The 57,671-nt window shown below is 39.1% G+C and carries 56 protein-coding genes, 6 pseudogenes and 1 riboswitch; of the genes and pseudogenes, 14 read left to right on the top strand and 48 right to left on the bottom strand.

The window, feature by feature from the left end; all coding sequences use genetic code 11:
• Positions 1 to 148: 148 nt before the first annotated feature.
• The 21 genes and pseudogenes from COE25_RS16005 to COE25_RS15910 form a co-directional block, all read right to left on the bottom strand.
• A complete protein-coding gene (locus COE25_RS16005; protein ID WP_098933310.1) occupies positions 149 to 343 on the bottom strand; it encodes a hypothetical protein in 195 nt (64 codons plus the stop codon).
• On the bottom strand, positions 340 to 1,071 hold the full coding sequence (locus tag COE25_RS16000) for a GerAB/ArcD/ProY family transporter (protein WP_098933309.1): 732 nt from the start codon (positions 1,069 to 1,071) through the stop codon (positions 340 to 342). Before COE25_RS16000 ends, COE25_RS16005 begins: the two co-directional genes overlap by 4 nt.
• A gap of 73 nt (positions 1,072 to 1,144) precedes the next feature.
• Positions 1,145 to 2,347 carry a Ger(x)C family spore germination protein gene (locus COE25_RS15995; RefSeq protein WP_098933308.1) on the bottom strand — a complete coding sequence of 401 codons (1,203 nt, stop codon included), beginning with the start codon at positions 2,345 to 2,347 and terminating at the stop codon, positions 1,145 to 1,147.
• A 94-nt stretch (positions 2,348 to 2,441) separates the two neighbouring features.
• On the bottom strand, positions 2,442 to 2,675 hold the full coding sequence (locus COE25_RS15990; protein WP_098933307.1) for a hypothetical protein: 234 nt from the start codon (positions 2,673 to 2,675) through the stop codon (positions 2,442 to 2,444).
• Positions 2,676 to 2,738: 63 nt separating this feature from the next.
• Positions 2,739 to 3,233: pseudogene (locus tag COE25_RS15985) on the bottom strand (spore germination protein); the annotation flags it as partial.
• 290 nt (positions 3,234 to 3,523) lie between these two features.
• A pseudogene (locus COE25_RS15980) lies at positions 3,524 to 3,724 on the bottom strand (tagatose-bisphosphate aldolase); the annotation flags it as partial.
• Between the two features lie 336 nt (positions 3,725 to 4,060).
• Positions 4,061 to 4,819 carry a carbohydrate ABC transporter permease gene (locus COE25_RS15975; RefSeq protein ID WP_256358189.1) on the bottom strand — a complete coding sequence of 253 codons (759 nt, stop codon included), beginning with the start codon at positions 4,817 to 4,819 and terminating at the stop codon, positions 4,061 to 4,063.
• An 89-nt stretch (positions 4,820 to 4,908) separates the two neighbouring features.
• Positions 4,909 to 5,829 (bottom strand): carbohydrate ABC transporter permease, encoded by a 921-nt coding sequence (locus tag COE25_RS15970; RefSeq protein WP_373605359.1) that lies wholly within the window; start codon positions 5,827 to 5,829, stop codon positions 4,909 to 4,911.
• Positions 5,830 to 5,917: 88 nt separating this feature from the next.
• Complete coding sequence (locus COE25_RS15965; RefSeq protein WP_098933403.1) at positions 5,918 to 7,171, bottom strand: ABC transporter substrate-binding protein; 1,254 nt, start codon at positions 7,169 to 7,171, stop codon at positions 5,918 to 5,920.
• Positions 7,172 to 7,407: 236 nt separating this feature from the next.
• The gene (locus tag COE25_RS15960) at positions 7,408 to 8,682 is read right to left on the bottom strand and encodes a Gfo/Idh/MocA family protein (protein ID WP_098933304.1); all 1,275 of its coding nucleotides are present in this window, start codon (positions 8,680 to 8,682) and stop codon (positions 7,408 to 7,410) included.
• 95 nt (positions 8,683 to 8,777) lie between these two features.
• A complete protein-coding gene (locus COE25_RS15955; RefSeq protein ID WP_098933303.1) occupies positions 8,778 to 9,827 on the bottom strand; it encodes a LacI family DNA-binding transcriptional regulator in 1,050 nt (349 codons plus the stop codon).
• Between the two features lie 375 nt (positions 9,828 to 10,202).
• Positions 10,203 to 10,934, bottom strand: coding sequence for a GntR family transcriptional regulator (locus COE25_RS32120; RefSeq protein WP_098933302.1), 732 nt, complete (start codon positions 10,932 to 10,934; stop codon positions 10,203 to 10,205).
• 570 nt (positions 10,935 to 11,504) lie between these two features.
• Entirely contained in the window at positions 11,505 to 11,927 is a 423-nt protein-coding gene (locus tag COE25_RS15945; RefSeq protein WP_098933301.1) for a hypothetical protein, read from the bottom strand.
• A gap of 491 nt (positions 11,928 to 12,418) precedes the next feature.
• Positions 12,419 to 13,408 carry a tagatose-bisphosphate aldolase gene (gene lacD / locus COE25_RS15940; protein WP_098933300.1) on the bottom strand — a complete coding sequence of 330 codons (990 nt, stop codon included), beginning with the start codon at positions 13,406 to 13,408 and terminating at the stop codon, positions 12,419 to 12,421.
• A gap of 66 nt (positions 13,409 to 13,474) precedes the next feature.
• On the bottom strand, positions 13,475 to 14,410 hold the full coding sequence (gene lacC, locus COE25_RS15935; protein WP_098933299.1) for a tagatose-6-phosphate kinase: 936 nt from the start codon (positions 14,408 to 14,410) through the stop codon (positions 13,475 to 13,477).
• On the bottom strand, positions 14,407 to 15,585 hold the full coding sequence (gene nagA, locus COE25_RS15930) for an N-acetylglucosamine-6-phosphate deacetylase (RefSeq protein ID WP_098933298.1): 1,179 nt from the start codon (positions 15,583 to 15,585) through the stop codon (positions 14,407 to 14,409). The genes lacC and nagA overlap by 4 nt, the downstream gene beginning before the upstream one ends.
• A gap of 259 nt (positions 15,586 to 15,844) precedes the next feature.
• Complete coding sequence (locus COE25_RS31625) at positions 15,845 to 16,165, bottom strand: amidohydrolase family protein (RefSeq protein ID WP_257208852.1); 321 nt, start codon at positions 16,163 to 16,165, stop codon at positions 15,845 to 15,847.
• Positions 16,155 to 16,394: a hypothetical protein gene (locus COE25_RS31620; protein WP_257208851.1), complete on the bottom strand. Its 240-nt coding sequence runs from the start codon at positions 16,392 to 16,394 to the stop codon at positions 16,155 to 16,157. The genes COE25_RS31625 and COE25_RS31620 overlap by 11 nt, the downstream gene beginning before the upstream one ends.
• On the bottom strand, positions 16,381 to 17,547 hold the full coding sequence (locus tag COE25_RS15920) for an SIS domain-containing protein (protein ID WP_098933297.1): 1,167 nt from the start codon (positions 17,545 to 17,547) through the stop codon (positions 16,381 to 16,383). The genes COE25_RS31620 and COE25_RS15920 overlap by 14 nt, the downstream gene beginning before the upstream one ends.
• A gap of 16 nt (positions 17,548 to 17,563) precedes the next feature.
• On the bottom strand, positions 17,564 to 18,433 hold the full coding sequence (locus COE25_RS15915) for an ROK family protein (protein WP_098933296.1): 870 nt from the start codon (positions 18,431 to 18,433) through the stop codon (positions 17,564 to 17,566).
• 250 nt (positions 18,434 to 18,683) lie between these two features.
• A pseudogene (locus COE25_RS15910) lies at positions 18,684 to 19,235 on the bottom strand (carbohydrate ABC transporter permease); the annotation flags it as partial.
• Between the two features lie 63 nt (positions 19,236 to 19,298).
• On the opposite strand from COE25_RS15910, the pseudogene COE25_RS31615 reads away from it, so the two are divergent.
• Positions 19,299 to 19,546, top strand: a pseudogene (locus tag COE25_RS31615) (transposase); the annotation flags it as partial.
• A 275-nt stretch (positions 19,547 to 19,821) separates the two neighbouring features.
• Here COE25_RS31615 and COE25_RS30800 read toward each other — a convergent pair.
• From COE25_RS30800 to COE25_RS30235, 8 genes and pseudogenes are all read right to left on the bottom strand, one after another.
• Positions 19,822 to 20,109, bottom strand: a complete 288-nt coding sequence (locus tag COE25_RS30800; protein ID WP_180247514.1) for a hypothetical protein — start codon at positions 20,107 to 20,109, stop codon at positions 19,822 to 19,824.
• 3 nt (positions 20,110 to 20,112) lie between these two features.
• A complete protein-coding gene (locus COE25_RS30795) occupies positions 20,113 to 20,406 on the bottom strand; it encodes a hypothetical protein (RefSeq protein WP_180247513.1) in 294 nt (97 codons plus the stop codon).
• Positions 20,407 to 20,443: 37 nt separating this feature from the next.
• Entirely contained in the window at positions 20,444 to 25,279 is a 4,836-nt protein-coding gene (locus COE25_RS15895; RefSeq protein ID WP_098933293.1) for a discoidin domain-containing protein, read from the bottom strand.
• A gap of 1,203 nt (positions 25,280 to 26,482) precedes the next feature.
• A complete protein-coding gene (locus COE25_RS30250; protein WP_142354480.1) occupies positions 26,483 to 26,665 on the bottom strand; it encodes an aspartyl-phosphate phosphatase Spo0E family protein in 183 nt (60 codons plus the stop codon).
• 40 nt (positions 26,666 to 26,705) lie between these two features.
• A pseudogene (locus COE25_RS32280) lies at positions 26,706 to 26,891 on the bottom strand (immune inhibitor A domain-containing protein); the annotation flags it as partial.
• A 321-nt stretch (positions 26,892 to 27,212) separates the two neighbouring features.
• Positions 27,213 to 27,742, bottom strand: a pseudogene (locus COE25_RS30790) (IS6 family transposase); the annotation flags it as partial.
• Positions 27,743 to 27,948: 206 nt separating this feature from the next.
• Positions 27,949 to 28,839, bottom strand: a complete 891-nt coding sequence (locus tag COE25_RS15880; RefSeq protein WP_098933291.1) for a LysR family transcriptional regulator — start codon at positions 28,837 to 28,839, stop codon at positions 27,949 to 27,951.
• 72 nt (positions 28,840 to 28,911) lie between these two features.
• Positions 28,912 to 29,055, bottom strand: coding sequence for a hypothetical protein (locus COE25_RS30235; protein ID WP_218964325.1), 144 nt, complete (start codon positions 29,053 to 29,055; stop codon positions 28,912 to 28,914).
• A 453-nt stretch (positions 29,056 to 29,508) separates the two neighbouring features.
• Here COE25_RS30235 and COE25_RS15870 point away from each other — a divergent pair, with 453 nt between their 5' ends.
• Entirely contained in the window at positions 29,509 to 30,801 is a 1,293-nt protein-coding gene (locus COE25_RS15870) for a helix-turn-helix domain-containing protein (RefSeq protein WP_098933289.1), read from the top strand.
• 348 nt (positions 30,802 to 31,149) lie between these two features.
• On the opposite strand, the gene COE25_RS15865 is transcribed toward COE25_RS15870, so the two are convergent.
• The 3 genes from COE25_RS15865 to COE25_RS31605 all read right to left on the bottom strand — a co-directional run bounded on the left by COE25_RS15865 (position 31,150) and on the right by COE25_RS31605 (position 32,568).
• Positions 31,150 to 31,758 (bottom strand): GntR family transcriptional regulator, encoded by a 609-nt coding sequence (locus COE25_RS15865; protein ID WP_306572581.1) that lies wholly within the window; start codon positions 31,756 to 31,758, stop codon positions 31,150 to 31,152.
• Between the two features lie 352 nt (positions 31,759 to 32,110).
• Positions 32,111 to 32,248 (bottom strand): hypothetical protein, encoded by a 138-nt coding sequence (locus COE25_RS30785; protein WP_180247512.1) that lies wholly within the window; start codon positions 32,246 to 32,248, stop codon positions 32,111 to 32,113.
• Positions 32,245 to 32,568: a peptidylprolyl isomerase gene (locus COE25_RS31605; RefSeq protein ID WP_257208850.1), complete on the bottom strand. Its 324-nt coding sequence runs from the start codon at positions 32,566 to 32,568 to the stop codon at positions 32,245 to 32,247. The genes COE25_RS30785 and COE25_RS31605 overlap by 4 nt, the downstream gene beginning before the upstream one ends.
• Positions 32,569 to 32,736: 168 nt before the next feature.
• Between COE25_RS31605 and COE25_RS15855 the strand changes: the two genes are divergently transcribed.
• Complete coding sequence (locus tag COE25_RS15855; protein WP_098933288.1) at positions 32,737 to 33,609, top strand: AraC family transcriptional regulator; 873 nt, start codon at positions 32,737 to 32,739, stop codon at positions 33,607 to 33,609.
• Between the two features lie 149 nt (positions 33,610 to 33,758).
• Here the strand turns inward: COE25_RS15855 and COE25_RS15850 are convergent, their stop codons facing one another.
• The 6 genes from COE25_RS15850 to COE25_RS15825 all read right to left on the bottom strand — a co-directional run bounded on the left by COE25_RS15850 (position 33,759) and on the right by COE25_RS15825 (position 39,171).
• Positions 33,759 to 34,946 (bottom strand): MDR family MFS transporter, encoded by a 1,188-nt coding sequence (locus tag COE25_RS15850; RefSeq protein WP_098933287.1) that lies wholly within the window; start codon positions 34,944 to 34,946, stop codon positions 33,759 to 33,761.
• Positions 34,947 to 35,486: 540 nt separating this feature from the next.
• Positions 35,487 to 36,938: an ammonia-forming cytochrome c nitrite reductase subunit c552 gene (locus tag COE25_RS15845; RefSeq protein ID WP_098933286.1), complete on the bottom strand. Its 1,452-nt coding sequence runs from the start codon at positions 36,936 to 36,938 to the stop codon at positions 35,487 to 35,489.
• Positions 36,939 to 36,940: 2 nt separating this feature from the next.
• Positions 36,941 to 37,453: a NapC/NirT family cytochrome c gene (locus tag COE25_RS15840; protein ID WP_088089316.1), complete on the bottom strand. Its 513-nt coding sequence runs from the start codon at positions 37,451 to 37,453 to the stop codon at positions 36,941 to 36,943.
• Positions 37,454 to 37,556: 103 nt separating this feature from the next.
• The gene (locus tag COE25_RS15835) at positions 37,557 to 38,357 is read right to left on the bottom strand and encodes a hypothetical protein (RefSeq protein WP_098933285.1); all 801 of its coding nucleotides are present in this window, start codon (positions 38,355 to 38,357) and stop codon (positions 37,557 to 37,559) included.
• Between the two features lie 368 nt (positions 38,358 to 38,725).
• Positions 38,726 to 38,905, bottom strand: coding sequence for a glycogen biosynthesis protein GlgD (locus tag COE25_RS15830; protein WP_088089318.1), 180 nt, complete (start codon positions 38,903 to 38,905; stop codon positions 38,726 to 38,728).
• The gene (locus COE25_RS15825; protein WP_088089319.1) at positions 38,902 to 39,171 is read right to left on the bottom strand and encodes a YtzC family protein; all 270 of its coding nucleotides are present in this window, start codon (positions 39,169 to 39,171) and stop codon (positions 38,902 to 38,904) included. Before COE25_RS15825 ends, COE25_RS15830 begins: the two co-directional genes overlap by 4 nt.
• Before the next feature lie 319 nt (positions 39,172 to 39,490).
• Between COE25_RS15825 and mnmL the strand changes: the two genes are divergently transcribed.
• Entirely contained in the window at positions 39,491 to 40,447 is a 957-nt protein-coding gene (gene mnmL / locus COE25_RS15820) for a tRNA modification radical SAM protein MnmL/YtqA (protein WP_098933284.1), read from the top strand.
• 5 nt (positions 40,448 to 40,452) lie between these two features.
• Entirely contained in the window at positions 40,453 to 41,025 is a 573-nt protein-coding gene (mnmM, locus tag COE25_RS15815; protein ID WP_098933283.1) for a tRNA 5-(aminomethyl)-2-thiouridylate-methyltransferase MnmM, read from the top strand.
• 21 nt (positions 41,026 to 41,046) lie between these two features.
• On the opposite strand, the gene COE25_RS15810 is transcribed toward mnmM, so the two are convergent.
• Both COE25_RS15810 and COE25_RS15805 read right to left on the bottom strand, forming a co-directional pair.
• Positions 41,047 to 42,141 (bottom strand): tetraprenyl-beta-curcumene synthase family protein, encoded by a 1,095-nt coding sequence (locus tag COE25_RS15810; protein ID WP_088089322.1) that lies wholly within the window; start codon positions 42,139 to 42,141, stop codon positions 41,047 to 41,049.
• A 5-nt stretch (positions 42,142 to 42,146) separates the two neighbouring features.
• Positions 42,147 to 42,950, bottom strand: coding sequence for an alpha/beta hydrolase (locus COE25_RS15805; protein ID WP_088089323.1), 804 nt, complete (start codon positions 42,948 to 42,950; stop codon positions 42,147 to 42,149).
• Between the two features lie 147 nt (positions 42,951 to 43,097).
• Here COE25_RS15805 and COE25_RS15800 point away from each other — a divergent pair, with 147 nt between their 5' ends.
• Positions 43,098 to 43,610 carry a gamma carbonic anhydrase gene (locus COE25_RS15800; protein ID WP_098933282.1) on the top strand — a complete coding sequence of 171 codons (513 nt, stop codon included), beginning with the start codon at positions 43,098 to 43,100 and terminating at the stop codon, positions 43,608 to 43,610.
• A 40-nt stretch (positions 43,611 to 43,650) separates the two neighbouring features.
• On the opposite strand, the gene asnB is transcribed toward COE25_RS15800, so the two are convergent.
• Both asnB and metK read right to left on the bottom strand, forming a co-directional pair.
• Positions 43,651 to 45,555, bottom strand: a complete 1,905-nt coding sequence (gene asnB, locus COE25_RS15795; RefSeq protein ID WP_098933281.1) for an asparagine synthase (glutamine-hydrolyzing) — start codon at positions 45,553 to 45,555, stop codon at positions 43,651 to 43,653.
• Between the two features lie 280 nt (positions 45,556 to 45,835).
• Positions 45,836 to 47,035 (bottom strand): methionine adenosyltransferase, encoded by a 1,200-nt coding sequence (gene metK / locus COE25_RS15790; protein ID WP_098933280.1) that lies wholly within the window; start codon positions 47,033 to 47,035, stop codon positions 45,836 to 45,838.
• 200 nt (positions 47,036 to 47,235) lie between these two features.
• A riboswitch (SAM riboswitch) is annotated at positions 47,236 to 47,375 on the bottom strand.
• 251 nt (positions 47,376 to 47,626) lie between these two features.
• Between metK and pckA the strand changes: the two genes are divergently transcribed.
• Positions 47,627 to 49,213 (top strand): phosphoenolpyruvate carboxykinase (ATP), encoded by a 1,587-nt coding sequence (gene pckA / locus COE25_RS15785; protein ID WP_098933279.1) that lies wholly within the window; start codon positions 47,627 to 47,629, stop codon positions 49,211 to 49,213.
• Between the two features lie 37 nt (positions 49,214 to 49,250).
• On the opposite strand, the gene COE25_RS15780 is transcribed toward pckA, so the two are convergent.
• A complete protein-coding gene (locus COE25_RS15780; RefSeq protein ID WP_088089328.1) occupies positions 49,251 to 49,493 on the bottom strand; it encodes a DUF2584 domain-containing protein in 243 nt (80 codons plus the stop codon).
• 37 nt (positions 49,494 to 49,530) lie between these two features.
• On the bottom strand, positions 49,531 to 50,325 hold the full coding sequence (locus COE25_RS15775; RefSeq protein ID WP_098933401.1) for an alpha/beta hydrolase family protein: 795 nt from the start codon (positions 50,323 to 50,325) through the stop codon (positions 49,531 to 49,533).
• Between the two features lie 124 nt (positions 50,326 to 50,449).
• Between COE25_RS15775 and COE25_RS15770 the strand changes: the two genes are divergently transcribed.
• The 3 genes from COE25_RS15770 to COE25_RS15760 are packed head-to-tail and all read left to right on the top strand — an operon-like array spanning position 50,450 to position 53,050.
• The gene (locus COE25_RS15770; RefSeq protein ID WP_088089329.1) at positions 50,450 to 51,466 is read left to right on the top strand and encodes an ABC transporter substrate-binding protein; all 1,017 of its coding nucleotides are present in this window, start codon (positions 50,450 to 50,452) and stop codon (positions 51,464 to 51,466) included.
• Positions 51,467 to 51,486: 20 nt separating this feature from the next.
• Positions 51,487 to 52,263, top strand: coding sequence for an ABC transporter ATP-binding protein (locus COE25_RS15765; RefSeq protein ID WP_098933278.1), 777 nt, complete (start codon positions 51,487 to 51,489; stop codon positions 52,261 to 52,263).
• A complete protein-coding gene (locus COE25_RS15760; protein WP_098933277.1) occupies positions 52,244 to 53,050 on the top strand; it encodes an ABC transporter permease in 807 nt (268 codons plus the stop codon). The genes COE25_RS15765 and COE25_RS15760 overlap by 20 nt, the downstream gene beginning before the upstream one ends.
• A 207-nt stretch (positions 53,051 to 53,257) precedes the next feature.
• Here COE25_RS15760 and ytkD read toward each other — a convergent pair whose 3' ends face one another.
• Entirely contained in the window at positions 53,258 to 53,740 is a 483-nt protein-coding gene (gene ytkD / locus COE25_RS15755; protein WP_098933276.1) for an RNA deprotection pyrophosphohydrolase, read from the bottom strand.
• Between the two features lie 88 nt (positions 53,741 to 53,828).
• The gene (locus tag COE25_RS15750) at positions 53,829 to 54,146 is read right to left on the bottom strand and encodes a hydrolase (RefSeq protein WP_098933275.1); all 318 of its coding nucleotides are present in this window, start codon (positions 54,144 to 54,146) and stop codon (positions 53,829 to 53,831) included.
• Positions 54,147 to 54,347: 201 nt separating this feature from the next.
• Between COE25_RS15750 and COE25_RS15745 the strand changes: the two genes are divergently transcribed.
• Both COE25_RS15745 and ytzI read left to right on the top strand, forming a co-directional pair.
• The gene (locus COE25_RS15745; protein ID WP_066258317.1) at positions 54,348 to 54,605 is read left to right on the top strand and encodes a DUF6154 family protein; all 258 of its coding nucleotides are present in this window, start codon (positions 54,348 to 54,350) and stop codon (positions 54,603 to 54,605) included.
• A 111-nt stretch (positions 54,606 to 54,716) separates the two neighbouring features.
• Positions 54,717 to 54,890, top strand: a complete 174-nt coding sequence (ytzI, locus tag COE25_RS15740) for a YtzI protein (RefSeq protein WP_088089334.1) — start codon at positions 54,717 to 54,719, stop codon at positions 54,888 to 54,890.
• Positions 54,891 to 54,951: 61 nt separating this feature from the next.
• Here the strand turns inward: ytzI and COE25_RS15735 are convergent, their stop codons facing one another.
• Positions 54,952 to 55,425: an S-ribosylhomocysteine lyase gene (locus COE25_RS15735; RefSeq protein ID WP_098933274.1), complete on the bottom strand. Its 474-nt coding sequence runs from the start codon at positions 55,423 to 55,425 to the stop codon at positions 54,952 to 54,954.
• Positions 55,426 to 55,566: 141 nt separating this feature from the next.
• On the opposite strand from COE25_RS15735, the gene yidD reads away from it, so the two are divergent.
• Positions 55,567 to 55,794 carry a membrane protein insertion efficiency factor YidD gene (gene yidD / locus COE25_RS15730; RefSeq protein ID WP_098933273.1) on the top strand — a complete coding sequence of 76 codons (228 nt, stop codon included), beginning with the start codon at positions 55,567 to 55,569 and terminating at the stop codon, positions 55,792 to 55,794.
• Here yidD and COE25_RS15725 read toward each other — a convergent pair.
• Positions 55,791 to 56,363: a beta-class carbonic anhydrase gene (locus COE25_RS15725; RefSeq protein ID WP_088089337.1), complete on the bottom strand. Its 573-nt coding sequence runs from the start codon at positions 56,361 to 56,363 to the stop codon at positions 55,791 to 55,793. The two genes, yidD and COE25_RS15725, sit on opposite strands and share 4 nt — an antisense overlap.
• A 214-nt stretch (positions 56,364 to 56,577) precedes the next feature.
• Here COE25_RS15725 and COE25_RS15720 point away from each other — a divergent pair, with 214 nt between their 5' ends.
• The gene (locus COE25_RS15720) at positions 56,578 to 57,513 is read left to right on the top strand and encodes a metal ABC transporter solute-binding protein, Zn/Mn family (protein WP_098933272.1); all 936 of its coding nucleotides are present in this window, start codon (positions 56,578 to 56,580) and stop codon (positions 57,511 to 57,513) included.
• Positions 57,514 to 57,671 lie beyond the last annotated feature (158 nt).

The raw sequence follows: 57,671 nt of genomic DNA, 5'->3' as shown, positions 1-57,671 counted from the left end.
TTCAAGAAATCCGTCCAAAACTGCCCTTGCTCCCGTTGAGCAAAGGCTATTTTTTTCTGAGTTTCTTCTATAATCACGTCTATTACTAGTGTTTTTGCAAGAACAAAATCGCTAACGCGACTAAAATGACGCCGCAAGTGTAGATTATTCACTTGGGACTTTTTTTCGTTCTAAGCATTGTGCCACCACAGAAAGGACACTCATCTTCTACTTCTTCTCCTTTTTTCTTGTATTGTTGGAATTCGTGCACGACAAAATCAGGAACATCGTCTTCTTCCCGACAATCCTTAGATTTAAATAAAATCGTTATTATTTCTTCGTTTAATCCAAAAAGTACTTTCATTCCTTTTCCTCTATAGTTTCTTTTTGAAATACACTGACTACCAACATGATTAGAGGTAAAAAAAGCCCAATTATTAAGGAATGGGGTATAGTCACTTTAACGTCAAAATCTTGTTGTTTTACGACGTTTTCATACATTGTGTTAGAAAGGACAGCTAAGACCATCCCTAAAGGTAATATTAAGGGTCGGTAATGTTTCAAATTGAAAATTTGTGCTATACCTAAAACAGAAGCGTAAAAATAAAGTGTCATCTTGAAATAAATGGAAATAAACCACATGATCGCTATTGTTCCCTCAATCCTTTGTACAAAATTACCTACGTTTATTTCTCTTGCTAGTATAAAGCTTGGATATGTCTGTCTTGCTGTATTGTCAGCGCCCAAAACCAGAATACACAAAACGGTGATGATAATGATGACAAGTCCACCAATGATATTTCCGATATAAAAAGATTTTTTAGCTTCTTTTGGTTGATTAACTAAGGCAGGAAAAATCATTAATAATATCACAGAATTAACAGAAGACGTAACGATCAAGTATAAAGATGCTCGCAGTATCGTTTTTATATCTACCTCAAATACAGGCTGAATGTTTTCAAACTTGATTTGTGGTGTAATAAAAACGACTAAAATGATAAAAAGGACAAAGAAAAAAACAATGAAAATTTCTGCGGAACGACCGATTGTTTCGAGTCCAAGACGTACTCCCATTACCTTTTCATTATTCATAATAGTAACCTACCTCGCATTTTCTCTAATTAATCCAAAATGAACGCAACACCCATTCCTTTTACTAAGTCCTTTACTTTATTTTATCGATGAATGAATTACCAACCGTACCTACACGTCGGATTTGCACGTCAACCTTTACATTCACTGGCAAGTCCAGAAATTCTTTACTCCAATCTTTTTTAAGTTTTATCCAAGCTTTTGGATCTGATCGATAAATGGCCTCACCAAAACCAAAAATATCTACTTTACTTTCTTCTTGTACTTTTTTTATAGAATGTTCGACCATTGTTGTAAATCTTTGTACCTCTATCTTTTCCAATTTTGAAATAGTTTCAGGTTTAGTAAGATCAATATGGCATTCTACTTCCCCGACATTATATTCTCTACGAAATTCGATAGTTACTTCAGGTTTTCCTTTCTTCACTTTGCCTTTGACTTTCGCTTTTGAACGCAAGTGCTGCAAAGCGGCTTTCCCCCCTTTAAGACATGATATATTTATAACCGTACTTTTCACTTTATTTGTAACGGCGTTATAAGTTCTGCTTTGCTTATCATCTAACCAGCCCACTAATTTATCTTTATTAAATACCGCTAAATCGTTAAAGTATATTCGGGCAGGGGAATCAATCATTTCTACATTCTTCTTGCTTAAAGATGTTTCTTCATCCCCTTTTATTTCTGTGTAGATTCCTGTTAACACCGGTTGCTTTCCGTCACTGACCATATCCGCGATTAATTCATCTAACCTAACGTGACTTGTTGATGACAATGCTTTTGATGAGACTTCAAGGGTATCATACAAATTATTGGCAGGTATTTTTTCTAAACCTGTGGGCACCTTCAGGATTTCTTCTGCTTTCATCCCCCTAGTTACGGCGATATAAAAATCTGATCGCAGCTCCCAATCTCTTGAGAGAAGATCTAACGGTTTTCCAACTCCTTCCCTTGCTAATGACTCTCCAATCACAAGTATTCGTAGATGTGAAGGATAAATTTTTCTCGGGGATTCTTTTGTCATTTTTCGGAAAGCCTCAATTACGGTTTGCCCTGTCGCCTGATAGATAATTACCGGTGAACCGCCGCTTCCTTTATCAGCTGATACTTCCCCTGGATTTACCACTTGGGCGGTTACTAGATATTTACCATCCTTTGTACGATCTAACCCTATGGCCAGCGTAATGGCAAGGTCATTTAATTCACGCCGATTCCAGCAGCCTGTAGTGAATAATAGAAATACAATCAGCATGATAAGCATTGAAATCTTGAGTTTCATCGACAAAAATCCTTTCGATCTATTTATTTATACACACGATACCTATGGGTAACCGCCGGGATCTATTTAAATTGATTCATGCCCCATTTCATTTTCACTTTAATAATTTCTCAATGATGTCGGAAAGCGGTTTATAAATGGCTGTAATCCAATCTACTGGATTGGGAATCTTGATATTCATGGCTTGGGCAATACTTAACGAAGTTCCAAATAGTAGAAGAATGGAAAATATCCATAGTTCCTTTTTTAATTTTTTTCTCAACAGAGGAGGAACATCTATCGCGATGATTACAGTGACGATGACAAGGATTCCTGCAGCAGCCACCACTTTCGTCTACTCCTTTCTTCATTTGCTTTTTGGGTTGCCATTTTGATTACTTCGTTTTCACTATTAAATTTTGTTCCGGGGCGGTTTCGGGGCCAAATTTTGTTCGCGTCTGTTGTTTTTTTGGCTGATTAGACGCGGGCGGGAAAACATCCCCCACCAGGGTACCCGAACAAATGTATCCTTTATGTCCTCACGGATATAAGGACCAAAAGGACTCATATAAGGAACCCCAAAAGAACGTAAGCTGCACATATGAAGAATAAGTGCAATAAACCCGACGAGTATCCCGAACAAGCCAAAAGAAGCGGCAAGCGCCATCATAGGAAAACGGAGCATTCTAATAGACATGGACATGGTAAAGGAAGGAAGAATAAAGCTTGAAATGGCTGTTATCGCAACAACGATTACCATGGCAGCCGACACGATTCCAGTATCTACTGCTGCTGAACCAATTACTAGTGTCCCTACAATAGATATAGCTTGTCCAATAGCCTTTGGCATTCGTAAACCGGCTTCCCGTAAGATTTCAAATGCCGCTTCCATCATAAGAGCTTCAATCGCCCATCTTATCAAAAGCTCGACTTCTCTTTAGCCACCAAGAGTGGGTTCCTTTGACGAGACGGGATTCACTTTATGTTACAACCTGTTAGTTTTCTCGCACTCTGCTAGAGAGTTACTTTGTCATAGGGCTTCAACCTTAGAATTTCTTCACCAGTTCCCTGTCAGCTACTGAGTGCCTTGGTACTTACTCAAATTGGACTTTCACCAATTAGCAATTAACGGCTTGCTGGGCACGCAGAAAATAAGGAAGCGCGAGAACTTTTCTCGCGCTTCCTTTCCTTGCTTCCTTACCCTACGATTTTTTCAAACCACGGGCTTGCTGTCTCTTTCAAGGCAATATTTAGTTCTTGGATATTTTTTTTGCCGGTATCTTGTAACCATGCACGTGCGGATTGTTCCCCATTTTCGGCAAAGGGAGCTACGCCATTTTTCCATGTTGCCCGGCCGCAGAGGACACCGTTGAAAGTTGAGCCGGATTCTTTGGCAAACATAGCAGATCACGTAAAATCTGTATGTAATGGAATTTTCGGTTGAGAAATGAACGTTGATGAATGATGAGTGGTTGTGTTGTCATTACCAGTTTAGTACTTCTTTGCCCTTTTTATTGCCCTTGCTACCTACTGGGATGCTTTTTCTGATTTTATTTCTAATATAAGATCTTTCTCCTCCTCCCTTTCAGTCTTAATTTAGGTAATTTTCTTACAGTTTTACTATATAACAAATCAGGGTCAACCCAATTACATAAACATCCTACGAAAGTAATACTTTCTCCCAGCTAGAGAAAAAACATTACATTCGGCCGTACCCGACCGCATGTAATGTTTTTATTTACCGCCTGTGACGGCAATTCCTTCAATAAATTGCTTCTGCAGGAAGATAAATAGGATCAGCATTGGCAAGATCGCTAAAAAGGAACCGGCCATAAGAATCGGGTAGTTGGTCAGATATTGGCCTTGAAGTGATGACAATCCTACTGATAGGGTCATCGATTCCGGAGAACTATTGACAATCATTGGCCACATCAATTCATTCCAGCTCCAAAGGGTGGTAAAAATCCCCAACGCAATCAGACCAGGCTTTGCTAACGGAAGCATAATTCTCCAGTAAATTTGGAAATGGTTACAGCCGTCAAGCCGGGCAGCCTCTTCTAATTCCTTTGGAAGCCCCATAAAGAATTGCCGTAAGAGGAACGTACCGAATGCACTAAACAAACCTGGGACAATCACAGCTTGCAATGAATTCAACCAGCCTAATTTCACCATAATCATATATTGCGGCAGTAAAAACACTTGCCCCGGCACCATTAACACTGTTAACGCTAATAAAAACAGGAAGTTCCTGCCGGGAAATTCAATCCGGGCAAAAGCATAGGCAGCTAACGAACATAGAAACAACTGGCCGACGGTCCGCAGCACTGTAATAATGATTGTATTATACATAAATTTGAAAAATGGTAAGAGTCCAAAGACTTCTTTGTAGTTCCCCCATTGGAAATCCTTTGGAATAAAAACGGGCGGAACATGAATGGACTCAGCATAGGTTTTTAACGAGGTGAGGATCATCCATAAAAAAGGCAATACCATTGCCACCGATCCCACAATCAGGATGAAATGGATAAGGAATGTTTTACTTGTTACAAGCTGTCTCGTTCTTTCCAATGGTAACACTTCCTTTAATCATAATGAACCCACTTTTTCTGTAAGACCATTTGAATCGCAGTAATAATCAGGATAACAATTAACAAGAGAATACCGATGGCTGCTGCATATCCCTTATCATTTAATACAAAGGCATGCTGATAGAATAAATAAACAATCGACTGTGTACTTTCTAATGCCGTACTGCTTTTTCCAATCATCATGAAAATCAAGTCAAACACTTGGAACGCCCCGATTAGAGACATGATTGACACAAAGAAAATAACAGGAGATAGTAGTGGCAACGTAATTTTAAAGAACACCCTGATGGGACCTGCGCCATCAATTTCTGCTGCTTCGTAATACATTTTTGGAATCCCTTGCAGCCCAGAGAGGAAAATGACCATGTTATAGCCAATTCCACTCCAAATTGCGACAACAATAATTGAATATAAGGCAATTTTCGGATCACTTACCCACTGCGGCCCCTTGATTCCGATTAAGGATAAAAGATAGTTTAGTAGTCCGTAATCAGAATTATAAAGCCATTTCCACACCATCGCGATAGCAGCCGGCATGGTAATCACGGGTAAAAAATACAATGTTCGATAAACAGATTTCCCTTTGATTTTTTGATTCAAAAGAACCGCTACAATAATCGACAGGAAAATTCCGATTGGCACAGTAAAAAAAATATAAATACCGGTGTTTTTAAATGATTGTAAAAGGGTTGCATCCTCCAGCATCCGCTTATAGTTCGTTAACCCTGTCCACTCATACTGTCCAAATGTGCCCCATTCGGTAAAACTAAAGTAAAAGGTCTGGATGATGGGCCACAAGTAAAAAATGAACAAACCTAACATAGTAGGTGCAATCATCACATATGCCCAAAAGTAATCGGAACGTTTCCTTGTTTTTGTTAAACTGGAAACCGTTAATTTTTTCCTTGCTTTCACTTCTGCCTGTAGAGGAATTTGTTTCACAGCATTCCCTCCCTTTAGGAAATTGAAGAGAAGAACTACATTCCTCTCTTCATTTTTTCTACTACTTCTTAGATAGCGCATCATTTGCTTTTTTCGTTAACTCTTTTACTGCATCCTCAACACTTACTTCTTCGCTCCAAGCCTTTTTCAGGATATCTGTTTCGTATTGCCAAATTTCCCCTGTATTTTTCACACTTGGAAGTGGAACAGAATATTCTGCGCCATCAATGAATGCTTGAAGATTTAAATTTGGAACTGCGTCTTTCCAAGCATCTTGTGTACCATTATACGCAGGAATAACCGTTCCTGTTTTCGCGTATACGTCTGCTGCTTCTTTAGATCCAAGGAACTGAACAAACTTCCATGCCGCATCTTTATGTTTCGTATTCGCAGCAATCACATTCGATAAACCGTGAATCGCTACTGCTCGTTTTTTCCCTTTAGGAACAACAGCAACATTTAAAACAGGATTTTTCTTATATTCTGGAACCATCCAAGGACCATCGAACATCATCGCTATTTTTCCTGAAGAGAATAATTCAGAAGCAGCAGTTTCTGTCATTTGTGACTGTGTTGGTGACAAGCCTTCTTTAATGAAGCTAATATTGTATTTCAGTGCCTCGATTGCTTCAGGTTGATCGAATCCAACCGACTTGCCATCCTTAGAAATGATATGGCCGCCATTTTGCCAAATGAAATCATAATATCCGCCTTGATTGCCCATTACAGAAGCATAACCCCAAATACCTTTATCTTTGTTTGTCAGCTGTTTCGCAACTTCTTTTAACTTATTCCAATCCCACGTGTCATCCGGATATGGCACACCTGCATCATCAAAGATTTTTTTGTTGTACCATAAGCCGGTTGTATCGTAATCTTTTGGAATCCCATACACTTTGCCATCAACAGTATAAAGTTCAATTAATGATTTAGGATAATTGTCTAAGCTATAATTATCCTTTTTAGCCATGTCGCTTAATGGAAGGATGACCTTACCTTCTGCATATTGAACAACGTGAGCACCATTCATCCAAAGAATATCAGGCAAAGCGCCGCCCGTTGCAGCCGTTTCAAGCTTTTGAAAGTACTGTCCATAAGGAGTAATCTCTGTTTTAACTTTGATGTTCGGATATTTTTCGTTAAATAATTTGATAATCTCTTCAATAGCAGGGACTTGTTTCTTATCCCAAAAGCCATAGGTAATTTCAACCTTTCCATCTTTTGCATCACTTGATGCTTTATCATTATCACTGCAGCCAGCCAGTCCTAGTAATCCTAGAACTACGGTTAAAAGCATTATTAGCCATTTTTTCATCATATTGCCCTTCCTTCGAATAGAGTTTAGTAGATTTCTAACCAAATCACTTCTTAAAACTTAAGGGTTTTTCTCTCGATAAAAAAATTATTCGCATACCATTGAAATGTGTCGGATAACGTTCACCACCTCCAATAACAACGTTTTCCCATTACGTTTTATTCCCCATAATCTTTGTTCTTTACGTCTACTTTTTATTGCAACACTACGAAAACCGCAGTGTAAACAATCGTTTCTTAAGCTTTGATGTTTTCTAGCAAACTCTGATAATACTCATCGATATTAATAGATTGACCTTCGTTTAACCTCGAATCTTCAGCTGCAAATGCCATGAGGTGGCTTCTTACAGAAGCAGATGAGGAAGAAACACTATCTCCGCTGTTTCCATATTGGATTTCGCGGAGGAATGTTCTCATGATTCCGTTATCGCCGCCGCCGTGTCCACCAACAGGGTTATCAAATTTTATGACTGTTTCATGCTTGGTAAGGAAATCAAAGATGGAAATACTATTTTCCTCCATGTTTCCGCGGATTTCTCCTTTTGTTCCCATGATTTGCACGATTCGCGTTTGCTCCCTTGTGAAACCGCACATGCTAAATGTTGCAGTTGCTCCGCCCTCGAATTCCATGTTGACTACCTGATGGTCGACGACATTATTATCTGAGCGGTATACGCATTTTCCATATGGCGTTTCCTGTAATGCTTTGACAATGCCTTCATTCGTATATTCTTCGGTGAATTTCTTGGCCCAGCCTTTTCCTTCGCCAAGATAATACCTGCCCGCATGGTATGGACACTCAAGTTCCGCAGGACAGCCATCTAAACAGCGCTGCGGCGCACCAACCGGGGCATTTTCATCTTTAAAATGCATTAGCGAACCATAGGAACTAATGCGCTTACATTTTTTGCCCATCACAAAAGAAATGATATCCATATCATGACAGGATTTCTGCAGGATCATCGGACTCGATTTTTCTTTATTATTCCAATTACCACGAACAAAGCTGTGGGACATGTGCATTACTTCTACATTTTCATTTAATTGCAGCGATACGACCTCGCCAACTTCTCCTTTGGCAATCACCTTTTTAATCGTTGACCAAAATTCGGTATACCTCAGTACATGGCCGATGGTCAGCTGTCGGTTATACTTTTTCGCAGCCTTTTCCATTGCGATACATTCCAGCGGATCCGGCGACATTGGTTTTTCCAACAGAACATGATAACCGAGCTCCAACGCTCTCATCGTTGGTTTAAAATGATCCCGGTCAAGCGTACAGATAATCGCAATGTCGGCAATTTTTTGGTCGGAATCCAACACCTCTTCCCACGAATCATAACAATGTTCATCCGGAATATCGTGCGCTTGTTGTAGCTCCGTTCTTCTTTCGATGCCTGGTTCTGCCACGCCGACAATCTTCAATTCATTCGGATAGGTCAAGGCATATGGCGCATAAGCTCGTGCCCCTCTGTCACCTGCTCCTATAATAATCGCTGTCATGGTTTTCATTTAAGTCTCTCCTCTCATTCATTCACTGCATTTTTGCATATCGTTTTCCCTGATTAATCCAAACGTTTTCCAAGTGATGTTTAAAAAAGAACCATTTAGGTTCGCTTTATATTAGATGATTCACGAAGGACTAATTCAAATGGCAAAATGATCTTGATTGGAAGTCTAATTTTCTCTTCTACCATTTCCATAATCGTTTTTGCTGCCATTCTTCCCATTTCGTATTTAGGAATTTCTACCGTGGAAAGCGGAGGTGATGAATATTTACCCATTTCAATATTATCCACTCCAAAGATAGCGATGTCCTCTGGGATTCTAAGGTTATTTTCAATTACTGCTCTCATAGCAGCAATGGCCATCATATCACTAGCACAAACCATGGCTGTTGGCAAATGAGTCGAATCCCTTTTAATGAGTTGATTCATTTCCTCATAGCTATTCTCCATTTTCCACTTCGTATTGATAACCCAATCAGGACGGACAGAAAATCCCGCTTCTTCCATAGCAGATTGATACCCTTTGAATCGATATTCAGCTTGCAAATTTTCATACGTTTCATTAATCCCGCCGCCAATAAACCCAATCTCCCGATGTCCTTGGTCGACTAAATGCTGAACCACCGTTTTAATAGCTGCTTCACGGTTGTAATCGACTACAGCCATATTCTTATCTGTATAGAAAAAGTCCAATCCAACCAATGGAATCGTTTGCTGTATGTAGTCAATCAGGCTGTCTTCAATCCTGTCGATCAGCAGGAGTCCCTCAATCCCCAAGTCATGAATCGTCTTAAGAAGCAGGGCCTCATTTTCAAGCTCATCCTTGGTAATACTAATTAGGGTATAATCATTAGCTGTTAATGTATCATGAATACCAGTATAAATTTTGGCAAAGTATGGGTTAATTTCCGCTTGTGTTGGATTAGCTACCCAACCAATTTTCATCGTTCTTACGCTACTCTTCTCTTGCTTGTTGGTAACTAAATTTCGAGCATGCTGATTTGGTATATAGCCTAACTCCTTAACAGCCTCCCAAATTTTCGCTTTTGTTTCCTGGTTAACATTTCGAGTCTGATCATTTTGAATGACTCTCGAAACAGTAGAGATGGAAACGCCTACATATTCCGCAATATCCTTTAATCTTGCCACTAATAAAACACCTCTAAGTCATGATCTTTAATACTTTCATATATAGGATAACAAATTTATACCCCGTTTCAAAAATATCTTTTGAATTTTTAATATTTTCTAAGAGAGGCTTTATTTTCTTAAAAGAATATCTCCGTTACATAGTGAAGTTAATGGGGTGTTGGTTTTGGGCTATTTAAAATATTCTTTCAGTTTTTCCAAACTGAAAATTTTAACTAATTCGAATATACTCCTACACCTATTAACCTGTCAACCCATTAACTTAAATTAATATTTTTTAAAAAGAGTCTATTATACCCGTCCGTATTAACGGGTTGTTGGTATAGGTTAGTTTTAAATAAAACTCATAGACATTTGCTATGAGTGATTGAATCTTTACGTTAGTTCTGTGTAAAAGCGGCAGCGATCGCCTCGTACAATGGATATACAAAATTCAACAGGCACACCATTGGTGTCATAGGCTGTTCGTTCAAGCAACAGTGCCGGACGGCCTTCTTTTGTTTGCAGGTACTCACTTTCTTCAGGAAGAATGAGAACAGGCTCAAACGCCTCTTTTGCTCTCGTTACTACGATATTAAATTCTTGTTGAAATAAATCATATAAGGATATTTCGCCAACTTTTTTTAGCTGTTCTATATTTGAAATCAAGTTTTTCGGAATAAAAGACGATTCCAAAATATAAGGTTCATTGTTGGCACAACGAAGGCGTTTCATTTCAATGACCTTCTCGTCTTCCCCCAGCTGCAACGCTTCCCGGATTTTTGTAGTTGGTTTAGCTTCCTCTATTTTTAGAATGATATCTTTGGGGTTCATTCCCTTTTCTTTTAATACTTTGCTAAAACTGTAAAATCCCATCAATGACTGCTGCAATTTTGGTTTTGCGACGAATGTTCCTTTTCCTTGGATTCGGTAAAGAATTCCTTCCTGAACAAGCTCCTCAATTGCTTTTTTAGCGGTATTCCGGCTCACACCGAATTGATCCATCAATTGATTTTCCGACGGGATCTTATCTCCAGGTGTCCAAAGTCCCTTTTCAATAGAATCCTTAAGCCTCTCCATTAATTGGTGATAAAGTGGGATTACACTTTCATGCTGCAGTGGTTTCATATAATAAGCCTACCTTTCAAACATACTTACATTCTTTTAACAAATTATATCACCGCCGATTGTAGTGTCAACCCAACAAGCATATAGAGCTTTGAAATTATTTTTACCTACTTAATTTTCAATGGTCAAAAACTCTTTACTCTTTCCGTACAGCTGAAGAAGTTATATCTGCCGTAAAACAATATAGAAAATTCTATAATCACAAACGGTTCCAGAAAAAAATAAAACAACCTGAGTCCTATTGAATTTAGAAGACTCAGGCTGCTTAATTCGCTTTTTTTACTGTCTACTTGACAGTGGCCACTTCATTAAATTATTCTCTTTCTTTTATTAGCAAGATATAGCTGTTTCTTTTAAAATAGTTTTTGCTTTTTTAATTAACGCTTCTAACTCCGTGGCATCAACCTTATCGCCTGATTGTACTTTTTTCTGTAAACCATTAATGGCCTCCTGCAATTCTGTCAGTGTCTTGTCTACCTTAGTTTGTGTAGCATTTGTATTGGCAGCAACTGCTTTTGCAGCAGCAAGCTTTATTGCCTCAGCTTTTGCAATTACAGCTTCTAAGGTTTTTTATTGACACCTTGTTTTTAACCTAGATAAAATATCCACAAAGTTTTGAGTGAAATCAGAAACAGCTTCATCTATTTCAAGTTGTGATGAATTGGGATTTTTAAACACATTTACTATTTTTTCTTTTAAAGCATTAAACCCTGAGCTTTCCAAACTTTTCTTTGAATAGAGCTTATCATCAAAAAGACTAATTTCTTCGTAAGCAACCGTTAATTTGGAAAAATCAGAAACTCCTTCCATTTTCTTATCTTTAACGGCCTTCACATCGTGCAGATTTCCATCGTTGATCGCTATTGTTCCCTCAATCCGTTGTACAAAATTACCTACGTTTATTTCTCTTGCTAGTATAAAGTTTGGATATGAATCTCCTAGTCTGAGATTCAGTGGGACTTTAACCCACCTGATGAACGTGCTGCCACGCAAGCACTATGCCCCCCCTCCGACTCCCTCTCATCCATCCACCATTTCGTGTACACTTATAGGTTTCTGCTTTACTTTCGTAAGAAAGTGACGAGGAGGGTATCCCCAGTTCCGTTATTTACTTTCCTAACATGTCGTTCCCTTTACCCCGAGAGATTCTTCGGTGCTGCTGTTCCAAGCTCTTCACACCTTCCATGGTCTTCGCCCATCTTATCAAGGCTCGACTTCTCTTTAGCCACTAAGAGTGGGTTCCTTTGACGAGACGGCAGGATTCACTTTATGTTACAACCTGTTAGTTTGCTCGCACTCTGCTAGAGTGTTACTTTGTCATAGGGCTTCAACCTTAGAATTTCTTCACCAGTTCCCTGTCAGCTACTGAGCGCCTTGGTACATACTCAGATTGGACTTTCACCAATTAGCAATTAACGGCTTGCTGGGCACGCAGAAAATAAGGAAGCGCGAGAACTTTTCTCGCGCTTCCTTTCCTTGCTTCATTACCCTACGATTTTTTCAAACCACGGGCTTGCTGTCTCTTTCAAGACAATATTTAGTTCTTGGATATTTTTTTTGCCGGTATCTTGTAACCATGCACGTGCGGATTGTTCTCCATTTTCGGCAAAGGGAGCTACGCCATTTTTCCATGTTGCCCGGCCGCAGAGGACACCATTGAAGGTGGAGCCGGATTCTTTGGCAAACTTCAATGTTTCCTGGAATAACTCTGCACTTACGCCGGCACTTAAGAAGATAAACGGCAGATCTGTTGCTTCACTTTGCTCTTTGAAATACGCCAATGCTTCTTCCTTGCTATAAGCTGTTTCGCCTTCCGAATATCCCTCCACAAACTTCATATCCACAGGAACTTCTACCTTCAAAACGTCCACCTTGTACTGTGGCTTGGAGAATTCTCTCATTGCCTCAATGACTTTATGCGGCTTCACTTTGGCAAACTCTAAACTTTTCACATCATCATTTTTGGCATCATATGTCACAATCTCGAGGAAAAACGGAATGTCTTCTGCTGCACACTCAGACCCGACTCGTTCCATATAAACATGCTTATAGTCATTAATTTTTTCATCTTCATCCACATCATAGTACAGTAAAAATTTAACCGCATCTGCTCCAGCTTCCTTCAATCCTCTAACAGACCATTCCGGCAATAAATCAGGCAAACGGCCCACGGCTGTTGAATCATAGCCTGTTTTTTCATATGCCACCAATAATCCAGCTTCAGGATGGCGGACCTTCGCAGCCGGCAAACCATATTCCGGATCCAATAGGATTGATGTCGCATAAGGTGTCAACTCTTCAGAAACCAATTCTTTAAAGCGGACGATTCCCTCATCTCCGACAAAACTTGAATTTCCTGCCGAAATCATTTTCTTTAATGAACCGCGTTGATCAATCGCCAAAGCTCCGATAATCCCATTCTCATCCGATAAACGCTTAAGAGCCGCTACTTTATTTTTCGTTAATTCTAACATGGACAATCACCCCTATATAATCTATTCGTAAAATGACCTAGTCAAAAAAATTGGCTTTTATCTCAATTAATCTATTTTCGTAACCTCTACCAACTCAAAAAATTGGCCGAAATTAGCTCGATCAATATAACCTGTTCTTGCTTGCATCGTATTGAGAAGGCCTGTCGTCATGGCTGTTTTCAGAACATCTGGAACTGACTGCTTCCGATTTAAAGCAACCGCTAATCCGGCAACGGTGGCATCACCGGAGCCGACAGGGTTCACCACGTCAATCAAAGGAACGGTAACCCGGTAATAATCCTTACCATGCTTAACAAAGGCACCATCCCCTCCCATCGAAATGACAACCCATTCAACCCCATGAAACCATTCATTGGTTAATACTTTTTTCAAACTGCTTATGCTTTGTTCCACCTCTATACCCAGCAGCAGAGATAGCTCCGCTATATTCGGTTTAATCACAAATGGTTTTACCTTATGTCGCAAAACCTGTCTCAACGACTCCCCTGATGTATCAACAATCACGGGAATTCCCTTCTCCCGGCCAATTTCGACCATCTGACGGTAAAATCCAGACTCAAGCCCTTTTGGCAAACTACCCGAAATAGTAACAAGAGAAACTTCAGACAGCAGTTCCCGATATTTTTCTAAAAAGGCTGCTCCTTCTTCCGCGGATAAGATTGGCCCGGATTCGAGGATTTCTGTCTGCTTGCCATCATGGAGGATCGCGATACAGTTTCTTGATTCTTGATTGATTTTATAAAAATGATTCCTGATATCACTTTTCGTCAATTCTTGAATAATGTAATCGCCAATAGTCCCTCCAATTACACCTGTGGCCAAAACGGCTTCGCCCATCTGCTTGACAACCCGGGCGACATTTAAGCCTTTTCCGCCGGCGGTTTTACGAACATTTTCCACACGATTTACAGCATCTAGCTTAAAATCTTGAATTGGATAGGAAATATCAACGGATGGATTCATGGTGACAGCTAAAATCATCGCACTCCCTCTTTCCCTATCAAGTTTTCAGCTTGAAACCGGCAAACCCCATCAAGATACGTGGCAGTTAATTCGAGCTCCGGTGTTAAGACGATAAAATCGGCATCATAACCGGTCGCAATCATACCGCATTCCCCATCGATGCCAATACTTTTCGCGGGTGCTGTACTTGCCATATAGAAGGCTTCCTCAGGGGTCGCAATTCCCCAATCAACGGCATTTTTGACAGCCTCTTTTAATTGCAAAATACTACCCGCTAAACTTCCGCTTTCCAAACGAGCCGCCCCGTTCTTCACTTCGACAGGGAATTCTCCGAGCTGATAGTTTCCTTCCGGCATACCGCCAGCCATCATGCAATCGGTCACCATAACCGTTTTCCTCCTGCCGCGGGCATTCATTAAAATGTTAGCGGCAGCAGGATGAACATGGTGTCCGTCACAAATAATTTCGGCAAACACTTCCGGCAGATTCATCGCGGCGCCAACCATTCCAGGCTCACGATGATGCAGCCCGCTCATACCATTGAACGTATGGACAAAAATCGAAGCACCCTTCTCAACCGCATATTTCGCCTCAGTATACGTCGCATCACTATGGGCCAATGCCACCGTCACCTGATCGTTAACGGCATGCTCAATAAATTCCATTGCCCCTTTCCTTTCCGGAGCAAGCGCAATTTTTTTAATAAAATGATTGGAATGCTTTTGCCACGTTTCCAGCATTTCGACTGAAGGATCACAAAAATACTTCGTGTTTTGGGCACCTTTGTGTTTTTCTGTAAAAAATGGACCTTCTAAAAAGATTCCTTTTATTTTGGCACCCTTCACCTTCGTATAATTTTCTCCAATCATCGTCACTACTTCGTTCAACATCTCGGGCGAAGAAGTGAGCGTGGTTGGCAAAAACGACGTTACGCCACACGAAAGTAACCCCTCAGAAATTGCCTTCAATCCCTCAAGGGCGTTGTCCATGATATCGTGATTTTTAAAGCCATGAATATGTGTGTCGACTAAACCCGGAGCAATCCATTTTCCCTCATAATTGATGACATAAGCTGATTCAGTTGGCAAAGTCACAAAAAAGGAACCAAATTTCCCCTCTTTGATTTCCAAATAACCAGGCCCTGCCACCCCATCCTCAAGAAAAAACATGTCTGCAAACACAAATTGTTCCATACCTGCACCTCTATTTATTCTAGTGTACTTGCTCATCCGTTTTAAAAAATTGATGTAATCAGGAAAACGAGTTTTTCTTCCAAAAAACCAATTGTAACATCGGGTTGTTGGTATAAGTTAAAACAAAAGAAAAACTCATAGAAACTTGATTATGAGAATAATAGTTAGATTGTTTTAAGTAATTCTATTATATTCCTTATCGGGGCGAGGGAGTCACAATTATTAGACTTATAGATTGTTCTATCCTTTATCGCTTTCATTATATTCCAGACTCTTTGAATCTTGGACGTTCCGACTTTTGAAAACCTTTAATCGCTTCTTTACCAGTATTGATCGCTAAATCTCTTAATCCATCGATTTGAAGTCCGTCCTTTAGTAGAGCAGTTTCGATGACCATAGCCAGATTTGTTCCGCCAAGCACACCTGTCGCCAGGACTTCTTCTTCCATTTGGGTAATCACTCGGGCCACATAATTCAACGCTTCTATTGAAGAGGTTAAGGTTGTCGGCAAAAACGAGGTACCTCCGCAGGAAAGAAGTCCTTCAGATATCTCATTCAATCCTTGAAAATCATTGTCCATAATGTCGAAATCCATGAATATGTGTATCTACTAAACCAGGAGCAATCCAATACTCCGCGTAATCAATGATTTCTGCCGCTTCATCAGGCCGGTTTTCGGATAAAATACCTAATTTTCCATCATTTATTTCCAAAAACCCAGACCCTACGACCTTCCCCTCAAGACAAAACTGATCGGCAAAGATAAACATCGACTTGCTGCTCTCCCTACCCGAATTACAGGTATTCATAGATGGTTACGCCTTTAACGACACGGTTCACTGTTCCTGTCGGCGACGGGTTATCCGGTGTATTGCCAACCTTTATTGAAGCCAGCAATGAAACCGTCTGGCCAACCATGACAAAAGGTAATGCCAGATAAGCATCTGGTATAGATTGGGCCTCCCTGACGAAACTAAATATGTTCCCATCATAATTGGTTTCTCCATCAACCTCGATGGCACATATATAGCTGGCAATGTTGTCCTGCTGCATTTCTTTTAACATATCTAAATCGTATTGACGTGTATAAGGCTGGTTGGAAACAAACACAAAAACCACGGACTTTTCATTCACAAATGATTTAGGACCATGCCGGAAGCCTAACGGTGAATCAAAGGCAGTGACTATTTTTCCAGCTGTCAGTTCTAATATTTTTAATTGTGCTTCTCTTGCTAAACCTTCTAAACTGCCAGAGCCTAAGTAAATGATGCGGTCAAAATCACGATCGATGATCGCTTGAATGACGGCTTCTCGTTGAATGACACTTTCACCCATTTGCCGAATCGTTTTTACAATGGCCGTTTTTTCTTCCAGGGGCTTAGGATCAAAAACAAGCAAAGTCGATAGTGCCATGCACGTATAACTTCCCGTCATCGCAAATCCTTGATCATTCGATTTTTCAGGCATCAAAAGCAATAAATTATTTTCATCCCCTGCTGCCCGCTTGGCCAATTGACCATCCTTATCACAAGTAATTGTTAGATGATACAAATCGGTCACAATTTGCTCCGTTAATTGGACGGCAGCAACACTTTCCGGGCTGTTGCCGCTTCTTGCAAACGAAACGAGTAAGGTTGGAAAATCCGCTTTTAGGAATTGATAAGGATTGGATACCAAGGTGGTTGTCGGAATACTCAGCAATTCCCACTGTTTTTCATCCACTTTTTCTTTTAGGTATGGGGTGACGGTATCACCGACATAGGCAGATGTTCCGGCACCGGTAAAAATAACCCGAACCCGGCCGTGTTTCATTGATATTCTTAGTAAAAACTCTTCAATCTCGCTTCTTCTATCCGTATACAATGCAAAGGCTTCAGCCCATAGATCAGGCTGCTGTTTTATTTCTGCGGTTGTGATTTGTGCACCTAATGGTACTAATTTTTCTTGACTGAATGTAAACATATCCGACCACTCCTCTTTAAATTCTTTCGAATACTCGCAATCCTGCACCAACAACACCATTATTCTGCGCCAGTGTACTGATGCTCATCTGATCTAATAGATGCTGCTGGTCAGGAAGTTGATAGACTTTTAGTTTCTCTTTGATTAACTCAAGCAGAAAAGGGTTATTTACAATGACACTGCCACCGAAGACCATTTTGTGCGGGTCTATTAAACTAGATATGGAATAGAGCCCTTGGGCTAAATGGCTGGTCACCTCGTCGATGATAGACTGATATTCCTGTGACCCGTTTAAATATCCAGTAAAGACACCCTTGGTTGGAATCCCCGCTATTTTCTGGATTCCTGGACCGGCAGCGATTTTTTCCAACCTATCGTTGCCTTCCTTCGATAAAACTGGAATCAGTCCCAGCTCCCCTGCGAATCCAGCACCTCTGAAAAAGGAACCATTATGAATGATGGAACAGGCGATTCCTGTACTGATCGTCACGTAAACAAAGGTTTCATTGGTTTTTCCCTGTGCTGCTTTCCACTCAGCAAATGCCGCCATATAAACATCGTTATCAATCGTGATTGGCTTGGCACCAAATTGCTCCTGTAATCGGGCGCCAAGGGGAAACTGCTGCCACTGCAAATTGTTTTGAAAAACGGCAATGCCTTTCTCTCGATCGACTTTCCCAGGTACCCCGACGCCGATTCCTTCAATCTCAGAAACTGATGTCCCCTCAAGAACTTGTTTCACCGCTGTTACTACTTGTTTAAACATGTTTTCACGGTCGGAAGGATCACTTTTCACTTCCGACCGTTGAAGCAGCTCTCCCGTTTCCGAAATGACTCCCGCTGCAATCTTTGTCCCGCCTATATCAATACCAATTGCCCTTTTCATGTTCTTGCACCTCTACTGTCAATTTTGATTTATTCAAGTGTAACTGCTTATCTGTTGAAAAAATTGATGTAATTGGGAAGACGAGTTTTCTTCAAAAAATCCATTTCACGCCCTTTATATCAATGGGTTGATGGCACAAGTTAAACGGAAGAAAAACTCATAGAAATTAGACTATGAGAATAATAAACTGATTATTGTAAGTAATTATATTATAACACATCAGGATGTAGGGTCAACCCAACAGGTAAATTTATTTTCCACTTCCAGCGGTCATTCCTTCGATAATTTTATCTGACAACCATAAATAGAAAATAAGGATTGGAAATATGATAATAACGACTCCTGCGAACAAACTTACCCAATCAGAATTATATTGCATCGCTTGATAAAATTGGTATAAACCGACGGACAATGTGTATTTTTCATTTACATTCATATATGCTTTTGCAAGTAAAAACTCATTCCATAATCCAACGGAATTTAAAATCATTACGGTAACTAATCCAGGACTAGCCATCGGAAGCATACCCCTCCAGAAAATAGCGTTTTCACTTGCCCCATCTATGATTGCTGCTTCCTCTACATCTGAAGGGAAACTTTGAAAAAAGCCAGTCAGAATGAAAATTGTAAACGGTAGGGACAACGCAATATAAACAATGATCAGGCCAATAAATGAATTAATTAATCCAATTTTTATTAACAGTAAATAAATCGGAATCAATACAGCTTGATAGGGAATACCGATTCCAATAACAAAGACATTTGTTAGAAACTCCCTGCCAATAAAGTTATACCTTGATAAAACATAAGCGGCTGGTGTTTAACTTATCTTTTATATTCAGTATATTTCTGAAAATGAAAGGATGTGTCCTTTACGGGTCATCAAAATGCAAGCAAAAAATTCAGTGAAGACTTCAAAAAATGGTGGTTGATCTTTACCGTTCTGGTAGCTTAGTAAAAGATTTAACCAGCGAATATGGCGTTTCTGAAGTGACGATTTATAAATGGATCAAAAAGTTTTCCCCCATCGATTTAGAAGACGGTTCTTTTGTTACTCCAAATGAAATCATCAATCTACAAAAACAAATGCGTCGTCTTCAAGAGGAATTGGAATCGGATATATCCATAACTCTTGTGATTGCATCCTTTCCAATTTCCACTTTGTTCTTTGCTATGTTTACAAAGCTTGACCCAGCAGCTGAAACTTTATTGAACTTGAATTACTGCCCTTTCGGGAGTGTAACGCTCACCGCAATGGCAGTAAATAAGAACATCGACAGCATCTTTTTCATAAATATTAATTTCCCCTCCAATCATAATAAAGATTGTGATGTTAGGGTTAACGGGTTAACCCTAACATCACTAAAGTAACTAAGAGACTTTTATTTTTATTTAGCTACATAAGCAGGATTCTTTGCATAAAATTCAACCTCTGCAACAGACAGCATAAGTGGTCCACTATGCGATTCCTCAAAGTTAATCGATAACTTTGTAAATTTAGTTCCAGTAGGTATCGCAGCTTCAGCAAGGTCGAAAATGACCGATTTATCGTCAAATTGAACAGTTTTTGCGCCTAAATCATATTCCTTTCCTGCTTCAGTATAGGCTTTGGCACTTAGTGTTTTAATTTTGCCGGTCGTATAGTGCGGGCGATTATAAACGATAAATTTAGTCAATTCTCATGGTTTAGTAAAGTTAAAATCAACGGGTAACAGTAATGAAATTCCATCTTCTTCAGTGAGATTCCATTTCAATTCCGCCAAAGAACTTTCACTTATCTCACCGTCAATCAGCTTGGCAAAAGCTGCTGCACCGCCTTGCATCTTTTCTCCTTCACCAGTAACCGCTATATCTTTATTCGATAATTGTAGTTCCTTTGGCTCTTGTGGTTGTTCAACCTCTCCCGGTTCCTTGCCTGGATTTAAAACCTCTCCTATTTTATCAATAGTTCCAAAGGCTGTATTAAATGGCATCTGAGTTTATTCTCTTGATGTCAAGCTTTGAATTGCATTACTTTTGTGTCAATACATATTGAGCGTCTCGTAGCAAATAGTTTGCCGCTTCGCTTGAAATGTGCTTCCCTCTTTGCGCCTTTACTTCATTCACAAAGCTGATCAAATCGTTGTTTGCCAATTTTGCCAGCAGACTATTGGTAATTCCGGCATTATCGATCCCATTGTTATCAGCATAGCGTGTCACCATTGCCTTTAACGAATCGATGCTGGCCACCGTTGTAAACTGAACGGTCTTGCTTACCTGGTTGCCGGCCAAGTCAGTGGAGGATACAACAAGTGTATGCTGCCCAAGGGGCAACGTATAGAGCGGGATCTTCGTTCCGATTTCATAAGAATGCGAATCAAGCGTCACCGTCGTTTTGCTGTTGTCGACACCCGATAAGTTATCGGTCAGTTTTATCTGAGGCGTCAAATCCCCGGAATCCTCATAAATGCTGTTGTCTCTCGGTACGGTCACCGCGATCACCGGTGCTGCCTTGTCAATGCTAACGGTAACTGTATGCGCTTGTTCTACGTTTCCTGCTTTGTCTACGCTCCAATAGACAAGCTTATGAACTCCTTCTTCTGACAATACGACAGATGTTCCCGTTTGCTTCGCGCCATCATTTACCGTGTAGTAGGTATTGGCTACACCTGATCCGCTGTCGCTAGCGCTTAAGGTTACCGTGGCATCTTGTTTGACCCAGCCGCTCGGCGCATTGTCCGTTGTCGTTGGTGGTTGTTTATCCCCTACAAAGACATTAATCTCCGCAGCCGTTGCCCACCCGTTAACGCCCGCCGTTGCTTCGAGCTTGACGTACGATGCATCTGTCGGATTAAAAGTTGCTGCTTTCTCCGTATTGTCATTTGCCCAAGTTCCGCTTGCAACCTTAGTAAAGGTCACCCCATCCATACTTACATATAGGTTATAGCCTGTAATATTTCCGTTACTGCCTGATGGCCTTGGTAAATACGATATTTTATCAATATTGTAGGTTCCCCCAAGTTTTAAGGTTATCGATTGGGGAAGGATATCGGATTTATCCCACTTTGTATGCCATATAGTCTGCGGGTTTCCGTCAATCGCCATGGATGCTGCATTATTTTCGTTACTCGTTTCCTGGCTTGTCGCCGTTGCCGTCATTTGCGACTGAGGGATCTTATTTACTGTTATGTTAATTCTTGTTTTCAATGGCACGTTGTTCGGGTTATCTATTCCCTTAGGCAGGGTTACTGTTCCTGGTACCGTGAAGGTTTGCACGGTATTGGCATTCTGATCGTAGTTAGCGGAACTCAAATCCCATGTCACATTCGCATCAAAATTCCCCGCATCGGTTACCAGCGTTACGCTGTCGGGCAAGCCAAGAGCAGTCGCAGTTTTTGCGGTTTTGAGGGCAAGCCCGGTAATCGGTGCAGGTGCTGTGATGCTTGAAACAGTTGCATGATCGTTTTGGTCTTGGCCGTATAGTACCAGTTCGGCCATGCCTACTCGATAACCTCCGCCCGCAACTATTTGATTGATTGTTACACGAACATACTTAATATTCTCATACGACTTAGCAAAAGTTTCCGGTGTGAACTGCTGTCCACCTACGTAACGGCCATCTAGAGCTTTTTGCCATACTTTGCAGTCACTTGATACTTCCAAATCATAATTGTACCAATTGCTGTCTTTTTCCCAATATATACGACTTCCTGTTAAGGTTTGAGGTTTATTGAACGTAACAGTTACCGATTGCGGTAATGCCGTCGATTTGGCCAGCCATCCGGTACCTATAGTTGTATCTCCATCTCTTAACTTATCGGTGCCTCGACCAGGTTCAGTATCCGATGATGCCTCGATCGTTTGAATAGCTTCATCGGGAATAATAACACCCGGTAACTGTTCATCAGCCTGGAAAACCTTAAATTCATATAAAGACGCCCAGTCATTATTCGTTATGCTACCTACAATATTTATCCTTACATATCTGCCCCTACAGTCAGTCTCTTCTTCTCCGTTAGGAGCTGTATTTGTTGATCGGTCTTCAACCTTATTCCATAGTAAACCGTCTTTTGAAACTTCAATGTTATATTTATATACATCATTTCGCTTCTCCCAAAGCATCTTGAAACCTTTAATTGAATAGATTTTCCCTAAATCTACCTTCAACCATTGAGGCAAAGATGACCCACTTGCAGTCCATTTTGTAGATTCATCATTATCTACTGCATTTACAGCATAGTTTCCTGTTTGCTCCGAAGAGCTTGTAATTGGCTTTCCAATTGCGATGTTTTTATATGAGTCTTCCTTAGCCTCTAATTTTTCAACCCCGCCAACCCAAGGAGTATGTTGTCCGTCTTGCACAAACTGTCCTTGGTAAGGCAATGTGCTTACCGTTTGAGTCGCAGAAACCAAACCATCGGATTCAGCAGTAATTTGTATATTTCCGCTTGTGCCGGAAGTTCTTACAAATGCGAAACCAATTCCTCCTTCTACATTTTGCTCTTCAACCCCGATTCTTGGAATATCTTTGCCTACAAGTTGACCTTCTCCAGCTACAGAGATTTTAATTTTTCCTGTATAATTCGGAACAATTGTTCCGTCTGCATCGACAACTTTGAAATACACAGGAATTAAGTCGGAACCATCCGCTATCGGTTTGATACCTCTTTCCCGGACTTCGATTTGGAGGTGATTGGCCTGACCAGGTGTCCGAACGGTATGAGTTTTAACTACAGCTCCATTTAATATAGCTTCTGCTCTTAATTCTCCTGCAACAAACCGATCCAAATTGAATGTAAATATCGGACTTCCACCTTTTCTTACTATATTAGGATTTGATTTGGAAGCCTCTGCTCTTGTAATTTCTTTCACCAATACGTTATTTTGATATAACTTTACAGAATCACAGTTGCTGAAAACATTGACAGAAAGACTTGATGTGGGAGAATACTCGCTTGCAATAAACACCATTGGACCATACAACGGGTCCCTAGCGGATTGCATCGACTGCAGCCAGTAGTAGCCATACTTTTCATATCTATCAATATCTACAGTCCCGCTGCCTAATGTCTTCGTAGTTGAACCACGAATATAATCGTTCCAGCTCCACAGGAAATAACCGCCGATTCGGTTATTGGCATCAAGACCGCCCCAATCCGAATATCCATTGCCATTTAAATATTTCTGACGCGTCATCACTTGGGTGTTCATGACAGCTTCACCCTCTTTTCTGAGCGCCTTACTGGATTCTTCAAAATCTCCCCATTCACGAGTAAAAAATGGTTTGTTCGGACTAAAATCCGTCCATCCAGCTGGGTCTGTACTCCAGTTCGTATCGACCACTTTGTAATTAACGTCATAATATGAACCCTTAAGACCATAGTCTGCCGCTGTATAAAATTGGTTTCCAGGATACTCAGCATGCGCAGCTTGAGTTACTTCTTGCGCCCAGGACGAAGGGTATGCGGTTTCATTCAAGGAAGTTTCCCACAAGATAACCGAAGGTCTGTTTCGATCGCGTCGTATCATTTCACGGGCATCCCGTAAAGTTAAATCATAAAATTTAGTGCTTGGTGTGAAGTTTTGCCATCCCGGCTGACACTCTATGACCAATAATCCAATTTCATCGGCTGCATCCAAGAAGGCAGGATCATTTGGATAATGAGTAGCGCGTACCGCATTAAATCCGTTTTCCTTGATTTGTAGCGCATCGCGATACTGCATGGAGTTCGAAGCAGCATCCCCTACATTTTGAAACGATTGATGTCGATTGGCCCCTCGTAAGTAGATCCTTTTACCATTGAGATAAAAGCCATCCGACTTATACTCGATAGTTCGAATGCCTAATTTAGTCGTAATCGAATCAACCAAGCTTGATGCGTTGTAAACCTCGCTAACCAGTGAATACAAGTACGGTGAATCAATGCCCCACAAGTTAGGATTTACTACGGTTAAATTTTGATTAAATTGATTATCCCCGCCTGCAGCTATACTTGTTATGTCTGTTTCACCTTGTGCGACAACATTTCCATTCTTGTCTACAAGCTTGCTGATGACTTTGGTTTGTGCAGAAGCATCACTTTCATTAACTACATGAGTTTTTACATTAACCGTTGCGTTGGAGCTTGACACCTCAGGGTAAGTGACAAAAACACCGCCGCTGGCTGTTTTGTTGGCTTGTAAAGCATCGGAAATATGCAGCTTGTTCGTAATTCTCATAATTACGTCTCGATAAATTCCACCATAGTAATGAAAATCAAGATTCGCAAGCGGTTTGCCTGGCGGTGTATCAGGATTGTCAAAGCTGGACACCCTTACCGCCAACACATTGGTTTGTCCATATTTCACCTTGCTTGTAATGTCCACGGAATAACCTATATACCCGCCATTGTGGGTGTAAATTTTTTCTCCGTTCAAATAAACATCACTATCGATCATTACACCCTCAAAATCAATATTGATTGTTTTGCCCCTATAACTTTCATCGATTGTGAAATAATGTCTGTACCAGCCAATTCCCTGGTAAACAGCGCTCGCGCCATTGGCATGCTTTTTTTCAAGTCTCATCGTATGTGGAATTGTCACTGCAGCAAAAGCGCCATCGTCGAAGCCAACACTCTCAGCGCCTGCCAGATCCCCTCGATAAAATCCCCAATTATTGTTAAAATTTAATATCGTTCTTTCATTACCGAGTTCTGAACCTCCAACTCCCTTTGCTTCGTTTCCTCCCGACGAAGTTGCGGCCCGCGGATTCACCGATTCTGCTTCTGCACGTAATGGCGGAGTGAAACTCGTCAAAAACATAGGCAAAAATAATAAAATGGCAATCAGGGCATTGGTAACCCTTTTGTAATACTTACTGGGCAAATCCTCTCCTCCTTTAAATATAATATTTTGATAGAAGGCGATACCTGTATGCTGTTAAAAAATATAGCGAAAATAACCGCAAATACCACCATCTACTGTAATCTAGCTTACTTTTATTAAAGAATAATGGTGGTTGATCTTTACCGTTCTGGTAGCTTAGTAAAAGATTTAACCAGCGAATATGGCGTTTTGAAGTGTCGATTTATAAATGAATCAAAAAGTTTTCCCCATCGATTTGGAAGACGGTTCTTTTGTTACTCCAAATTAATTCATCAAGCTACAAAAACAAATGCGTCGTCTTCAAGAGGAATTGGAATCGGATATATCCATAACTCTTGTGAATTGTAGTGGTTTTCCGGAAATGAATTTCCGATTGTCTTTAACTCTTCGTATGGTTTATTGGCTTATACAATTCCTAGCGGATCCACATGGAAGAACAGAAAGACAGCCCCCTTAAAAACTCAAAAACTTGCAAATTTTCCTATTGATGGATAACTTTTTTTATCTCCACCACCCTTTCTATATTTATATATATATTTATATATCTAAATATATAAGCGTAATTAAGTATGACCTTCATAGAGCCTTAATTTGTGGTTTTCGTATAATGAGAAATGAAATTTGATTTAATAAAAGATTACGTAAAATCTATATTGATAGGGAATTTGAGATTGAGAAATGATCGTCGATGATGTTAAAGGGATGTGTTGTCATTATCAATTTAGCCTTTCGTTGCCTTTTTTATTTGTAATGCCCTTGCTGCCTACTGGGATGCATTTTCTGTTTTATTTCTAATATAAGCATCCCCACCTCTCTTTCAGTCTTAATTAAGGAAATTTTCTGTCATTTATAATATATAATAAGTCAGGTTGATGGGTCAACCCTTTAATATAAATATCCTGATAGGGGTACCGTCAGGATTATGCGTTTTTACAACGTTAAGGCAGAAAAACTTGTATTAATAGGGTTTAATCTATTGAGATGTAATCAGTTTTGAGACAAATAAGGGGGAGCCAGTGTCTCATATGATTTGTCTCAAAAGTCTCATCGTTGTTAAATCATTATTTTTAACCCTATAAATAGCTTAGCTTTGTAAATCTGCATTTCCCAGACTACATCCCTCTTAAATGAAGATAGTTTTTTTTTATATTTGCAAAAATAGATATAACTAATGATAAGTCGACAATAATGGACATATATCAACTAACAAACAACTGCATGCATATACATATGGATATAGATCAACTTATCAAGATCTTGACTGCATTTGATAGTTATTTTATCTGCAAATCCATAAGTCATTCCTAGTTCAATCAATTCTTTCCGTTTGTTCTCTATACACTCTGGTAATTCCCTTACTTGACGTGTTAAGACTGTCGGTAGCACGGTTCCCTCTCACCTCTTATATTTTTCTGTTCTAATAGAATCATCCAATTTTGTGGCGCTCGTAATAAGTCATATCATTCTTAGCCATAACCCAAGGTGTTACCTCACCATCAACATGCCAGTACCCAGCTGATTGTTGGTAATAATACTGGTCTACTGATATGAAGTTTCTTCCTTTATAATCTTTGTATCCATCAGGACTAAAGAATAAATTTTTATAATCAGAATACTTGTAATCAACCGCTCCTTTCTTAAAATTCTAAATTTCCCATACTGATCATGCCTCTTTTTTAGAGTAATATTATCCCTATGTCCAAGAGTTAGAGATTCGTTGCAAGTGTTTTGAAGTTCTTGCACCAGAACCAAATAAATAATATAAGCTGCTTCAGTTAGTGTTCTTGGCTACTGCATCTTATATTAAAACTTTAAGTTTTTACGCGTTTATAGTAAAATCATGAAATATTATGGTAACCATAACATTATTTTATTGAAATTCAGGATTATATTTATATGCATCAGTCCAAAAAGTCTGGTTCTGGTGCAAAAAGAACCCTATCATGGGAAGGACTCGTCTCTTAATGAATCGATGATCCTGTTCCACGATGGTGTTCAACTATTTTACTTGTCTTATTTGGATGCTTTCCGGCATCTTTTTTTCATTTTTCAACTGTTGAATCGCTACTGGATAGGCTGGACTTTTATCTACTGTTATTACACGAGGTCTGGCAACATACGAAATAGCCAGGGCTTTTTTCAAAAAGCGCTTGGCTGATTTGGCATCTCTCGTTTTACTATAGAAAAAGTTAATGGTATTTCCTTTTGAATCAACTGCACGATATAAATACATCCATTGTCCTTTTACTTCGATGTACGTTTAGTCCACTCTCCATGAGTCATTGGTTTGTTTGAAATGACGACGGATTCTCTTATCTAATTCAGGACCATATTGATGTATCCAACGCATAATGATTGTGTGAGCAATGGATAAGCCCCGTTCCTGCATCATTTCCACTAAATCACGAAAAATAAGTGTGTACCGTAGATACATCTCACCGTTAACAAAATATTGTCAGCCAGTTAATGCTTCCATTTGAACAAATTTTGTTTTTCCATACTGATTACACACCTTGTTTAAAGTAATAGTATCAGTATGTCCAAGAGTTAGAGATTCATTGCAATTGCTCTAAAGTTATTGCACCAGAACCTGGTTCCACCTGTCATAACGTTACCTCGCCACTAATAACGGTGTTATATCACTACTAAAAGAATATCGTTCGACTTTTTTACTCCATAGTAGAAATGCTATTCCAAATTTTTTGGATTACATTAATAAAAGATTGAATTGTTACTACGTTTTCTTTTTCCTTCAACGTAATGATTGAGGTTTTTACTTTTACCTTGTTCTCAGTAACTAGGATCGGGACTAAATCACCATTGCTAATTTCCTTTTTTATGCAGACACTGATTCCCAACCCTACCCCTATATTATTTAATACGGCCTTTTTGATTCCTTCTAAACTTCCAATTTCTATTACGTTTTGTGATGAGAGTTTCGATTGTCTCAAATATTTACTCATCATCGTTTCATAATATCCATCAGCTTGATATTTAATTAAAGGATATTTCGTCAGTAATTGGTCTTCAGGGTACCTCGCATATAAATCTTTAGAAACCACTAGAACCATGTCGTCCTCTGCAATCACGATGTTTGTCATTCCATTTTTACTTAGCTCGCCCGAAATAATCCCTATATCGTATTTGTTAGATTCTATCCCTTTTATAATTTCATCCCTTTTACAGGAAATCAACTTAATCTGTACATGGGGATATAGCTTCAGGTACTCAGATATGACATAAGGAAAATAATTCGCACAATAGCTTTCACCAGCTGCAATCGTTACAATGCCAGACGAATTTGAAAGTTCGGTGAATGATGATTCAATCTCCTCTACTATGGAAAAAAGCTGATCCGTATATGTTTTAAGGATTTCACCTGCAGGTGTCAAAAAGTTCTTCTTTCCAATCCGTATAAATAGCTCCTGATTTAATTCTTGTTCGAGCGTCTGAATTTGTACAGTTACAGCAGGTTGAGTAAAGTTTAACTTTTGCGCAGCCTTTGTAAAATTTAAGTACTCTGCTGCGAATTTGAAAGTTTTCAGATGTTTTAATTCCATAATAGTTGCTCTCCATACTATCAAATTTTTTGGACTGGTGCATAGCTGAATATCAATAAAATAATGTTATGGTTACCATAGTACACCACTGCCTGTAGGCAATCCCCCATCACCTAATCCAAGAATAAAGCGCATCGCTAAAATCGCAACAAATGACCCAACCATACCTGTTAACAATGAAAATAGAGATATAATGAATGTTGCTATTACGATCACTTTTCTCGAACCAAACTTGTCTGAACCCCCCTGCAAAAAGTGTCATACGCCCACTACTTAACCAGAAGCTGCTAATCACCATACCACTCTATGTTTGGGATAAGTGCAATTCTTTACTAATCGGTATGATCGCAATATTCATACCAAACAACGTCAAAGAATCAACAATCCATCCTAGGAATAGTAATGAAAAGATAAAATGACGTTTCCTATTGCTCATTTGTACTTTTTCCATGGTTGTCCCGCTTAATAACCATCTTTTAAAGAACATTCACGTAACCTATAAAAGATTTGCCCTCCTTTAATTTCATTTTAGGTCTATTTTGGGTCTCGTCCTAAATTATAGCATATCTTTTAAATTCCGATACAATATTCTGAAAAAATACGAAGTTTCGTTTTTAGGTTTTAATACCCAATTTCTGTTACACTATGTAGTGGAAGGAGCGAAGGACATTGAGTATAATACTCGGTTTACTTGGACCAAGTGATTCAATTGAAGTAGTTCAACAATTTTTGAAGAAATTCAACGACATAATTTGTATTCCAATAGAGTTCTTAACTGAGGAGGATTTAAATCAACGTGTTTTACCACGTAAGAATGAAATAACAATGTGGCTTTGTACAGGGCCAATTACATATGATAGAGTTCAAAAATGGGGGAAAATATCCGATCCTATTTTTCACATCCCATTCCACGGTACTACTATATATAGCGTATTCCTGAAACTATCACATGAACATCAAATGAAAGTTGATGAAATCAGTTACGATGCTTTCTCTCGTGACGCGATTGAACGAATGTTACAAGAAGCTGGTATTAAAACATCCGTACAATATGTTGAATCAGAAACGATAGAATTACAGTCGTTAATCAACTTTCATTATCATTGCTACGAAAAAGGCTATACAAAAGCAGCAATGACAGGTCATCCAATTCAAGAACAATTACAGAATCTTGGCGTACCTGCCTATCGAATATTCCCATCAGAGACTTCTGTTACCTCTGCTGTATATGAAATTCGTAGAATGTACGAAATGCTTCGTTTTAAAAGAGCTCAAATTGCTGTACAAATTGTTGAATATGATGCTGCTTTTGCAGGCTTGGCAAATACAGCATTTACAACTGAAAAGCTTCATGAAATTGAACTTGAATTTATGAAGAAATTGCGTAGTTATACGAAAAAAATTCAAGGATCTATTCTTACAATTGGTCCAGGACGTTATGTGATCTTTTCAACAAGAGGTTTTTTACAAGATATTACCCATGGCTTCACACGTATAGCAGAGATCGATTCGTTTAAAGGATTAAAGGTAGAAGCAGAGACTTGCGGAATTGGAATTGGTCATTCAGCATACGAAGCAGAAATCAATGCATGGAACGCTTTATTACAAAGCAGAGAGTGGGGAAAAGGTTCATGGGCAGTTTGTTTTGATGATAAAAGAATTGCAGGCCCACTCGGTAAAGAAGAACAACTTACGTATTCATACACATCAGACGAAATGCAATCAATTAGAGAAAAAACATCCCTCAGTGTAGCTACGCTGCATAAATTGAAGTCTATTATAAAAAAGCGTTTAAGCGAAGACATAAGTGCAAATGAACTTGCCCAATATATGCAAATAACAACGCGTAGTGCTCGACGTATTTTGAGTGAGTTAGAGGCAAATGGACTTGCCCTTGTTATAGCAGAGGAAAACCCACGCACGAAAGGTCGTCCAAGGAAAATTTATAAACTATTATTATAAAGGGACTATTTGGAACACATACTGATTCTGGTGCAAAATGGTATGAATTTTTCAAAGCTATACCATATTTGTACTAGAATCATTTTTTTTATCATCTGTACCAAATGTAAGGAAATTGCTAGGTCAAACGATATGATAAGTGGTAAAGGATATAAGGTAAAAAGAAAGTCAGGATCTAAACGGGGTCGGGGTAGCGTCAGGAAAATGCGGATATACAACGTTTAGGAAATCCAAATAAGAATGTAGGGAGTTCATGAACTGTAACCAGAGGAAAATTGGGAAATGGGGTATTGTAAAAAATAGATCAATTGAATCACTCATAAACAAATGTTATGAGTGATTCAACGATTAGGTTAATTCAGTGTAAAAGCGGCAGCGATCGCCTCGCACTATGGATATACAAAATTCAACAGGCAACCCATTGGCATCAAAGGCTGTTCTTTCCAGCAGTAATGCCGGACGGCCTTCCTCCGTTTGCAGGTATTCACTTTCTTCAGCACGAATGAGGACGGGTTCAAAAGCCTCTTTTGCTCTAGTCACTACTGTATTAAATTGTTGTGCATATAAATCATATAAAGATATTTCGCCCACTTTTTTTAACTTCTCCGGATCGGAAACCACCTGCTTTGGAATGAAAGATGATTCCAAAATATAAGGTTCACCATTTGCACAGCGAAGACGTTTCATTTCAATGACATTCTCTTCTTCTCCAAGCTGTAATGCTTCGCAGATTTTTGCCGTCGGCTTAACTTCTTCAATTTTCAGAATGATATCCTTAGGGTTCAAGCCTTTTTCTTTCAATACTTTACTAAAGCTGTAAAATCCCATCAATGACTGCTGCAATTTTGGTTTTGCCACGAAGGTACCTTTTCCTTGGATTCGGTATAGAATTCCTTCCTGTACAAGCTCCTCAATCGCTTTTTTTGCCGTGTTGCGACTCACACCAAATTGATCCATTAACTGATTTTATGATGGGATTTTATCACCAAGTGCCCAATGACCTTTTTCAATTGAATCCTTTAATCTTTCCATTATTTGATGATAAAGCGGGATTACACTTTCATGCTGCAATGGTTCCATTTTTTAACCTTGCCTCCAAACCATACTTTTAATTACCTAAATTATATCACCAATACTTGTTGAGTCAACCCAACAACTATATTTTGCCAAACTATGATAATAATTGTCTATCGGATATTGATAGACCCTGATAAAACCTTAAAAAACTACCAAGATCCTATTACGCAAGAACTCCTTATTTTTTACTCTACAAATGGTATATATGAGTGAATAACCACCTGATCTGGCCTCAGGCCTTCTTCATCAAAATGGTTGTTTCCTTCGTTTCCTCAGAATAAAATTCACTTTCATAACCTAAATATCCGCTAAACTGACCAAAGCAGCTGAAATCAAGCGGCTTTTCAGCCTCTTTCACGTTTCCACTCAAAAAACACAGCTTTTCATCAGCGGCTTCCCAAAGTAATCGATGATTTGCAGAGCTCTTTTCCAAACGAGGCACCGCTTTTTCCAAAGATATTCTTGATACAATTTCAATTGTATAGCTATATAGGCATCGATCACTATGGTCCACATATCTTTCCCATAAGCTGATTCAAGCGCAGCCACATGAAGGGTTTGTTTTTTACCCGAATCTTTACCGTCCTTAGAGCCAACAACCTTTGTAGTTTCATTACTCTGACAGGCTATTAAACTAAGAGATAACAAAGCTGTCATTCCTGACAATAAAAACTTCTTTTTCATCTTCATTTTGACCCTCCTCCTTATTTTCACTTTCTAGGTAAAGTATTCGTAATATTAAAACGCTTTCAAAATCAACATCTTGTCCAGTTTTTTAGATATCTTGTTTTCATTGTAATAATTCACTAAAAATCCTATAATTCATGTAACAGATTGCAAATGAAGGAGGGGAATCATTTGTCAAATGAAATCTATGAGATTCCGCAATCGGAACAGGGCCATCTTCCAGTAAAACTTCTCTATGTAACAAAATCAAAATATGATAAAGATTGGCATAGCACCAATCATACTCATCACTTTACTGAAATATTGTATATTACTAAGGGCAAAGGGACTTTCATTTTTTCCAAAAAAGAAATTCCCGTCAAAGAGCATGATTTAATTGTTATCAATCCGAATGCCGAGCACACGGAAAAGTCTAGTGTCGACCACCCCCTTGAATATATTGCACTTGGCATCCAAGGTCTCGCTTTTTCATCTCCAGATGATCCCGGATTACAGGTAACTTTTTTCAATTATAAACAGGAGCAAAACGTCTATCTCTTTTACCTCCAGCAATTGATTGAGGAAGTGGAGAACCAAAAGGAAGATTATGAGTTGATCATACAAAACATATTAGAAATTTTGTTGCATAAAATGATGAGGAAAAAAGCATTTAACTTGGAGAAAACCTCTACTAAAAAGATTAATAAAGATGTGGCCATTATCAAAAATTACATTAAGCAGCATTTTCGCGAAGAGATCAATCTGGATACTTTAGCTGAGGCCGGTCATATCAATAAATACTATCTTTCCCATTCCTTTAAGAAATCAGTCGGTGTTTCACCCATTGAATACTTAATTCAAACCCGGATTAGGGAAAGTAAAATCTTGTTAGAAACTACCAATTACCCAATTTCAGATATATCAACTATAACCGGCTTTTCATCCCAGTCATTCTTTGCCCAATCCTTTAAACGTGTGACGAATCTATCTCCTTCACAATACCGAAAAGCTGAGAAATACAAAAAAACTATACTAGAAAATCCAAAAGCATCAAAAGATAAATAGATATACAAATAAGTCAGAAAGATAGCTTATTAGATACCTCAATTTATTCAAATAGCTTTTCATATTTTTAAATTAAAATAAAAAAACCACAGTATCAATAACTGTGGGAAAAAAAATGGGTTTTTTAATCATCAGGAAGTTCTGCAAATCTAGAATATTTCTGCACTCACTTTGTTTTCGACTTTCAAGCGACGGTCGTATAAAAGAGTAGTAACAATTGCAATTATGAATAAACCAATTAATACGGTAAATAATACGGACATGCTGTATAGGTCAACGAGCATTCCACCCAATAAAGGACCAATCATTCTTCCGCCGGTTGCGGTACTGTTGACGATTCCTTGGTAGAAGCCTTCGCGTCCCTTTGGGGCTAATTCGAAAGCAACTGTTGGCACTGCCGGCCAAATGAACATCTCACCAATTGTTAGGATAATCATCCCAACAAGAAAACCTGAGAACATCGTGGCCTTCCCTGCGACTAAAAATGAAACAATAAAAATACCAATTCCAATAATCATCTGCAGCTTTAGTGAGGCGGTAAAATATTTCAACACACCATTTAATAGCGGTTGGCCAACGACAATGAGGGCTCCGTTTATCGACCATAATAAGCTATATTGCGTTAAAGAGATATGGATTTCTTGTGTATACGACGCAATCGTCGTTGGCCATTGTACATAGGCCACCCAGCACAGCAAATAACCTGTGCACAGTATCAATAAGGCATACAGATTTTTTCTATTCGTAACGTTTGGAACATTTATATCGATCGTTCCTTGTTTTCCTGAATCCACTAAGATTCCCTTATAGCCAAATACCGCTATAAGTAAAAATAGGACGTACATGACTGTATTTGCCAGGAAGATTAGTTGAAAGGAATGAGCTGCAACAATCCCTCCAAGAGATGCACCCAAGGCTACTCCAAGGTTTTGGGCAACATAAATGGCGTTAAAGGCTTTACGCCCGCCTTCTTTCCAAACAGACCCTGCCATGGCATACATCGATGGAAATATAATTCCCGTACCAAATCCAATAATGATTTGGAAGACAATATATGCTAGCCAGCCGTGCCAGAATGTTAAGCCAACAAGAGCTGCAAGCGTAATACTAATTCCTAAAATAATAGATTTGTAGCCGCCAATTTTATCGAATAGGCTTCCGCCATAAAGGTTTCCGATCACACTAGCTGCGGAATTTAACATTAAAACAATTCCAGCTACGGATAATGACTTCCCCAAATGGTCGTGAATATAGATTGTATTTAACGGCCATAAAAATGAAGAGCCTGTTACATTAACGATCATTCCAATTATTAAGAGCCATAAGGCACGTGGCATAAAAAAACGCCCCTTCACATTTCACTTTTCAATTTCCAAAGATTTATTCTATTCCTTTTTCAAGCGGGGTGCAATTCTTTTTCTTTTCCAGTATTGGCGGGCGATGATCTGGCGTATTTAAATAGGAAATTCGTGAAACTTTTAAATAATTCTGAGGATTCTAGAGGCGATTCCGCCAAACTGGGACGGGATTCCGCCAACCTTGCCATTTATACCGCCAAATCCACGTTTATTCCGCCAAACCCTTTTTAAGTTACCTTTTTTATGAATATTATCGACCAGGACTCTCTATGTTTTAGGATCAGCTCACTTCTTTGGGATTCCGCCGAATTGCGCTGGGATTCCGCCAACTTTCGAACTTATTCCGCCAAACTACGTTTCGATTCCGCCAACCTTGCCGTTTATTCCGCCAAACCCTATAATTCTCCCGCAACAATCCTAGTACCACATACACAACAAAAACACTGTCTCAAAAAGAAACAGTGTTTTTCTAAATATATCATCTGAACCCCAAACCCTCTAAGGAATGTACAGATAGAATTATTTTTTCGGTACTGCTGGTACAACCGGCACTTGAGCATGGAAATAGCTATTGACGGCTGCGTCCTTTTTCTTCTCATTAACTTTTTCGTCGAGAACCGCTTTTTTCACTTTTTCGATTTCCTTGTCGAGTTCTTCCATATTAACGCCTTTTTTCACAAGCTCTTCTGTGGCAAGACGGACTGCCTTGTTTGATTGGACTACTGATTCTCTCAGTGAATCCATCGATCCTTGTGGATTATGGAAGCCTGCGGAGTTTTCAGCTGCAATGATATCCCAGAACCATTGTCCCTTTCGAACAAATTCTTGAGCTTGCTTGATTTTTTCTTCACTTACACCAGAGGTAATCATTTTATTTACATAATAGTGTGAGGTTGTTGAAATATCTTGTGCTTCGTGTAATGCACTTACATTAGCTTCTTGAATTTCAAGTACGCGATCTTTCAATTTATCTAAATCACGGTCACCGTGACACTGGCCGCATGAAGTTTGCATCGTTTTAAGTGGAGAAGTCCACCAGTGTGACGTGATCTTTCTTTTTCCATCGACACGCTCATATGGCATATGGCAATCTGCACAAGAAACATTAGCCTTACCATGTGTTCCTGATGAATGGGTTTCATATTCTGGATGCTGCGACTTTAACATTGGAGTTCCAGAAATATTACTAATCCAGTCTTTTTCAAAACCTTTCTCTTTGGCAATCGTGCTGTAATACTCATACATTTCTTCTGGTTTAAATCCTTTGGTCCATGGGAACGTTACTTCACTATTATCCGCAGCAAAATAATATTCCACATGGCACTGCCCGCAAACATAGCTCCGCATATCATTTTTTGAAGGGTTTGAAACATCTACTCCCTTTGCTTCTAACGCTTTATAAAAGCTTGGACGAGTCACACGCAAATCCATTGTTTTTGGATCATGACAATCGGAGCAGCCGATTGGAGAGTGACCCATCTTTTCCCCTTTTGGCCAAATATCTTTATTAAAATTAGCGCCCCAGTAACTGTCGCCCATTTCTTCAATCATTTTTGGAACGGCCGTAGATTTACATGTATAACATGAACCCACTGATTTATCTGTGATCCGTTTCACGTTACGAATATCTTCTAAAGCGTATGTATGTCCCCGCTCTTCGTTATACTCGGTCGCAAACCCATATCCATTGAAGAGGATTGGTAACAAGGGCTCCTTGTCAGCATCATACTTACTCCGTTTTGCAGAACCACCATAAGTTGTATCTTCCATTTTTTCGTTTTTCTTGTAACTGTTATACTGAAGCGGAAATAAGTCCTTAAACGCTTCATTACTTATTTCATCGGCTGAGAGGCCTGTTGTCTTTTTACCTGCAGCAGAAGCTGTTTTCTCACTGGAATCATTGCTGCATCCAGTAATAATCAGTACTAAAGCTAGCAGGAGAAGATATGCCCCATTTCGAAACCTTCCCATTTCTAAAATCCTCCCTTATTTTCTAATAACTCGCCTGAAACAGGTGGCTTATTATAACTGGCATCTTTAAAGCCTTTCCCGTGTGGTACTGTTTTGTGACAGGAAATACACTTTTCCTTTGCATCATGTGATACATTGTCTAGCGTACTCTTGTGGCAGGAAATACAGTTATCGTTCATGATATTTTCTGTTCGATCCGTTGCCTCAATCACATCTGGTATCTTCTTTGTTCCAAGTGTGTTGAAATAAATATGTGTCATCCCTGCACGGCCTTTAAAGAATAACTTACCCGCTTCACTTTTATGTGGAAGATGGCAGTCATTACACTGTAAATCCGAATGCGTAGAATCCATGAATGACTTATGAACCGATTTCATCGTATGACAGTTTTGACAAAAACCTGGTGAATCCAGGTAAGCCATTGTTTTTACCGTTGAAAAAGATAAAAACACACCAATTAGAAGTGCCAACACAATTAAAAACTTTTTGTCCATTTTCAGCAGTTTTTTAAACATTTACTTCACCTCCCATAGAAAATTCTTCTCTCTCTTTTTATATAGTTAAAGTACTTTTCTGTACCTTAATCCCAAATGGATTTTTCTTTTTCACAAATGCCTATTAATTTCTTTTCCTCTTCCTAAACAAAAATGTTAGTGCGCCTGCTGAAAGGATGCTGACCCCACTAAAGGCTCCGATCGCAAGACTATTTGATTTTTTGTCCTTTATCTCTTTGGTTTGTGAATTTATAAGCTCAGAGGTTGGCTTGGATTCACTGCGTACATATGTAATGGTAAAGTTTTTTTCTTCCCCTTCTTTAACATTTTGATAAAGATAAGAGTATGTATTTTCCCCTCCACCATGATTCTGTTTTTCTGAAGGAGCAGGTGAGAGCTTCACTTTTTCCGCTTTACTAGGCGGTGTAATGGTCACATTGACCAAGTCGATGTCAGCAAAACTTTTAAATTTGTACTTGAGAGATTTCCTATCTTTTTTTACATTTAAGCTATCTGAATAAAACTCAATAACAAATTTATATCGCTCTTTAGGTCCGATTTCTTCGCTTGTTGTCCAGGAAATGATCTCTTTTTCATGGTCAATTATGTATTCGATTTCATATGCCTTGCTTAAATCACTTGAGTAATCTGCCACATAGCCAATCCGAAAGTCCTTCTCTTTCATTGGCAGCGGTATTTCAATTTTTCCTGTCTGCGGTTGGTCCGAATTATTTACCATCGATCCTTGATACCCGATTAATAGTGGTACATGATCCTTCTGTTTATCGTTTGGATGATAAGTCAATTCCGGCATTACTTGAATCGATAATTCCTCCACACTTAAAATGCTTCTATTTTCAGCAAAGCTCTTAGCGGGAAATAGTATGGCAAGGATTATACTGATAATCATTATGTATTTATTCATTTAATTACTTCCTTTCCCTACAAGGTAAAAAAATGTGAATTCGTTCACATAAAATACAAAAAAGTATGTTAGGCCGAACCATACTTATTCCGTGTTATCTAACAAAAAGTGGAGATTTTGAGATGAATTTTGTTAATCCATACCTTATTTAAACCATGATATGAATGGTCAAACTGTGACGCACATCACAAATAAAACAACACTTGTTACCAAATTATGAACGAGGTTTTCCTTCTATTTTCAAGGTGCTTTTGTTGAAAAATTAGTATCTCAAGTGATTTTTAACACTTTTTAGTAAATTTCCGGAATATTTTTCGCGAAAAAAAAAGGAGCCCTCAATGAAAAAAATGAGGGTTCCTTCTGTATTTTTAGGAGGACTGGTCCTTTTCTTGGTGAAATTTGGATTTCACCGGCTGCCCGCCTGTTTTTTCATAGTTTTTCTTTGCTTGTTTTACAAGATCGAAATCTTGCCCGAGTTCCAGATCTTGATTATTAATTCCATTCCGTGTTTTCTGTTCAGGGTTTTGTTGCTTGGAACGTTTTTTCAAAGATTTTCCCCCTCTAGAATCATTGTGTTCTGAAGCTGCTGAAGCTGGAGTCTCATTCTATGGAGTTGGTCCCTTTGCTGCGAATTAGCACTTTGGGCCATTTTTGCAATGTCCAGATAAGTATCTTCAAGCTGTTGCAGTGCCTTTGTGTAATCATCATCATTATAATGCTCTTGAAGGCTGCTTTGTTTGTATTGTTCCTCGGCATAGCGAATTGCATCCTCAACCTGCTGCATTAAGTTGTCCATTGAGTCGCGAGTAGCCATCTTTAGAACCCCCTTCTGTAATAACTCATTCCCATGCATGTCTAGAAGCATAATGCTTCATTTCTTATTGTGTTCTTCATTCTTTTTCCTATAACACAAACAGTTGGATAAATTTTACCAATCATGTCCGTTAATAATTACATTTGGATAAGCTTTTCATATCATGATAAAATTGATGTTATGCTCTTTTACTTTTTGGCTTTGTTAAACTAGTTTGTTGATTTCCGCTTCAGGCACTCGCTCTCCGCTCCAATCAACTGTTAGCAAAATCAACAATGCTCTATAACAGAGACTACTTTTAATAAAGGAGGTTTTCTGATTGATTCAGACTAGACCTTTTCCATATGCTTCTGATGATAAACGTTACCATACATGGAATTACCACCTTCGTGGGCAATTTGGTCATAAGGTGTTTAAGGTTGCACTCGACGGGGGATTTGACTGCCCGAACCGTGACGGCACGGTGGCACACGGGGGCTGCACATTTTGTAGTGCGTCCGGATCAGGTGATTTTGCTGGTAATCGCGTGGAGACCTTGGAAACACAATTTAATGAAATAAAAGAAAAAATGCACACGAAATGGAAAGATGGCAAATATATGGCCTACTTTCAGGCATTTACAAATACCCATGCACCTGTAGATGTTCTCCGCGAAAAATACGAATCAGTTCTAAATCAGGAAGGCGTAGTGGGTTTATCAATCGCCACTCGTCCTGATTGTCTGCCCGATGATGTGGTCGAGTATTTAGCGGAATTAAACGAACGCACCTATTTATGGGTTGAATTAGGGCTTCAAACAGTGCACGAACGGACAGCCTCACTTATCAATCGTGCCCATGACTTTCAGTGCTATAAAGACGGCGTTACTAAGCTTAGGAAACATGGCATTCGCATCTGTTCCCACATCATTAATGGCCTGCCGCTTGAATCATATGACATGATGATGGAAACAGCGCATGAAGTTGCCAAGTTAGATGTGCAAGGAATAAAGATTCATTTGCTTCATTTGTTAAAAGGAACGCCCATGGTCAAGCAATATGAAAAAGGAATGCTTGAGTTTCTATCCCAAGAAGACTATGTAAACTTAGTATGTGACCAATTAGAAATTTTACCACCAGAAATGATTGTTCACCGAATCACAGGAGACGGACCAATTGACTTAATGGTTGGACCCATGTGGAGTGTAAACAAGTGGGAAGTCTTAAATGCGATTGATGCTAAACTGAAAGAAAGGAACAGTTGGCAGGGTAAATTTTATCAGGGGAACTTGGTGTAGTAACAATGAACATAGATAAGATTCTTCCGTTTGCGAAAAGTTTACTCATTAAAGCTGTTAAACCTGGTGATGTCGTTATTGATGCGACAGTAGGAAATGGCTATGATACTGTTTTCTTAGCAGAGCTTGTTGGTGAATCAGGGCAAGTATTTGGATTTGATATTCAGAATGAAGCCATTGTTGCTAGCAAGGCACGTCTGAAACAGAAATGCCTGTCAGAGCGAGCTACAATATTTCATTCCGGACATGAATATCTCTTCAAATTGATTCCAACCAACTATCACGGTAAGATTTCAGGTGCGATTTTTAACTTAGGTTATCTTCCTGGCAGTGATAAAGCAATTGTAACCCGTCCTGAAACAACGATTGCTGCCATTCCACAACTATTGGAGATCATGGCACCTGAAGGAATCATCGTGCTTGTTATTTATCATGGTCACAAAGGCGGTGCCGAGGAGCGGGATTCTTTGCTTGCCTATTGCCAGCAAATGGACCAGAAAACGGCACATGTGCTCCAATACCAATTTATTAATCAACAAAATCATCCAGCATTTATTATTGCGATTGAAAAAATATAACAAACCAGGCTCGCGCCTGGTTTATTTTGTGATTAACCTTGTGACAAATGCTGGTACTGATTTTTGCATAGAACGGTAGGCAAGACCATTGAAATAAAAGAAATAGCTAATCCAGCCGCCCGACTTGATAATGCCTTTTGCCAGTTTACGAACATTTTTCTGTTTGCGGACCTTGGCATCTGATAAATAAATTCCTAACAGACCGCGATTAATCAGGCGATGGAAGTTCTTATGCGGAAGGTATTCCGTGTGTCGGTCAGCTTCAACCACAAAATGCTTCAACCGCTGAAAAAGTTTTTCCTCACTTTGATAATAGGAACAAAAATTCAAGTCCCCTCCCGCGATGTCCTCCTCTTGATCAATAAAATAATCCAATAGAATATGTAGGCCCTGAATATATGGAAAGTACCCCTTCCTGATATTTTCTGCATCACTCAGCTGAAAATCATCACGAAGCGCATAGGATATGAGGCAAAAAATTCCTAAGGTAGAACCGGAACATGCCGAGAATTCATACCATTCCATTTCAGGCAGCTGGTATTTGTTGTTTTGAAACCATTTTTCAAGACGAGGGACCCTCTCCTCTTGAGTTACATGCTTGTGAATTTGTAAATCACAATAGTATTGGCAAAGCTCAAGCAAATAATCTTTGATTCCATCATAATTATTTACTTCCCTAAGGACAGAACGACAGGTTTCAGATAAATCATTCAAATAATTATCATCATCCTGATCCGCGCGGAGCCGGTAATAGTTTTTTTTGCCAGCCTGTAGAACAAATGCATCTGACATCGATTCATGGAGTGTTGCAAAATCCTCAGGATCAAGAGAGGTACTTCTGTCACAAAGATTATCTAGATAATCACTGATGGTTTGATAGGCAACGATAAATTTTATGGCTTTTTTATAGTCCTCTTTAGCAGTTAGTGCTAGGATGGCTCCACCTTCACAATGGAATGTTTTATGCTCAATGCTGGCAAGAGCTTGGGTTCTTAGCTCCGCATTCGGAATGTTTTCAGCACGGCTTTTCCAATAAGCCAATTCTTTGTGTACTGCTGGAAGTATTTTGCGATAGACCCTAGACATAAGGGTGATTGGCATCATTGAAACCGACAACCTTTCTAAACAATATAACCTATTGCTTTTAATTGACTTAAAACAAAATCCTTTGCATACTCAAATACCTCTTCCCGCTCTGGTTCATTAAAGATTTCATGGTAACATTTCGGCCATTCCTTAAATCTTTTTTCAGATAATGGAACATGATTGAACCATTCTTTTACGGTGCCTTTATTTACAATTTTGTCATCTCCACCTTGCATGACAAGCATGGGAATATCCTGTATTTTTTCAAGGTCTTGAAATGCCTCTTTTATCGCCCCTACCAGTTCCCGATACCATCTGATCGATACCTTGGTAATATAGAGAGTATCATTTGAATCGGCTTCCCTTACTTCTTCGTTCCTTGTCGCCATTTGAACCGTCAATCCGGAATTCATTCGAAGTGAAGGGAAAACCAAATTCAGACCATGCGATAGTATATCTAAAAATTTGGAAGGAGTATGAATTAACCCCAAACACGGGGAAGAAAGAATGACTCCAGCGACATTCAGTCTTTCTTCCTGTAAGAGACGGATTGAGATCAAGCCACCCATACTGTGACCAAGTAAAAAGACTGGTAAATCATAACGGTAAGCAGCCTGTATCCAATCTTTCACCTCGAAAATATATTCATCGAAGGAATTAATATGGCCGCGGTTTGCTCTTGTTGTCATCCCTTGCCCCGGAAGATCTGCCATAATGATATGGAATCCAGCCGAACGCCACATTTCAATCAGCCAGCCATAACGGCGATGATGTTCCATAGCGCCATGGACGATCACGATTACAGCCTTCGCTTCTCCTTCTGCTTCCCACTTCCACATAGTTTTCCCCCCTGGAATTAGTTATTAACTATTGTTGGAAAAATTTCAAACTATCTTTAGTCCTTTTTTAATAAAAAAGACAAATTTTTTGTGAATTACTTCATACTTCCGATAAAATAGAATCATCATACAAAAGGAGCGAGAATAATGATTTATCCATTTAAAGGGAAGTACCCCCTCATAGCTGATACTGCTTATATTGCCGACTATGTGACGATTACCGGTGATGTTGAAATTGGCGATGAATCAAGTGTTTGGTTTAACACCGTTATCAGAGGGGACGTAGCCCCAACCATTATTGGTAAGAAAGTAAATATACAAGATAATTCTATCTTACACCAAAGCCCCAATAACCCGCTAATTTTAGAAGATGAAGTAACGATTGGCCATCAGGTTATTCTACACAGTTGTATCATTCGAAAAAAAGCGTTAATAGGAATGGGTTCCATCATTCTTGATAATGCTGAAATCGGCGAGGGTGCTTTTATTGGAGCCGGCAGTCTGGTTCCGCAAGGGAAAAAAATTCCCCCTAATACCTTAGCATTTGGCAGACCGGCAAAAGTTATTAGAGAATTAACACCAGAAGACATAAAAGATATGGTAAGAATCTCTAAAGAATATGCAGAAAAGGCACAATATTATAAGTCACTTCAAAAATAAAAAAAGCAAAAGCACCCAAGAAATTTGGGTGCTTTTACGATTAATTTTTCGATGTTTGCAGGGCCTTTTCTAGTGCATAATCACGTTGAAAGGAATAGACATCTTCAACATATACTTGATGCCATACCATGAACATCAGCACAGTCCAAATCTTCCTGCTGTTATCGGCTTTACCCTGGCAATGGTCTTCAAGCAATTGAAGCACATATGATTTATTGATCAAATGATCCGTGTTGCTTTCGCGGATGATCTTCTTCGCCCATTCGTTCATTTCATTCTTTAACCAATGACGGATTGGTACAGGGAACCCAAGTTTCTTCCGATCAAGTACATGGGCAGGTACGACACCTTCGGCTGCTTTACGTAAGATATACTTCGTCGTTCCGTGCACTGTTTTCAGGCTGGTCGGAATTTTTGATGCCACTTCGAAGACCGCTTTATCAAGGAATGGCACACGAAGTTCTAAGGAATGAGCCATCGTCATTTTATCGGCCTTCAGCAAAATATCGCCGCGCATCCATGTATGGATATCAATATACTGCATCCGGTCAACAGGATCATAACCACGAGATTCGGCGTAAAGCGGCTTCGTAATATCAGTATAATCTAATCCTTCACGATAGACATTTAGTAGTTCGCGCTTTTCTTCTTCCATAAACATCTTCGCATTACCAATGTAACGTTCTTCCATTGGAGTTACACCGCGTTCGATAAAGCTTTTTCCTCTCATTCCCTCAGGCATCATACCCGCGATCCCTTTTAAAAGCACTTTTCCTACTTTCGGAATTTTATTAAACACCTCTAAGGATTGCGGCTCGTGATAAATATTGTAGCCGCCAAATAATTCATCCGCACCTTCACCTGAAAGAACAACGGTTACGTGTTTTCTCGCTTCACGGGCAACAAAATAAAGCGGGACACAAGCAGGGTCTGCCAGCGGATCATCCATATGCCACATGATTTTTGGAATTTCATTCATATATTCCTGCGGTGAAATCACATAACTGATATTTTCGACACCAAGCTTCTCTGCTGTCTCTTTTGCGACATCAATTTCACTGAATCCATTATGCTCAAAACCTACCGAAAAGGTTTTAATCGCAGGGTGATATTCTTTTGCAATCGATGCAATAATCGAAGAATCAATCCCGCCAGAAAGGAATGAGCCTACTGGAACATCACTGCGCATGTGCATTTTTACAGAATCGAACAGGACATCTTTAATTTCCTTGATAAAATCAGGTTCTGATTTGTGAATTGGGTTAAAGTGTGCTTTCCAATATCTTTTGATTTCCATTGGTGAGCCAATCTTTTTGGTAAAAAAATGACCTGGCTCTAATTTCTTAATACCAACAGACATGGTGGTTGGTTCAGGAACAAATTGGTAGGTCAAATAATGCTGCAAGGAATCATAATTAAGAACATCATTTTCGAGACCCAATAGAATACTTTTTTTCTCAGAGGCAAAAAATGTTCTTTCACCATCTTCAAAGTAAAAAAACGGTTTAATCCCGAACGGATCACGCGCGCCATAAAGAGTTTGTTCTTGTTTATCCCATATGACAAAAGAGAACATTCCGCGTAGTTTTTCGACGGCTTTTTCCTTCAAATGGCTGTAGAGTGCAATAATAACCTCCGTATCGGAGCTTGTTGAAAAGGTTAATCCTTCACTCAATAGTTCCTCGCGCAGTTCAACATAGTTATAAACTTCACCATTAAAGATAATCCAGTAGCGTTCATTTTCATACGTAAGCGGTTGATGACCACTCTCAATATCAATGATACTTAAACGGCGGAAACCAAATTGGATATGATCATCATAATAAAAACCATCATCATCCGGCCCGCGATGAGTTATAATATCGTTCATATTTTTAAATTGTTGTTTTTGCTCATCACTATAGTTTTGTGTTTTGTCGTGTACACAACCGATAAAACCACACATTATGTACTTCACCTCATTCTAAATATCCTTTAAAAGGACGTATTGCTCCAAATCGCAAACGCCTTGCGCTGGAGCTAGACAGAAAAACATACTCTCTAATACTACCACTTTTTATATAAAAATTGCACTGTGAACAATAGGCAAATTTAATATCATCATTTTTCACTTCTTTTGACCTGCTTAAACATTACATATTATTCACTAATTGAATTACTATACAGGTAAATAGACGGAGAAATAAAAACGGGAGCTACATGTAGAATGTAACCCCCATAACGTTTTATAGATTTGCTTGTTGGCGTAATGTTTCTACTTTATCTGTGCGCTCCCAAGGAAGATCCACATCAGTACGGCCAAAGTGACCGTAAGCTGCTGTTTGTTGGTAAATTGGACGACGAAGATCCAACATGTTAATGATACCTGCAGGGCGAAGGTCAAAGTTTTCACTTACAAGGTCAACTAACACATCTTCGCTTACTTTACCTGTACCAAACGTATCAACAGCAATCGAAACTGGTCTTGCTACACCAATAGCGTAAGCAAGTTGAACTTCTACCTTATCAGCAAGGCCAGCAGCCACGATGTTTTTAGCAACATAACGTGCTGCGTAGGCAGCTGATCGGTCCACTTTTGTAGGATCCTTACCAGAGAAGGCACCACCGCCATGGCGAGCATATCCACCATACGTATCTACGATGATTTTCCGGCCTGTTAAGCCAGCATCTCCTTGTGGTCCGCCAATAACAAAACGGCCGGTTGGATTAATAAAGTATTTTGTCTTTTCATCGATTAATTCTTTTGGAACTACCGGATTAATAACATATTCCTTCAAGTTACGTTGAATTTGCTCTAACTCAACTTCAGGATTGTGTTGAGTGGAAATAACAATCGTATCAATGCGTACTGGTTTATCGTTCTCATCATATTCAACCGTTACTTGTGTTTTTCCGTCTGGACGTAAGTAATCAAGAACCTTATCTTTACGTACTTCTGTTAAACGGCGAGCAAGTTTGTGCGCTAGTGAAATGGGAAGAGGCATAAGCTCTTTTGTTTCATTACAAGCAAAACCAAACATTAAACCTTGGTCCCCTGCACCAATTGCTTCGATTTGTTCATCGGACATTTGACCTTCACGCGCTTCCAAAGCTTGGTCAACACCCATCGCGATATCTGGAGACTGTTCATCAATAGATGTTAAAACAGCACAGGTTTCTGAGTCAAAACCGAATTTCGCGCGATTGTAGCCGATGTTTTTAATCGTTTCACGGACAATTTTTGGAATATCCACGTAGGTAGATGTGGTGATTTCTCCTGCTACTAGAACTAGTCCTGTTGTTACTGAAGTTTCAGCCGCAACACGGGCATTAGCATCCCTTGCTAAAATAGCATCTAAAATGGAATCAGAAATTTGGTCACAGATCTTATCAGGATGACCCTCAGTAACTGATTCAGAAGTGAACAAACGACGTTTTGTTGACATCTGAATTCCTCCTATAATATGAGATAATCGAGGTCTTAGGAAGGTTACAGGAATACTTCCTTAAACTTCGAGAATTTGATACGGTACTCATTCCCTTAGTATGTAATAAACAAAGGATTTTTATTAGAGACTCTTTTCATAAAGGACTTATACAAAACAAAAAACCTTACCAGAGAGGAAAGGTTGTTCCGGGCCTTTCGCTCTTATCGTTCAAGGTCAAAGCCTTGCGTCAGATTAGCACCTTCGCATCCTGAAAAGGACCTTTTAAGTGGTCAATCTTTTCATACTGCAGGTTGCTGGGTTTCATTGGGCCTGTCCCTCCACCAGCTCAGGATAAGAGAGTATCCGTTCAAATTAGAATAATATCACACTTCCCAACAATGTCAATGAATTTTTTAAGATATGTCTTTCACAACAAAATGGGAATAATACGAAGTAAGTTAGTCTCTATTTATAAATATTTTTTATATCTTCAATTAAAGTTTTATAATATATAAATTTTGTTAAATAGGATACATCAATTCGACTAATGTGTTATACTTTTTATATTATTAACAACATAAAAACTAAAATAAAGGAAGGTCTCATTAAATGAATTCTGTTGATACTCCTAATGAATTAAATCAATTGTTAAATGAAAGTCATGTTCATGTGCAATTATCTGTTCCTCAATTAGTTGAGAAAGTCTTAACCCGACATGAAGGAGCACTAACTTCTACGGGAGCAATTAGTGTCGTTACTGGAAAATATACTGGCCGGTCTCCACAGGATAAATTCATTGTTTTAGAAGATTCAACTAAAGACAAAATTGAATGGGGCACGACCAATCAACCAATTTCAGAACCGGTTTTTACAAAGCTTTATCAAAAGGTCATAAATTATTTACAACAGAAAAATGAGATCTTTGTTTTTAAAGGATTTGCGGGTGCTGATAAAAAATCACGTTTATCCATCAAAGTCGTAAATGAATTAGCTTGGCAAAATTTATTTGTACACCAGTTATTTATTCGCCCGTCGGATGAAGAACTACTTGCCCATGATGCTGGATTTACCGTTATTTCTGCACCTAATTTCAAGGCAGATCCGGCTATCGATGGCACCAACTCGGAAGCGTTTATTATGATTTCTTTTGAAAAAAGAATTGTTTTAATAGGTGGTACAGAATACGCAGGTGAAATGAAAAAGTCGATTTTTTCTGTAATGAATTATTTACTGCCTGAAAACAATATTTTTTCGATGCATTGTTCTGCAAATGTTGGGATTGAAGGCGATGTTGCTTTATTCTTTGGCTTGTCTGGAACTGGCAAAACAACCTTATCAGCCGATTCCAATCGTCGATTAATTGGGGATGATGAGCACGGTTGGTCCTCCAATGGTGTCTTTAATATCGAGGGGGGCTGCTACGCAAAATGTATCAATCTTTCTCGTGAAAAGGAGCCGCAAATTTTTGATGCTATCCGCTTTGGAACTGTCCTAGAAAACGTAACATTGAACCAGGAATCAAGAATCCCTGATTATGATGATGGAACGTTGACCGAAAATACACGTGCCGCTTATCCGATTGACGCAATTGATAATATTGTTCAACCAAGTATCGCTGGCCACCCAAATACGATTGTCTTTTTAACCGCTGATGCATTCGGAGTATTGCCTCCAATTTCAAAATTAACAAAGGAACAAGCAATGTATCACTTTTTAAGTGGCTACACCTCAAAACTAGCCGGAACAGAGCGTGGAATAACTTCACCACAAGCTACCTTCTCCACTTGCTTTGGTGCTCCATTCCTGCCGCTGCCTGCGACTCGTTACGCAAAAATGCTCGGTGAAAAAATACTTGAGCACAATGCCAATGTTTTTCTAGTCAATACTGGCTGGACCGGCGGCGAATATGGGGTCGGTAATCGAATGAAACTTTCCTACACGCGCGCTATGGTTGAAGCCGCTCTTGAGGGAGAATTAAACCATGTAGAGACTGTCAAGGAAGAGATCTTTGGATTAAATATCCCGCTCCATATTGCAGGTGTACCAGACGAAGTCCTACAGCCGATTAAAACTTGGTCGGATTCGCAAGCATATGAAAAGAAAGCAATAGAATTAGCCGCAAAGTTCCGCGAAAACTTTAAAAAATTCACTAATGTTTCACGTGATATTGAAGAAAAAGGCGGTCCAATAGCATAATGTAAGAAAGCCCATANNTATGGGCTTTCTTACATTATCAGTTAGTCGAATTTAATGAAATTAATTGATAGGTTATGGTCGTGCTGTTCTTTTGCAACTCAACTTTTTTTATCAATGCGGTACCACTTGAATCACTATCGATTGTTTTTCTTACATCAATCGGAATCTCAATTGGATAAAGTCTGTACCCTTCTTTTTCTAGCAAAAAGACGTTTTCTTCCACTCGTTTCTCTCTACCTTTAGTTACTATCATCGTATTTAACTCAAGAGGCATACCCATAAACATCCGCTCCTCTACTTGTAATATCTATATATTATCATCTTTTGCGATGACTTTTCATCCACTTCGTTAAATCATTCACGACTTTTCTATTTACTGCTGGTGGGAAGTAATGTGTAAATTCGTTAAAATACCATGCATCGACTGGTTTTTCTACTAACCTCAGCCTTCTTTCAAGACGATACGCATGCTCCACCGAAACATTTCCGTCTTTAACACCATGGATAATCAGGACAGGGGCTGTCATCTTTTCTATTTGATAAAGAGGGGTCCTGTCTTGATACCGTTCCGGAAATTTCTGAGGAGTTCCGCCAATGACTCTCTTCATCATTCTCCGTAAATCTTTACGTTCCAAATAGGTGAGGGACATATCACTGACCCCGCCCCAGCTGACAACAGACGCGGTCTCAGGGAACTCAATTCCTGTCAAAAGCGCCATTACACCACCCCGCGAGAACCCAAATATATGTATTTCACGTACTCTGGGCATAGATTTTAACAGCAAAAAGGCGGAAAAGGCGTCTTCCCTGTCCTCCCCGGCAAAATCCTCATTGCCTTCCCCACCTTGATTTCCACGATAATAAGGCGCAAAAACAACAAAGCCCTCCGCTGCGAACTGGGCAATCCTTGCTGGTCGAACTTTACCAACATTTTTAATGCCGCCGCGTAAATAAAGGAATCCATCATACTCACCTTCCCCAATCGGTTCCGCAAGCATTCCTTTCACTCGTAATCCATTGGAGAGGTAAGTGATTACTTTTAATTCAATATTGGGATTTGGAGAAGGAAAGCGCGTGATATCAACAATCTTTCCATCTTTGTATTGGCTCATCAGCAAAACTTCCCTTTTTTTATAAAATTTATTCTCTCTAGGCATTCACACATTTTTCTCCTCTTCATACGATATCTTAGGCAATTAGCCCAGATTTTTTATGATAAATAAGGAGGCTCGCTTCATGAAAAAATCGTTAAAGTTCAGTTTCTCCTTTCTGCTCATCACTATACTTATGTTTTCACTTGTCGCTTGTAATAGCTCCACAAAAAATGAAACAAAGAAACTTGAGAAAGTTCGAATCGCTGAAGTTACCCGGTCGATTTTCTATGCCCCGCAGTATGTTGCCCTAGCCAAAGGATTTTTCAAAGCTGAAGGTTTAGACGTCACGCTAACAACAACACCCGGCGGAGACAAAACCATGACTACTCTGATTTCTGGGGGGGCCGACGTTGCCCTAGTTGGTTCAGAAACATCAATTTATGTTTATGCCCAAGGAGCAAACGACCCCGTCATCAATTTTGCACAATTAACCCAGACTGATGGTACTTTCCTCGTTGCTAGAGAAAAGATTGATAATTTTTCATGGGATCTCCTAAAAGGAAAAACCTTCTTAGGCCAACGTAAAGGCGGCATGCCACAGATGGTTGGTGAATTTGTTTTAAAGAAGCATGGGATTGATCCACAAAAGGATTTGAACTTAATCCAGAATATTGATTTCGCCAATATCGCCAATGCATTTGCTTCTGGAACGGGAGAATTTGTGCAATTATTTGAGCCAACGGCAAGTATTTTTGAAAAAGAAGGAAAAGGTCATATTGTTGCTTCCTTCGGTAAAGAATCTGGCCACGTACCATATACTACGTTTATGTCCAAGGAAAGCTATATGAAAGAAAATAAGGGAACTGTTGAAAAGTTCACACGAGCAATTTATAAAGCTCAACAATGGGTAGCATCGCACAGTGCTGAGGAAATTGCCAAAGCGGTGGAACCGTTTTTCCCAGATACAGATTTAGAAATTATGACCACCGTTATTGAGCGTTATAAAAATCAAGGATCTTTTGCAACAGATCCTATCTTAGACCAAGAGGAGTGGAACAATCTACAAAACATCATGAACGAAGCAGGAGTACTGCCAAAAGAAGTAGATCATCAAACACTTGTAAATACAGAGATAGCTGACAAGATAATAAAAGAATAAAGGAAAGGGAGGCCGTCCTTATGAGCTTTTTGACCGTTCAAAATATTCATCACACCTATTTCACTAAAGCCTCTGCCACCACGGCCCTCTCCGATATTTCATTAACAGTGGAGGAGGGCGAGTTTGTCTCCCTCCTCGGCCCCAGCGGCTGTGGTAAGACGACTCTGCTTTCCATTATTTCTAGTTTGCTTAAACCAACGCAAGGTACTGTCTTGTTAGAAAAAAAGCCGGTAACTACCGCGAAAAACCAAATCGGTTATATGCTTCAACAAGATTATTTGTTCCCTTGGAAAACGATTGAAGAGAATATCCTGATTGGTTTGAAGTTATCAAATCAGTTGAATCAAAAAACGAGATTGGCTGCCCTTGGCCTGTTAAGCCAAATCGGATTAACCGGGGTGGAAAAACAGCTTCCTAGGCAATTATCTGGGGGTATGAGGCAGCGGGTGGCTCTCGTCCGGACGCTTGCCACAGAACCAAAACTGCTTATGCTTGACGAGCCTTTTTCCGCTCTTGATTATCAAACCAAGCTTAAATTGGAGGATTTAGTATCACAAACATTAGATGATTTTGGAAAAACAGCTATTCTCGTTACTCACGATATTGGTGAGGCTATTGCCATGAGCGATCGCGTTTTTCTGCTTTCACCAAGCCCCGGAAGAATCTATAAAACATTTACAATGCCGGAGGAACTAAGAAATATATCCCCATTTGAAGCAAGAAATCATGAGGCATTTTCAAGTATCTTTCAAACCATATGGAAGGAGTTGGAGTCTCTTGAGCCAGAAAAAGAATAAGCTGGAACTCCTCCATAAAAATTATATTCAATCACTGCAAGTTGAAAAAAGATGGGTCGGATTTTATCAGGCGATCATTTTTATCGTCTTTTTCTCTAGTTGGGAATTGTTTAGTCAAAAGCAGTGGATTGACCCGCTTCTTTTCAGTTCTCCCTCAAAGATATGGAACTTACTCCTGGAAAAAATTCAGGATGGAACTTTAGTTAGCAATATTGGCGTAACCTTAACGGAAACTGTCCTAGGATTTATTCTAGGCACACTACTGGGTACGATATTAGCTGCTATCCTCTGGTGGTCGCCAATAATTTCAAGGGTGCTTGATCCTTATCTTGTAATTTTAAATGCCATGCCGAAAGTCGCATTAGGGCCCATTTTGATTGTGGCGCTAGGTCCTGGGTATTCATCGATTATTGCCATGGGCGCGATTATCTCAATTATCATTACCACCATTGTGGTATATACCTCATTTAAAGAGGTGGATCCGAATTATCTTAAAGTACTCCAAACTTTCGGAGCAACTCGTTGGCAATGCTTCAAAGAAGCGATCCTACCCGCTAGTTTTCCAACGATTATTTCTACTCTTAAGGTAAATGTCGGTCTGTCTTGGGTCGGTGTGATCGTAGGTGAATTCCTTGTATCCTCTAGAGGACTTGGATACATGATCATTTATGGCTTCCAAGTATTTAATTTTACACTTGTTTTCTTATCTCTTTTGGTTATCGCGGTATTTGCTACCATTATGTACCAGCTTGTTGAATTATTAGAGAAAAAAATTATCAAAGAATAGTGGATTGTCATATACTTTCTGCTATTCTTTTTTGTTTGGCTGTGTTAAATTTGTCTGTTGATTTCCGCTCCATGCGCGTGCGGTTCGCGGGCGTTCCGGGGAGCCTCCTCGGCGCTAAGCGGCTGTGGGGTCTCCCCTGCCCAGTACTCCCGCAGGAGTCTCGGGCATTCCACTCCAATCAACAGAGTTTTTAAACTCCATTTAGCTTTAACAAAGCCTTTCGTTTTGTACCTTTTGAATGAGTTTAACACATTGCTCGACGACTTGGTCTTTCATAATAAAGCTGTAATCCTCCCCAAATCGCTGCTGCAATATATCTCCTTTAACAACAACAGGACCATTGGTTTCGTGGTAACTTGTCGTTTCTTCAACTCTAGCGACCTTTCCCCAAAAGACAGCCTTCACATAAGACCTCATCGGGTCGGTAAATTTATACTCAGCAATAAATTTTAGCTCACCTAGGATTGCGCCTGTCTCCTCATAGGTTTCTCGTTGTGCTGCCTCTTCAAGAGTTTCCCCTGATTCCATTTTTCCACCGGGAAATTCAAGTCCTCTTTTTTTATGGTTCGTCAATAGCCACTCTTCCCCATACTGGCAAATAACTAACACATGCTTCGCTGCCTCTTCGAAAGCATTTGGTAAAAAAGACAATTCTACAGGATTCCCATTTTCATCTAAAAAACGCATCATTTAATTTCCGCCTCAACTATTTTATACTTAATTATAATAAAAAAAAGAAAAATCCTAAAGTTAGGATTTTTCTTACAGGGTGAAAATTTTATTTTGGTAGTATATTCATACTTTCAATATGATTTTTTGCTTCCGCGTCACCAAGTTTATGCAACATCCCATACACTTGCTGAATCGTACTGTCATATGCATCGTTTTCACGATCATAATGATACTCAACATATGGCACATGGGCTCTAATGAAGTTTTTCCACTCGGTGGAATAGTTTTGGTCAAAAAGCTCGCGCAGCTGGGTTATTTCTTCATTATCTGCCTGTATTTTATAGCTCCAGGTTGAACTTGTTGCACTTTGAGATATTTCACCGCTTCCAACGTCAATATAATAGGTCTTCTTTTGCTGATCCATTATGTCATCCCCTTTTACTCATTAGTAATTTGCAAATAGAAAAAATTTATTCTTTGTCAAATTTCGATTCATTTTTTATAAATGAATACGCTATAATAAACATACAATCAAAGAAACAGATTTTTCTGTTAATTTACAAACGGTTAAGTTAGAATTATTTTATGTTTATAAGGGAAAAGAATAACTAGGAGGTGTATCGAAATGAAATTAGTTGATGAGTTGTACGAAATGTACCGAAACAAGCTAACCGGTGATGAAGAGGATATCGACATGCTGGCATTTGCCTTTTTAGAAGAGATGTCACATGAGGATCTACTTGCTTTAATCCAAGAAATGGATAAGCAGGAATTATACAATTTAATGGGTATTTATTTAATTGAAAGTTTGAAAGGTAAATTTGCCCAAGAAGAGTACGGACAACATCGCACAAATACTTACCATCCTCGAAATATTCATTGATTGTACATAAAAACATAAGGAAGGAAGCTCAAACAGCGGGCTTCCCTTTTTCTTTTCTCAAAAAAGCATCCATTCATGCTACAATTAAGAAAAAAGGAGGCATTTACACGAATGTATGTAGTAGCTGTTATTTGTATTATTATTGTTATCGTTGTCCTGCTTCTAGCCGTGGGCACCACTTCTAAAGCCTACACATATAAACATACTGTGGACCCAATAGAAAATAATCCATATCTGGACCAAGAGAAGGACCAAGAACATAATCAGGACCAAAATAAAGCTTAAAAAAATTCCTATTCAAGTAGAATAGGAATTTTTATTATTTGTCTAGCTTCTGCTATTCTAATTAAGCAAATACCTGTTTAAGGTCTTCCTTGCTTTGTTCAAGCCAGAAACGCATTAAACGTTTAGCGCCTTCCAAATCATGCAGTTTTGCTTGGCCGCATTGTCGTTCATTTGCAGCAGGAATTTCGACGATTTCAACTGCAGCCTTCATCGTATCCTCAAGAAGATCAATGATTTCCTCTACAGTCGGCTCGCCGCTGACAACAAGGTAATAGCCGGTTTGGCAGCCCATTGGTGAAATATCGATAATATCAAAGTGATCATACTTCTCGGAGTGCTCACGAAGATTAAAGGCAAGCAAGTGCTCTAGTGTATGAATGACATCAGGTTTCATCGCCTGTTTATTGGGCTGGCAAAAGCGAATATCAAATTTATTTACAACACCGTCACTTCCAACTTTGTGGACCCCGCAATGTCTCACATAAGGGGCTTTAACAGCGTTATGATCTAAATCAAAGCTTTCAACTGAAGGCATCGATATCACTCCTTTTTTTATCTACCATTTATCATACAATAAATTCCGAGTTTTTTCATCCACTTACATACAATTAACAATTTAGACGATATTATTTATTTATGGTATCTTTTAGTTAATTGTAATTAAGGAGAGATTGACATGTTAAAAAAAGTCTTCCTAGCGATTATACGTTTTTATCAAATTGTTATCTCACCTATAAAACCGCCGACCTGCCGTTTTTATCCTACTTGTTCCCATTATGGTATGGAAGCGATTGGGCGGTTTGGTGCTTTAAAAGGCGGCTGGCTCACTATCAAAAGGATATCAAAATGTCATCCCTTTCATCCTGGTGGCTTGGATCCTGTTCCTGAAAAAGAAAAGCTTTAATTCTTATTGCCATCAACAATTAAATCAAGCTTTCCTGTCTTTGGGTCGATGACCAATCCATGAACAGGAACACCCTTTGGCATTAATGGATGATTTTTTATGATATCTACACTGTGCTCAACACTCTCGGTCACATTATCAAATCCATGAAGCCATTTTTTAATATCGATTCCAGAATATGTAAGAGTATCTATCGTTTCTTCTGATATTCCACGCTCCATCATACTCTCAATCACTGGTTCAGCTTTAAGACCGCTCATGCCGCAATCATAATGGGCAATGACTAAAACCTCTTGAGCCTTCAATTGATAAACAGCAACCAGTATACTTCTCATCACACTTCCAAAAGGGTGTGACACTAGGCCGCCAGCGTCTTTTATGAGCTTCGCATCACCATTTCCCAAATTCAATGCTTTCGGCAATAATTCCAATAGTCTGGTATCCATACATGTAAGAATCACCATGCGTTTATTAGGGAATTTAGTTGTTTCATACTTTTCATATTCGTGGTTTTCCACAAATTTTTTATTATAGTCTAACAGCTCATTCAATAATGTAGGGTTACTCATGATAACCATCCTTTCTTTTGTTTCTTTCTAAGCATACCTAATTTTTAATGATAAAACCAAATATTATACTTGCTTTTGAGGAAATTTTTTTGTAAGATACTAATGGAAATCGGAATCGTTCCGTATTATGCATTCATAATCATTCAGAATTCAAAAAAAATTTCGATAATAAATCGTAATTAATCCGATTTAATAATATATTGAAGGAGTCTTTATGAAAAAAATCATCCTTTTCCTTTCTTTTCTGTTACCATTAAGTCTTCTGTTGTCCGCGTGTTCAAATGGTAAAGACCATGAACAAAAAAAGAAGGACCAGTTAACTATTTATACAACAGTATTCCCACTTCAATATTTTACTCAACAAATTGGTGGAAAATATGTAAATGTAAAAACGATCTATCCACCTGGGGCAGATGAACACACATTTGAACCTTCCCAAAAGGATATGATGAATTTAGCCGATTCCGACCTATTTTTCTACATTGGACTTGGACTTGAAGGATTTGTGGAAAAAGCAAAAGGAACATTGAAAAATGAACATGTAACATTAATCCCAACGGCTGAGGAACTAAAACTCCCAAAAAGCGACGATTCACATGAAGAAGAACATGACCATAGCAATTCGGATGTCAACCCACATGTATGGCTTGACCCCATTTATTCTAAGGAAATGGCTGCTGTCATCCGTGATTCTTTAATTAAACAAATGCCGCAGCACAAAGAACTATTCAATGAGAATTTTAAACAACTTGCCCAAAAGTTAGATGAACTAAATACTAAATATAAGCAGACACTTACACATGCGAAGCATAAAAAGATTATCGTTACACATGCGGCGTTCAGTTATTGGGAAAAACGTTATGGAATTGAACAAATCAGCATATCAGGTCTTTCGACTGCTAATGAGCCGACCCAAAAGGAATTAGAAAAAATTATTTCTGTAGCTGAACATGATGGTTTACACTATATGCTTTTCGAACAAAATGTCCAATCAAAACTTGGAAAAATTGTTCAAAAAGAAATTGGGGCAAAAGCATTACACATTCATAATCTTGCTGTTTTGTCTAACGACAACATCAAAAACAAGGAAACCTATTTTTCTTTAATGAATAAAAATCTTGAATCATTAGAAATAGCCTTAAATAACTAAATTTGAAGATGAAATGAACCAGGCCGCTTTTAACCTGGTTCATTTTTTCAATTCTCTATTAAAATTGGATGTTGATTTCCGCTTTCAGGCGCATGCTTTCCGCGGGCGGTCCGGGGGGCCTCCTCGGCGCTAAGCGCCTGCGGGGTCTCCCCTGCCCC

Source organism: Bacillus sp. AFS031507, assembly GCF_002584635.1.
In the GTDB taxonomy this organism is placed as follows: Bacteria; Bacillota; Bacilli; order Bacillales; family Cytobacillaceae; genus Neobacillus.
The sequence above is the reverse complement of the archived record's forward strand: the minus strand, read 5'-3'. Positions and strand labels throughout refer to the sequence as shown.

What these genes read in the sequence shown, in the direction of transcription:
- COE25_RS15915 (WP_098933296.1), bottom strand. Translation starts at nt 18,433, where the DNA reads ATGAAAAGGGCAATTGGTATTGATATAGGCGGGACAAAGATTGCAGCG.
- COE25_RS15775 (WP_098933401.1), bottom strand. Translation starts at nt 50,325, where the DNA reads ATGAGCCAATACAAAGATGGAAAGATTGTTGATATCACGCGCTTTCCT.
- COE25_RS15965 (WP_098933403.1), bottom strand. Translation starts at nt 7,171, where the DNA reads ATGAAAAAATGGCTAATAATGCTTTTAACCGTAGTTCTAGGATTACTA.
- COE25_RS16005 (WP_098933310.1), bottom strand. Translation starts at nt 343, where the DNA reads ATGAAAGTACTTTTTGGATTAAACGAAGAAATAATAACGATTTTATTT.
- lacC (WP_098933299.1), bottom strand. Translation starts at nt 14,410, where the DNA reads ATGATTTTAGCTGTCACCATGAATCCATCCGTTGATATTTCCTATCCA.
- COE25_RS15850 (WP_098933287.1), bottom strand. Translation starts at nt 34,946, where the DNA reads ATGCCACGTGCCTTATGGCTCTTAATAATTGGAATGATCGTTAATGTA.
- COE25_RS30795 (WP_180247513.1), bottom strand. Translation starts at nt 20,406, where the DNA reads ATGCCATTTAATACAGCCTTTGGAACTATTGATAAAATAGGAGAGGTT.
- COE25_RS31620 (WP_257208851.1), bottom strand. Translation starts at nt 16,394, where the DNA reads ATGAATACCTGTAATTCGGGTAGGGAGAGCAGCAAGTCGATGTTTATC.
- COE25_RS16000 (WP_098933309.1), bottom strand. Translation starts at nt 1,071, where the DNA reads ATGAATAATGAAAAGGTAATGGGAGTACGTCTTGGACTCGAAACAATC.
- COE25_RS15880 (WP_098933291.1), bottom strand. Translation starts at nt 28,839, where the DNA reads ATGGAATTAAAACATCTGAAAACTTTCAAATTCGCAGCAGAGTACTTA.
- COE25_RS15835 (WP_098933285.1), bottom strand. Translation starts at nt 38,357, where the DNA reads ATGAATAAATACATAATGATTATCAGTATAATCCTTGCCATACTATTT.
- COE25_RS15765 (WP_098933278.1), top strand. Translation starts at nt 51,487, where the DNA reads ATGAGCTTTTTGACCGTTCAAAATATTCATCACACCTATTTCACTAAA.
- ytkD (WP_098933276.1), bottom strand. Translation starts at nt 53,740, where the DNA reads ATGATGCGTTTTTTAGATGAAAATGGGAATCCTGTAGAATTGTCTTTT.
- COE25_RS15845 (WP_098933286.1), bottom strand. Translation starts at nt 36,938, where the DNA reads ATGGGAAGGTTTCGAAATGGGGCATATCTTCTCCTGCTAGCTTTAGTA.
- COE25_RS15825 (WP_088089319.1), bottom strand. Translation starts at nt 39,171, where the DNA reads ATGGCTACTCGCGACTCAATGGACAACTTAATGCAGCAGGTTGAGGAT.
- COE25_RS32120 (WP_098933302.1), bottom strand. Translation starts at nt 10,934, where the DNA reads ATGAAACCACTGCAGCATGAAAGTGTAATCCCACTTTATCACCAATTA.
- COE25_RS15720 (WP_098933272.1), top strand. Translation starts at nt 56,578, where the DNA reads ATGAAAAAAATCATCCTTTTCCTTTCTTTTCTGTTACCATTAAGTCTT.
- COE25_RS15725 (WP_088089337.1), bottom strand. Translation starts at nt 56,363, where the DNA reads ATGAGTAACCCTACATTATTGAATGAGCTGTTAGACTATAATAAAAAA.
- mnmM (WP_098933283.1), top strand. Translation starts at nt 40,453, where the DNA reads ATGAACATAGATAAGATTCTTCCGTTTGCGAAAAGTTTACTCATTAAA.
- COE25_RS15770 (WP_088089329.1), top strand. Translation starts at nt 50,450, where the DNA reads ATGAAAAAATCGTTAAAGTTCAGTTTCTCCTTTCTGCTCATCACTATA.
- COE25_RS15995 (WP_098933308.1), bottom strand. Translation starts at nt 2,347, where the DNA reads ATGAAACTCAAGATTTCAATGCTTATCATGCTGATTGTATTTCTATTA.
- yidD (WP_098933273.1), top strand. Translation starts at nt 55,567, where the DNA reads ATGTTAAAAAAAGTCTTCCTAGCGATTATACGTTTTTATCAAATTGTT.
- nagA (WP_098933298.1), bottom strand. Translation starts at nt 15,585, where the DNA reads ATGGAACAATTTGTGTTTGCAGACATGTTTTTTCTTGAGGATGGGGTG.
- COE25_RS15960 (WP_098933304.1), bottom strand. Translation starts at nt 8,682, where the DNA reads ATGAAAACCATGACAGCGATTATTATAGGAGCAGGTGACAGAGGGGCA.
- COE25_RS15780 (WP_088089328.1), bottom strand. Translation starts at nt 49,493, where the DNA reads ATGGGTATGCCTCTTGAGTTAAATACGATGATAGTAACTAAAGGTAGA.
- COE25_RS31605 (WP_257208850.1), bottom strand. Translation starts at nt 32,568, where the DNA reads ATGAAGATGAAAAAGAAGTTTTTATTGTCAGGAATGACAGCTTTGTTA.
- metK (WP_098933280.1), bottom strand. Translation starts at nt 47,035, where the DNA reads ATGTCAACAAAACGTCGTTTGTTCACTTCTGAATCAGTTACTGAGGGT.
- COE25_RS15920 (WP_098933297.1), bottom strand. Translation starts at nt 17,547, where the DNA reads ATGTTTACATTCAGTCAAGAAAAATTAGTACCATTAGGTGCACAAATC.
- COE25_RS31625 (WP_257208852.1), bottom strand. Translation starts at nt 16,165, where the DNA reads ATGGACAATGATTTTCAAGGATTGAATGAGATATCTGAAGGACTTCTT.
- COE25_RS15975 (WP_256358189.1), bottom strand. Translation starts at nt 4,819, where the DNA reads ATGGTATTGCCTTTTTTATGGATGATCCTCACCTCGTTAAAAACCTAT.
- COE25_RS15840 (WP_088089316.1), bottom strand. Translation starts at nt 37,453, where the DNA reads ATGTTTAAAAAACTGCTGAAAATGGACAAAAAGTTTTTAATTGTGTTG.
- COE25_RS15745 (WP_066258317.1), top strand. Translation starts at nt 54,348, where the DNA reads ATGAAATTAGTTGATGAGTTGTACGAAATGTACCGAAACAAGCTAACC.
- asnB (WP_098933281.1), bottom strand. Translation starts at nt 45,555, where the DNA reads ATGTGTGGTTTTATCGGTTGTGTACACGACAAAACACAAAACTATAGT.
- COE25_RS15750 (WP_098933275.1), bottom strand. Translation starts at nt 54,146, where the DNA reads ATGGATCAGCAAAAGAAGACCTATTATATTGACGTTGGAAGCGGTGAA.
- COE25_RS15800 (WP_098933282.1), top strand. Translation starts at nt 43,098, where the DNA reads ATGATTTATCCATTTAAAGGGAAGTACCCCCTCATAGCTGATACTGCT.
- COE25_RS15735 (WP_098933274.1), bottom strand. Translation starts at nt 55,425, where the DNA reads ATGCCTTCAGTTGAAAGCTTTGATTTAGATCATAACGCTGTTAAAGCC.
- lacD (WP_098933300.1), bottom strand. Translation starts at nt 13,408, where the DNA reads ATGTTAGAATTAACGAAAAATAAAGTAGCGGCTCTTAAGCGTTTATCG.
- ytzI (WP_088089334.1), top strand. Translation starts at nt 54,717, where the DNA reads ATGTATGTAGTAGCTGTTATTTGTATTATTATTGTTATCGTTGTCCTG.
- pckA (WP_098933279.1), top strand. Translation starts at nt 47,627, where the DNA reads ATGAATTCTGTTGATACTCCTAATGAATTAAATCAATTGTTAAATGAA.
- COE25_RS15805 (WP_088089323.1), bottom strand. Translation starts at nt 42,950, where the DNA reads ATGTGGAAGTGGGAAGCAGAAGGAGAAGCGAAGGCTGTAATCGTGATC.
- COE25_RS15865 (WP_306572581.1), bottom strand. Translation starts at nt 31,758, where the DNA reads ATGGATCAATTTGGTGTGAGTCGCAACACGGCAAAAAAAGCGATTGAG.